Origin of the sequence: Pseudonocardia sp., from assembly GCF_035305885.1 — a bacterium.
Lineage (GTDB): Bacteria > Actinomycetota > Actinomycetes > Mycobacteriales > Pseudonocardiaceae > Pseudonocardia.
Window position 1 is genome coordinate 1 of sequence record NZ_DATGOP010000067.1, and the last position, 55,285, is coordinate 55,285.

Here is a 55,285-nt window from a genome sequence, read left to right on the forward strand (position 1 = left end):
CGTCGTTCTACGCAGCGTCACCAACCCGCACAACCACGGCCGCTCCTACTGGGTCGAGCACCGACCCGCCGAACCCCGAACTTCCCAGAACCCCGAAAGAAACCTCGCAAACCCGCAAACCGCTGGAACAGGGCAGTGACCAGCACAAACACCACAAGTCGATCTTGCGGTTTGACTCGGGGGGCAGACCCGCAAACCCGCAAACCGCGCGGTTTGCGGGTTTGGCACCCACCCCTCCCAGCTCAAACCGCAACCCCGAAACGCCAGGTCAGAGCGGGTTTCTGCGGGTTTGCGGGTTTGAACCGCCGCTCGCCGCCTCCCACACACCACACCAGCAGACCCCCACCAGACCACGTCCCGGCCGCCGCCAGCCGCCGTCACCCTCCGCACACGCCCCCCACCTGTTCCAGCCTCGATCCACGGAGAAGCCAACGTGAGCACCCCACCCGCCAGCCGTGCCCGGCTCACCGTCCAGGAGGTCTGCGCCGAGCTGGGCATCTCCCGATCCACCTTCTACGAGTGGCGCGCCAAAGGGCGCGCCCCCCGCTGCCTCAAGCTGCCGAACGGTGAGATCCGCATCCGCCGCGCCGACTTCGAGCGCTGGCTCGACAGCCTGGAAGAGGCTGCTGCCTGATGCCCACCACCTACGACGTTCGGATCTGGAAGATCGACGTATACAACGGGAAGCGCGGCACTACGTACACCGTGCGGTGGGCTACGGCAGGCAAGCGCCATCGCGTGACGTTCGCCACCAGCGCTCTGGCCGACAGTTTCCGTTCCGACCTGGTCACCGCCGCCCGCAAAGGGGAGGCGTTCGACATCGGATCCGGTCGCCCGATCTCGATGCTGCGGGCGAAGGATTCGAGGAGCGGCGCGAACTCGGGGAGCGTTTGGCTCCCATTCGCGTGTGACTACATCGACATGAAGTGGCCGCTCGCTGCGGCGACGTACCGGCGCAGCCTCAGCGAGGCCCTGACGGCGATCACTCCCGCCATGCTCGCCGCCGGGCGCCCCGGTGAGCCCGCTGGACCGGAACTGCGGCGCGCCCTCCACCTGTACGCCTTCAACACACTTCGACGCGACGAGAGCCCCAGCGAGGTACGAGACGTGCTCGACTGGGTTCGACGGCACTCGCTCCCAGTCAGGCACCTGGCCAAGCCCGATGTGCTGCGCCGAGTGCTGACCACGATTGCCGTCCGCCTCGACGGCCGGCCAGCCGCGGCGAGCGTGGTCAGCAAGCGACGGCGTGTGCTGTACAACGTCGCTGAGTACGCCGTGGAGCGCGGCCTGCTCGACTCGAACCCATTGCCGTCGATGAAGGGCAAGTGGAAGCCACCGAGGCCATCTGTTGCCGTCGATCGACGCTCAGTGGTGAACCCGGTGCAGGCCCGCTCGTTGCTCCAGGCGGTCCGCGGCGTGCAACGCAGCGGGCCGCGCCTCGTGGCCTTCTTCGCGTTGATCTACTTTGCGGCCTTGCGGCCGGAGGAAGCCGCCAACGTCAGCAAACGGAACCTCGCCCTGCCGGCAGAGGGGTGGGGTGAGATCTACCTCGAGGAGTCCACGCCACACGCCGGCTCGCACTGGACCAACGACGGGCGCCCCCGTGATCGTCGGCAGCTCAAGAACCGCGAGCGCGGTGAGGGACGCACGGTCCATGCCCGCCGGAACTCACGGCGTTGCTTCATGCCCATATCGCTCAGTTCGGGACCGGACCTGATGGGCGGCTGTTCGTGGGGGAGCGGGCCGACGAGTTGCCGAAGCTGACCTACATGCGGGTGTGGCGAGCCGCTCGCCGAGCGACCTTCACTCCCGAGGTGCTGGCCGGCCCGTTGGCGGCGACGCCCTACACGCTGCGGCACGCGTGCGTGTCGACGTGGCTCAACGGGGGAGTGCCGGCCCCACAGGTCGCCGAGTGGGCCGGTCATTCCGTCGAGATGCTGCTGCGGGTCTACGCCAAGTGCATCGACGGGCAGGACGAGGCGCTCCGACGGCGGGTGATGGAAGCCCTCGGCTACCGGGAGGGCTAGCAGAACTTCAGCACGTATTCAGCACAGACGCCCGTCGACGGCTCGCCACAGCCGCAGACGGCCGGACACAACAAGATCGGCCCCTCACCTGGTTTTCCCAGGTGAGGGGCCGTTTCTCGTGGTCATCGCGGTGGTGCCCCCGGCAGGATTCGAACCTGCGCTCCCGCCTCCGGAGGGCGGTGCTCTATCCCCTGAGCTACGGGGGCCGTGCGTTGGGGCCAACCCTAGCGCACGCCCGGATCTACAGCGGCAGGGGCTGCCCCCCGCGCTCGGCGAGCAGGCGTCGCAGGGTGTCGCTCTCGGCGCTCTGGGAGCGCAGCATCTGCGCGGCCAGGTTGCGGACCTGCGGGACCTCGGCCCGCTCGGCCGCGTACCGCATCATGCCGGCGCCGCCCTCGTGGTGGCGGAGCATCAGCTGCAGGAACAGCACGTCCAGCTCGCGGCCGGTCGCGGCGCGCAGCGCGGCGAGCTCCTCGTCGCTCGCCATGCCCGGCATGGTGGCGGCCCCGCCCGCGGGCATCGGGCCGTGCTCGTGGGTCGCCTCGGTCATCCAGGTCATGTGGGGGCCGGTCGGGAGGCTGGGTGCACCCCACAGCTCGAGCCAGCCCTGCATGCGCCCGATCTGGGCGGTCTGGGTGGCCTCGATGTCGGCGGCGAGCTGGTGCAGCACCGGGTCCTCGGTGTGGTCGCGCTCCCACGCGGCCATCGTGACGGCCTGCTGGTGGTGGACGGTCATGTCCTGCGCGAACCCGACGTCCACGGAGTCCAGCGCGGGGACGCCGGGCGGGCTCGCCGCGGGGTTCCCGCTGAGCAGCAGCCCGCCCGCCGCGCCGAGCAGCAGCAGCCCGACGGCGGCCACGACGGCGAGCACGGGGCGGATCCAGCGGGCCTCCCGCGGGGCGGGCTGCTCCGCGTCGGGCGGCGCGGTCGGGGCGCTCACGGCCATCAGGATCCCGCAGCCGGGGCCGGGGCCTCGGGAGCCGGAGCCGCGCCCTCGGGGGCCATCCCGCCCTGTGGGGCGCCGTCCGGGACCGCGCCGGCGGGCGCACCCGTCACGGTCTCCGGGTACGCGCCGGGCGTGCCCGGGGCCGGGGCCGGCTGGAACGGCGGCGGGTTGTCCTGCTGGAAACCGCCCTCCTGCGGGCCGATCTCGTTGCAGCTCGCGCCGGGCTCGGGGTGCTGGTACTGGTTCAGCCGCAGGGCCTGGATGAACTGGTCGATCCGCGGGTCGTTCGCGTCGGACAGCTTGAGCTGGTGGCCCCAGGACTGCAGGGAGATCGGCTGGTCCTGCCCGGGGTAGGGCGACATCAGCGTGTAGGGCTTGCCCTCGACCTTGCTGCGCAGCGTCTCCAGCGCGTCGCCGGTGACCTGGTCCGGGTTGTAGGTGATCCACACGGCGCCGTGCTCGAGCGAGTGCACGGCGGTCTCGCTGCGGATCGCCTCGTCGTAGACGACGCCGTTGCAGGTGGCCCAGCTGTAGTCGTGGGCGCCGCCGATCGGCGGGGAGAAGGTGTAGGCGACCTGGGTGGCGCGGTCGACGTGCAGCCCGCCCTCGAACGGCTGGACGACGACCCCGGGGATCGCGGCGGCCGGGTCCTGGTTCTCCGCGGTGGGCGTGAACGGCGCCAGCGCCTCGGCCTGCGCCTTGTTCTCCTCGTTGCGCATGAAGGCGTAGCCGAAGACGACGCCCGCGAACAGCGCGACCACCGTCACGCCGGCGATGAGCCCCCACGGGATGTTGCGCCTGGGGGCGGCCACCACCACCGGACGGGACTTGCGGGCCGCCTTGCTCGTCTTTCCGCTGACCATGAATAGTCCAGACCTCGGAATCGGGTCGTCGCACCGTCACCCTGACGGCCCCTTGCGAGAACGCAGTGTAGGTGCGGCGCATGAGGCCGCCGTGAGCGCACTGCCTAGACTTGCCGGGTGACTCCCGACGCCCTCGCCGAACTGGTCCGTGCCGCTGCGTCCGACGTGCTGACGCGACGCGGCCTGGACCGATCGGCGCTGCCCGCGGACGTCACGGTCGAGCGGCCGCGCAACCCGGAGCACGGCGACTACGCCACCAACGTCGCCATGCGCACCGCGAAGAGGGTGGGTGTCGCCCCGCGCGAGCTGGCCGGGTGGCTGGCCGAGGAGCTGGCCGGGCGCGAGGGCATCGCGAGCGCCGAGGTGGCGGGCCCGGGGTTCATCAACCTCCGGCTGGCCGCCGACGCGCAGGGCTCGATCGTCGGCGAGGTGCTGGCGGCCGGGGCGGCCTACGGCACGGGCGACGAGCTCGCGGGCCAGAACATCAACCTGGAGTTCGTCTCCGCGAACCCGACGGGGCCGATCCACCTCGGCGGCGCCCGCTGGGCGGCCGTCGGCGACGCGCTGGGCCGGGTGCTCACCGCCCGCGGGGCGAAGGTCTACCGCGAGTACTACGTCAACGACGCCGGCGTGCAGGTCGACCGGTTCGCCGACTCCCTGATCGCCGCGGCGCTGGGCGAGCCCACGCCGGAGGACGGCTACGCGGGCCAGTACGTGCAGGAGATCGCCGAGAAGATCGTCGCCGCCCAGCCGGGGGTGACGCAGCTGCCGCCCGAGGAGCGCCACGCCGCGTTCCGCCGCGCCGGCCTGGAGCTGATGCTCGCCGACATCGAGCGCACCCTGCACTCGTTCGGCACCGACTTCGACCTGTTCTTCTCCGAGAAGAGCCTGCACGACTCGGGCGCGGTGGACGCCGCCGTGCAGCGGCTCAAGGACTCCGGCGCGCTCTACCACGCCGACGGCGCGTGGTGGCTGCGGTCGACCGAGTACGGCGACGACAAGGACCGGGTCGTCATCAAGAGCGACGGCCGCCCCGCCTACATCGCGGGCGACATCGCCTACTACGCCGACAAGCGGGCCCGCGGCTTCGACAAGCTCATCTACATGCTCGGCGCCGACCACCACGGCTACATCGCGCGGCTCAAGGCGGTGGCGGCGGCCTCCGGCGACGACCCCGACACCGTCGAGGTGCTGATCGGGCAGCTGGTGAACCTGCTGCGCGGCGGCGAGCCGGTGCGGATGAGCAAGCGCGCGGGCAACGTCCTCACGATGGACGACCTGATCGACGCGATCGGCGTCGACGCGGCCCGCTACGCGATGGTCCGCTCGTCGGTGGCCTCGACCCTGGACGTCGACATCGAGCTGTGGACCAAGCGCTCCAACGACAACCCGGTCTACTACGTGCAGTACGCGCACGCCCGGCTGGCCTCGCTCGCGCGCAACGCCGCCGAGATGGGCATCGAGCCGGGCGACGCCTACGGCCTGCTGGAACACCCGCGCGAGGGCGACCTGATCCGCACGCTCGGCGAGTTCCCGTCCGTGGTCGCCGCGGCCGCCGAGCTGCGGGAGCCGCACCGGGTGGCCCGCTACCTGGAGCAGCTGGCAAGCGCTTACCACAAGTTCTACGACACGTGCCGCGTGCTGCCGATGGGCGACGAGGAGGTCACCGACCTGCACCGGGCCCGCCTCGCGCTCTGCGCCGCGGCGCGCCAGGTGTTCGCCAACGGGCTCGGGCTGCTCGGGGTCAGCGCGCCGGAGCGGATGTGATCCGGATGCGGGCGGTGACCGGCGGTTCGGCGCGAAAACGCGTCGAACCCACCCGCTGATGCACCCGAACCACTGATCAAGAGGCTTCCCGATGAACGTCCACCCCGCCGGCCCGCTCCACGCCGGCATCACCGTCCCCTCGGAGACCGCGGGCCCCCGCCCGCAGGACGCCGCCGGGCTCGACGAGCTCGCCCCCGCCGTCTGGCCGCGCAACGCCGGCCGCGGCGCCGACGGCGCCGTCGAGGTCGGGGGCGTCGACGTGCGCGACCTCGCCGAGAGGTACGGCACCCCGCTGTTCGTGATCGACGAGGCCGACTTCCGCTCCCGCGCGGCGGAGTTCGCCGCCGCGTTCGGCGCGGAGGCGGTCCACTACGCCGCCAAGGCGTTCCTGTGCACCGAGGTGGCCCGCTGGGTCGCCGACGAGGGACTGTCCCTCGACGTCGCGAGCGGCGGCGAGCTGGCGGTCGCGCTGCGGGCCGGCTTCCCGGCCGAGCGGATCGCGCTGCACGGCAACAACAAGTCCCTCGACGAGCTGGTCGCGGCCGTGGAGGCCGGGGTCGGGCGGATCGTGCTCGACTCGTTCCACGAGATCGCCCGCCTGGACGCGGTGGCGCGCGAGCGTGGCGTCGTCGTGCCGGTGATGGTGCGGCTCACGGTCGGCGTCGAGGCGCACACGCACGAGTTCATCGCCACCGCGCACGAGGACCAGAAGTTCGGCTTCTCGATCGCGGGCGGCCCGGCGAGCGCCGCCGCGGAGGCGGTGCGCCGCGTGCTCGCCGCCGACGGGCTCGCGCTGGTCGGCCTGCACAGCCACATCGGCAGCCAGATCTTCGACACCGAGGGCTTCGAGGTGGCCGCGCACCGCGTGGTGCGGTTCCTCGCGAAGCTGCACGAAGAGCACGGCGCCGAGGCGATGCAGGCCGTCACCACGCTCGACCTCGGCGGCGGCTTCGGCATCGCCTACCGCGCCGACGAGACCCCGGTGGACGTGGCGGAGCTGGCCGAGGAGCTGCGCCAGATCGTCAAGCGCGAGTGCCACGCCGAGGACCTGGACGTGCCGAAGATCGCGGTGGAGCCGGGCCGGGCGATCGCCGGCCCCGCCGGCATCACGCTCTACACCGTCGGCACCCTCAAGGACGTCCCGCTCGGCGGCTCCGCGACGCGCCGCTACGTGAGCGTCGACGGCGGCATGAGCGACAACATCCGCACCGCCCTCTACGACGCCGTCTACGACTGCAGGCTCGCGTCGCGCTCCTCCGAGCGCGACGGCAGCGGTGACGCAGTGCTGTCGCGGGTGGTCGGCAAGCACTGCGAGAGCGGCGACATCGTGGTGCGCGACTGCTGGCTGCCCGCCGACCTCGCCCCCGGCGACCTGCTCGCCGTGGCCGCCACGGGCGCCTACTGCTACTCGATGGCGAGCTCGTACAACCGGCTGCCGCGGCCCGCCGTGGTGGCCGTGCGCGACGGCGAGGCGCGCGTGTTGCTGCGCCGCGAGACGGTGGAGGACCAGTTCCGGCTGGAGGTCTCGGCGTGAAACCCCGCACCCGGGGTGCAGCCCGGCTGGGCACACCAGCGAGGATCGGGGCGTGAAACCGATCCGCGTGGCCATGCTGGGCTGCGGCACCGTCGGCCGGGAGGTCGTGCGGCTGCTGCACGAGCAGGCCGACGAGCTGGCCGCCCGCGCGGGCGCGCCCGTCGAGTTGGCCGGGGTGGCCGTCCGCCGCCCGCACAAGCACGCCGACCTCGGCGACCTGCTCACCACCGACGCGACCGGCCTCGTGACCCGCGACGACGTGGACGTCGTCGTCGAGGTCATCGGCGGCATCGAACCGGCCCGGACACTGCTGCTCGAGGCGCTCAAGGGCGGCAAGTCGGTGGTCACCGCGAACAAGGCGCTGCTCGCCGAGGACGGCCCCGCGCTCGCCGAGGCCGCCGACGCGTCGGGCGTCGATCTGTACTACGAGGCGTCCGTCGCCGGGGCGATCCCGCTGCTGCGCCCGCTGCGCGAGTCGCTCGCGGGCGACCGGATCACGCGGGTCGCCGGCATCGTCAACGGCACCACCAACTTCATCCTCTCCGCGATGGCCGCGTCCGGCTCCAGCTACGCCGACGCGTTGGAGGAGGCCACCCGGCTCGGCTACGCGGAGGCCGATCCGAGCGCCGACGTCGACGGCTACGACGCCGCGTCCAAGGCCGCGATCCTCGCCTCGCTCGCCTTCCACACCCGGGTCACGGCCGCCGACGTGCACTGCGAGGGCATCCGCGCGGTCACCGCGGGCGACATCGCGGCGGCCACGGCCATGGGCTGCGTGATCAAGCTGCTCGCGATCTGCGAGCGCACCCCCGCCGAGGACACCGTGCCCGAGTCGGTCTCGGCGCGGGTCTACCCGGCGATGATCCCCGCCACGCACCCGCTCGCGGCCGTCGACGGGGCGTTCAACGCCGTGTTCGTCGAGGCGGAGGCCGCGGGCCAGCTGATGTTCTACGGGCAGGGCGCGGGCGGCGCGCCCACCGCGAGCGCCGTGCTCGGCGACCTCGTCGCGGTGGCCCGCAACCGCGTGCTCGGCGGGCGCGGGCCGCGGGAGTCGGCCTACGCGAGCCTGCCGGTGCGGCCCATCGGCACACTGCGCACCCGCTACCACGTGAGCCTCGAGGTGGCCGACCGGCCCGGCGTCCTGTCGGCGATCACCGGCGAGTTCGCCCGCCACGGCGTGAGCATCGCCGCGGCCCGGCAGACGGGCGAGGGCGACGACAACGGGTCCGCGCGGATCGTGATCGTCACGCACCGGGCGCCCGAGGCGGCGCTCGCCGCCACGGTGGACGTGCTGGCCGGGCTCGACGTCGTCCACGGCGTGCACAGCGTGCTCCGGGTCGAGGACCTGGGCCGGAAGGGGGTTGCGGGATGACCGCGGCGCAGAAGCTCACCCGGTGGCCCGGCGTGATCGAGGCCTACCGGGACCGCATGCCGGTGCAGGACGGCTGGAAGGTCGTCACGCTCGGGGAGGGCGGCACGCCGCTGTTGCCCGCGCCGCACCTGTCGGCGGCCACCGGGTGCGAGGTCTTCCTCAAGGTCGACGGCGCCAACCCCACGGGCTCGTTCAAGGACCGGGGGATGACGGTCGCGGTCACCCACGCGCTCGCCGAGGGCAAGCAGGGCGTGCTCTGCGCGTCCACCGGCAACACCTCCGCCTCCGCCGCCGCCTACGCCACCCGTGCGGGCATGACCTGCGCCGTCCTCGTGCCGCGCGGCAAGATCGCGCTCGGCAAGCTGGCCCAGGCGGTCGCGCACGGCGCCAAGATCCTTCAGATCGACGGCAACTTCGACGACTGCCTCGAGCTCGCCCGCAAGACCACGGCCGACTACCCGGTGGCCGCGCTGGTCAACTCGGTGAACCCCACCCGGATCGCCGGGCAGGCGAGCGCGGCGTACGAGATCTGCGACGAGCTCGGCCGCGCCCCCGACGTGCACTGCCTCCCGGTGGGCAACGCGGGCAACATCACCGCGTACTGGAAGGGCTACCAGGCCTACCTCGCCGACGGGCTGATCCACACCCCGCCGCGGATGTTCGGGTTCCAGGCCGCCGGCGCGGCGCCGCTGGTGCACGGCGCACCCGTGAAGGCCCCGGAGACGGTCGCCACCGCGATCCGCATCGGCGCGCCGGCCTCGTGGGCGGGCGCGATCGCCGCGCGCGACGAGTCCGACGGCCGTTTCGCCGCGGTCACCGACGACGAGATCCTCGCCGCGTACCGGCTGCTCTCGGCGCGGGAGGGCGTGTTCGTCGAGCCCGCGTCGGCGGCGAGCGTGGCCGGGCTGTTGCAGTCCGCCGCCGACGGCACGCTGCCCCGCGGCTCGCTCGTCGTGTGCACCGTCACCGGCCACGGGCTCAAGGACCCCGACAGCGCGCTGCTCACCGCCCCCGAGCCCACCGTGGTGCCGATCGACCCCGGCGCCGTCGCCGCGGCGCTGGAGCTGCGCTGATGGGCCGCCCACGGGAGGTCCGGGTGCGGGTGCCGGGCTCGTCGGCGAACCTGGGGCCCGGCTTCGACGCGCTCGGGCTCGCGCTCTGCCTCTACGACGAGGTCGAGGTGTCGGTGGCGCCCGAGGGCGTGCAGATCGAGGTGTCGGGCGAGGGCGCGGGCCGCGTCCCGTGCGACGAGGCGCACCTCGTGGCGCGGGCGATGCGCACGGCGTGGGACGTGGTCGGGGACGCACCTCCCGGCATCCGGATGCGCTGCCGCAACGCGATCCCGCACTCGCGGGGCCTCGGCAGCTCGGCGGCGGCGGCCGTCGCGGGGGCGACCGCGGCGGTGGTGCTCGCCGGCCGCGACGCCGAGCTGGAGCGCGACACGATCCTGGACGTCGCGGCCGGCATGGAGGGCCACGCCGACAACGCGGCGGCCAGCCTGCTCGGCGGTTTCGTGGTGGCGTGGGAGTCGTCCGGGAATAACTCGCAGCGCTTCCACGCTGTACGACTCGAGACGCACCCGGGCATCCACCCGGTGGCGCTCGTCGCGGGGGTCGAGTCGCTGACCAGCACCACGCGCGGGCTCCTGCCCGAGCGGGTCCCGCTGGCCGACGCGGCCTTCACCGGCAGCCGCACGGCGCTCGCCGTGCTGGCCTTCACCCAACGGCCCGAGCTGCTGCTCGCGGCCACCGAGGACCGGCTCCACCAGAACTACCGGCGCCCGGCGTACCCGGCGTCGGCCGACCTGGTCGACGCGCTGCGCCGGCGTGGCATCCCCGCCGCGATCTCGGGCGCGGGCCCCACCGTGCTGGCCCTCACCGAGGACGGCGTTCTGCCGTCCGACCTGGACCTTCACGGGTTCACGGTCCGCCCGCTGCCCGTCGACGGCGTGGGCGCCGCGGTCGAGGTGGGCTGAGCCCGGCCACCCGGCGCGCCATGACCGGGGGTTGTTGCCGCGGTCAGGGCCGACCGTCTACGCTCGGCACCGCAACGGCGATCCACGCGGCATCCGCGTGGCCACTCGAGCCGGAATCCGCAGATCCATCGCGCCAGACCCGGTTCCGACCCGAGCGGCCTCTTCCCCGGAGCGTCGCGGCGATCGTCCCCATTGCTGTCGGGACGGCCGCTATCCCCGCGACCCGTTGACCGACATGTCGTCCGGCACACCGTCCGGGCGAGTGTGTGAATCCCGCTGACCAGGGCTGGAAGCCCGGTCGGTCAGGAAGGACATCTGTGAGCGAGACCAATCTCGTCAGCACCGAGGCTGCCCCAACTCCTCCTCGCAAGCGCGGTGGCCTCAGCGGCATGGTGCTGGCGGAGCTCCGCCAGCTGGCCGGCGAGCTGAACATCCCGAACATCTCCGGGATGCGGAAGGGCGACCTGATCGCTGCCATCAAGGAGAAGCAGGGTGCGCCGCCGAGCCGCAAGCGCTCCGCCGACGCCCAGCCCACCCTTCCCGGCACCGGGGAGCAGGACGCCGCCCCGAAGGCCGAGGCGTCCGGCGCGAACGGCGCCGCTCCCGCCGCCGACGCCGCTCCCGCTGCCGAGGCCGCTCCTGCCGCCGAGGCCGCCCCGGCTGCCCCGAAGCGGCGTCGCCGGGCCGCGTCGCGCCCCGCGGGCGCGCCGTCGGTCTCCTCGTCGGTGAACGGCGCCGCGGCCACCGAGTCCGCCCCCGCCGCCGCCGACCCGGCCCCCCCGGTCGAGGCCGCCGCCCCGGCCGAGAAGGCCCCGGAGGCCGACAAGCCCGCTGACAAGGCCGCCGAGAAGCCTGCCGAGAAGCCTGCCGAGAAGGCCGCTGAGAAGCCTGCTGAGAAGGCCGCCGACGGGCCGGCTCCCGCGCAGACGGACAACGGCGCCGCCCCCGCGGCCGAGGCGGCCACCGAGACCGCCGAGCCCGCGGCCCCGAGCAGGCGCTCCCGGCAGAGCCGGCGCAACCGCGCCGAGCAGCAGGCCGAGCAGGCCCAGCAGCAGTCCCAGCCGCAGGTCGAGGCCACCGCTGCCGCGCCCGAGGAGCAGCGCGACGGCGCCCGCGACGGCGCCGAGGCCCGCCCGGACACCCGCCGCGAGGGCGGCCGGGGCGAGCGCGGCGGCCGCGGGGACCGCCCGGACAACCGCACCGACACCCGCACCGACACCCGCGGCCCGCGGGACAACCGGCCCGACGACGACGGCGGCGAGGAGGAGGCCGAGGGCAGGGGCAGGCGCGGCCGCCGGTTCCGCGACCGCCGCCGCAACCGCGACCGCGACCGCGGCCAGAACAACGTCGACACCGAGGTGCGCGACGGCGACGTGCTGCTCCCGGTCGCGGGCATCGTCGACATCCTCGACAACTACGCGTTCGTCCGCACCACCGGCTACCTGTCCGGGCCCACGGACGTCTACGTGTCGATGTCGATGGTGCGCAAGTACGGCCTGCGCCGCGGCGACGCGATCACCGGCGCCGTGCGCGAGCCCCGCGAGGGCGAGCAGTCGCGGCAGAAGTTCAACCCGCTGGTGCACGTCGACACCATCAACGGGCAGGACCCGGAGACGGCGAAGCACCGGCCGGAGTTCCACAAGCTCACGCCGCTCTACCCGAACGAGCGGCTGCGGCTGGAGACCGAGCCGCACAAGCTCACCACGCGCGTGATCGACCTGGTCATGCCGGTCGGCAAGGGCCAGCGCGCGCTGATCGTGTCGCCGCCGAAGGCGGGCAAGACCACGATCATGCAGGCGATCGCCAACGCGATCACGACCAACAACCCCGAGTGCCACCTCATGGTCGTCCTCGTCGACGAGCGGCCGGAGGAGGTCACCGACATGCAGCGGTCGGTGAAGGGCGAGGTCATCGCGTCGACGTTCGACCGGCCGCCGACGGACCACACCACCGTCGCGGAGCTGTCGATCGAGCGGGCGAAGCGCCTGGTCGAGCTGGGTCACGACGTGGTCGTGCTGCTCGACAACATCACCCGCCTCGGCCGGGCCTACAACCTGGCCGCGCCCGCGTCGGGTCGGATCCTGTCCGGTGGTGTCGACTCCACGGCGCTGTACCCGCCCAAGCGGTTCCTCGGCGCGGCGCGCAACATCGAGGACGGCGGGTCGTTGACCATCTTCGCCACGGCGCTCGTCGAGACCGGGTCCACGATGGACACGGTGATCTTCGAGGAGTTCAAGGGCACCGGCAACGCCGAGCTCAAGCTCGACCGCAAGATCGCCGACAAGCGCGTGTTCCCGGCCATCGACGTGGGCGACTCCGGCACCCGCAAGGAGGAGCTGCTCATGTCGCCGGACGAGTACGCGGTGATGGTGAAGCTCCGCCGGGTGCTCGCGGCGCTGGACGACCAGCAGGCCATCGACCTGCTGCTCGACCGGCTCCGCAAGACGCGCACCAACATCGAGTTCCTGATGCAGGTCGCGAAGAACGCCCCGGGCCCCGACAACGACTAGCAGCAACCACCCCGTCCGGGCCGCCCACGGGAATCCGGGGGCGGCCCGGATGGTTCAATGGACAAGTCACGTTCCGGCTCCGGTTCACCTCGCGCCGCGGGGACCCGGCGCCACTGGGAGAGGAACCACCGTGCGTTCAGGCATCCACCCCGAGTACGTCGAGACGCAGGTCGTCTGCGGCTGCGGCAACTCGTTCACCACCCGCAGCACCAAGACCAGCGGAAAGCTGCACGTCGAGACCTGCTCGGCGTGCCACCCGTTCTACACCGGCAAGCAGCGGATCCTCGACTCCGGTGGGCGCGTCGCCCGCTTCGAGGCGCGCTACGGCAAGCGGGCCGCGAACAAGAAGTAGCCGAGACGACGGCGCCCATTCCAGCGGGGATGGGCGCCGTCGGCATGTTCGGACGAGGGAGGAGGAGCCGCCATGACCACAGCGCCGGCCGTCGAGGCCGTGCTCGCCGAGCACGCGGAGCTGGAGCTGCGGCTCGCCGACCCGTCCGTGCACGCCGACCCCGCCACCGCGCGCAAGCTCGGCAGGCGCTACTCGGAGATCGGCCCGATCGTGGCCGTCGCGCGCGAGCTGAACGCGGCCCGCGCGGATCTGGCGACGGCCCGCGAGCTGGCCGCCGAGGATCCGTCGTTCGCCGCGGAGGCCGAGGAGCTCACCCAGCGGATCGCCGTGCTGGAGCGCAAGCTCGCCGAGCTGCTCGTGCCGCGCGACCCGCACGACGGCGACGACGTCATCCTCGAGATCAAGTCGGGGGAGGGCGGCGAGGAGTCGGCCCTGTTCGCGGGTGACCTCGCCCGCATGTACATGCGCTACGCCGAGCGCCGCGGATGGGTCACCGAGATCATCGACGCGGTGCCGTCGGACCTGGGCGGCTACAAGGACCTCACGATGTCGGTGCGCTCCCGCGAGCCGGTTGCCGACGGGGTCTGGTCGGCGCTGAAGTTCGAGGGCGGGGTGCACCGCGTCCAGCGGGTGCCGGTCACCGAGTCGCAGGGGCGCATCCACACCTCCGCCGCGGGCGTGCTCGTCTACCCCGACACCGGGGAGGACGCCGACATCGAGATCGACGAGAACGACCTGCGCATCGACGTCTTCCGCTCCTCGGGGCACGGCGGCCAGAGCGTCAACACCACCGACTCGGCGGTCCGCATCACGCACCTGCCCACCGGCATCGTCGTGAGCTGCCAGAACGAGCGCTCGCAGCTGCAGAACCGGGCGCGGGCCATGGAGGTGCTGCGCGCGCGGCTGCAGGCGCTCGCCGAGGAGGAGGCGGCCGCGAAGGCCTCCGACCAGCGCCGTTCCCAGGTGCGCACGGTCGACCGCTCCGAGCGGATCCGCACCTACAACTTCCCGGAGAACCGCATCTCCGACCACCGCGTCGGCTACAAGGCCCACAACCTGTCCGCGGTGCTCGACGGCGACCTGGACGGTGTCATCGAGGCCCTGCAGGCGGCCGAACGCGCGGAGGCCGTGGGCAGATGACCGGCGATCGCCGAGGGGCACGGCCGTGAGCCGCACCCCGCTGCGGTTGGCCATCCTCGAGGCCGAGCGCGTGCTCGCCGACGCAGGGGTGGCCTCCCCGCGCGCCGACGCCGAGCTGCTCGCCGCGCACGTCGTCGGCGTGGACCGGGGCAAGCTGATGATGCACCCGCTGGTCGACCCGCCGGTGCTCGAGGCGTTGCGCGAGCTCGTCGAGCGGCGGGCGAAGCGGGAGCCGTTGCAGCACCTGCTCGGCACCGCGGTGCTCGGGCCGGTGGAGGTCGCCGTGGGCCCCGGGGTGTTCACCCCGCGCCCGGAGACCGAGCTGCTGCTCGAGTGGGGGCTGCGCGAGATCGCCGACATCGCCGCCCCGGTGGTCGTCGACCTGTGCACGGGTTCCGGCGCGCTCGCGCTCGCCGTCGCCGCGAAGCGCCCGGACGCCGTGGTGCACGCCGTGGAGCTGGACCCCGACGCGCTCACGTGGGCGCACCGCAACGTGGCCGCCCACGTCGCCGCGGGCGGCACCCCGGTCACGCTGCACGCCGCCGACGTGCGCGCGCCCGACCTGCTCGTCGAGCTGGAGACCCGCGTCGACCTGGTGCTGTGCAACCCGCCGTACGTGCCCGACGGCACGCCGTTGCCGCCCGAGGTCGCGGGCTGGGACCCGCCGACCGCGGTTTACGGCGGGCCGGACGGGCTGGAGGTCATCCGCGCCGTGGTCTCGGCGGCCGCCGCCCTGCTGCGCTACGGCGGCGCGCTCGCCGTCGAGCACGACGACACGCACGGTGAGGCCGTGCCGGCCCTGCTGCGCCGCCGCCGCGTGCTCACCGACGTCGAGGAGCACCTGGACCTCGCGGGGCGGCCCCGCTTCGCCACCGCGCGCCGCCGCCCGCTGCACGGCGCCTGATCCCGCCGCATAGGCTCCGCCCGTGGCTTCCACGTACGACTGCGCGGTCCCCGACCAGCGCGCCGACGGTCTCGCCGACGCGGCGAAGGCGGTGCGGGCCGGGCGGCTCGTGGTGCTGCCCACCGACACGGTCTACGGCATCGGATGCGACGCGTTCAGCGGCCCGGCCGTGCGCAACCTGCTGAACGCCAAGCAGCGGGGCCCCGACCTGCCCGTCCCGGTGCTCGTCGGGTCGTGGTCGACGATCGACGGGCTCGTGCTCTCCGTGCCGAAGTCCGCCCGCGACCTGATCGAGGCGTTCTGGCCGGGCGGGTTGTCGCTGGTGTTGCAGCACGCCCCGTCGCTCAAGTGGGACCTGGGCATGACCAAGGGCACGGTGATGCTGCGGATGCCGCTGCACCCGGTGGCGATCGAGCTGTTGCGCGAGGTCGGCCCCATGGCGGTGTCCAGCGCGAACGTCTCGGGCCGCCCGCCTGCGACGACGGTGGCGGAGGCGCAGGAGCAGCTGGGCGAGAAGGTGGCGGTCTACCTCGACGGCGGGCCGTCCGGTGAGCCGGTGGCGTCCACGATCGTCGACCTCACCGGCGACGCGCCCCGCCTGCTGCGCGAGGGCGCGGTCCCGGCCGAGGCGGTGTCGGAGGTGCTGGGCCGCGAGGTGCTGCCCGCCTGACCCCGGGTCAGGGCAGCCCGACGAGCGTGGCCAGCCGGTGGGCGGTGGCGTCGAAGTGGCGCTCGTGGTCGGCCACCACGTTGCGGGTCTGCCCGAACACCTCGAAGCCGATCGCGCCGTACAGGCTGCTCCACGCGGTGACCACGCGCGAGCCGAGGCCCGCGGGCAGGCCGAAGCGCTCGACGACGTCCGGCACGAGCAGGTCGTCGGCACCCGGCCCGTCCGGCGCCGGGTCGACCACGCCCGCGTCGACCCCGTCGGCGACCACGCGGCACAGCAGCTCCCCGACCCGCGAGGCCGGGCCGATCGTGCGCTCCGGCGCGGCGTAGCCCGGCACCGGCGAGCCGTAGACCAGCGCGTACTCGTGCGGGTTGGCGATCGCCCACGTCCTGGCCGCGCGGCAGGTGGCGAGCCACCGCCCGCGCAGGTCGGCGCGCTCCACCGCCTCCTCGGCCCGCTCCGCGGCCTCGCCGAGGGCGTCGTATGCGTCGATGATCAGGGCGGTGAGCAGCTCGTCGCGGCTGGCGAAGTAGCGGTAGACGGCGGAGGAGGCCATGCCGAGCTCGCGCGCGACGGCCCGCAGCGACAGCCCCGCGGCCCCGTCGGTGGCGAGGTGGCGGCGGGCCGCCTCGACGATCTCCCTGGTCAGCTCGGCGCGCACGCGGGCGCGGGCTCCGGCGGCTGTCACGCCCGCAGTCTCGCACGGAAGCGAGAGCACTGGCAACAAACGCGATCGATGCTCTGAGAGGAACGCCCGGACGGGCCGCAGGTGGCAGCGGGTACCGTTCAACCGTGAGCGAGAAGAGCACCCCGTTCTGGGGCCCGGACTTCGACGCGCTGCAGCACCAGGACCCGGAGATCGCCGGAGTGGTGCTCGACGAGCTGGCCCGGCTGCGCGGGGGACTCCAGCTCATCGCCAGCGAGAACCTCACCAGCCCCGCCGTGCTGGCCGCGCTGGGGTCCACGCTGTCGAACAAGTACGCCGAGGGCTACCCCGGCCGGCGCTACTACGGCGGCTGCGAGGTCGTCGACCGCGCCGAGGAGATCGGCAACGCCAGGGCGAAGGCGCTCTTCGGCGCCGAGCACGTCAACCTGCAGCCGCACTCGGGCGCGTCGGCCAACTTCGCCGTCTACGCCGCGTTCACCGAGCCCGGCGACACCGTGCTCGCGATGGACCTGAAGCAGGGCGGGCACCTCACGCACGGCAGCAAGGTGAGCTTCTCCGGCTCCTGGTTCAACGCCGTGTCCTACACGGTGCGCGAGGACAACGAGCTCATCGACTACGACCAGGTGCGCGACCTGGCGCGCCGGCACAAGCCGAAGCTCATCATCGCGGGCGCCACCGCGTACCCGCGCCTGATCGACTTCGCCGCGTTCCGCGAGATCGCCGACGAGGTCGGCGCCAAGCTCATGGTGGACGCCGCCCACTTCATCGGCCTGGTCGCGGGCAAGGCCATCCCGTCGCCGGTGCCGTTCGCCGACGTCGTCACGGCCACCACGCACAAGGTGCTGCGCGGCCCGCGCGGCGGCATGATCCTCGCCAAGGCCGAGCACGCGAAGGCCGTGGACAAGGCGGTCTTCCCGTTCTCGCAGGGCGGCCCGCTGATGCACTCGGTGGCCGCGAAGGCGGTCGCGATGGCCGAGGCGGCCACCCCCGAGTACCAGTCGTACGCGGCGCAGGTGGTCGCCAACGCCCAGGCGCTGGCCAAGGCCCTCGAGTCGGAGGGCATGCGGCCGGTCTCCGGCGGCACCGACACCCACCTCGCGCTCGTGGACCTGCGCCCCATCGGGGTCAGCGGCGACCAGGCCGAGATCCGCTGCGACGCCGCGCGGATCACCCTCAACAAGAACTCGATCCCGTACGACCCGGCGCCCCCGCTCAAGCCGTCCGGCCTGCGCGTCGGTTCGCCCTGCGTCACCACGCAGGGGATGACCGAGGCCGACATGGCCGAGATCGGGGCGCTGCTCGGCCGGGCGGTCCGCGCCGAGCACGGCACCCCGGCCGGGGACGCGGAGCTGGCCGAGGTGGCCGAGGCCGTGTCGGCGCTCGTCGCGCGGGCCCCGGCGTACCCGCGCGCGTAACCCCCGCCTCGCCGTGGCGGCCACCACGCTCGTCCTGCCCATCCGGGAGTTCCTGCTGTCCGGGCTCACGGCCACGGTCGTGACGTTCCTGCTGGTCGGGCCGGTGCGGGTGCTCGCGTTGCGGCTCGGGGCGGTGGCGTGGCCGCGCAAGCGCGACGTGCACGTCATGCCGACCCCGCGGTGGGGTGGGCTCGCGATGCTCGCCGGGGTGCTCGCCGGCGTCGCGATGGCCTACCAGCTCCCCGCCCTGCGCCTGGCGTTCGACAACAACGCCTCCGAGGTGGGCGGCGTGCTGCTGGCCGCCCTGCTGCTCTCGGCGGTCGGGGCGCTCGACGACCGCTACGACCTCGACGCCCTGACCAAGCTCGCGGGCCAGACCACCGCCGCCGGGATCCTGGTGATCTTCGGCGTGCAGTGGACGGTGTTCTTCGTGCCGTGGGGCGGGTCGGACTCCACCGAGTCCGGCTCGCTGCTCGTGCTCGGCCAGGAGCAGGGCGTGCTGCTCACGGTCCTGCTCACGGTCGCGCTGGTCAACGCCATGAACTTCGTCGACGGCCTGGACGGGCTCGCCGCGGGCGTCGGCATGATCGCGGCCGCCGCGGTGGGCCTGTTCGCGATCGGGCTGGTGGGTCGGGTCGGCAACGACCCGTCGGTGTACTCGCCGGCCCTCATCGCGGCCGTGCTGGCGGGGGCGTGCCTGGGGTTCCTGCCGCACAACTTCAACCCCGCCCGCATCTTCATGGGCGACTCCGGGTCGATGCTGATCGGCGTGCTGCTCGCCGCCGCCACCACGAGCGCCTCGGGCAAGATCTCGATCATCGGGGCCGACGGCAAGGACGTGCTGGCCCTGTTCGCGCCGCTCATCGTGCTGGCCGCGGTGGTGTTCGTGCCGCTGCTGGACCTGCTGATGGCGGTGGTGCGGCGCACCCGCAAGGGCCTCTCGCCCTTCGCGCCGGACAAGATGCACCTGCACCACCGGCTGCTCGAGATCGGGCACAGCCAGCGGCGCGCGGTGCTGTTGATCTACTTGTGGGCGGGCGTGCTCGCGTTCGGCGCGGTGGCGCTCGCGCTGATCGACGACCCGTTCATCGTGCTGTGGGCGGTGGGGATCGGCCTGCTCGTGGCCGTGCTCGCCTCCGCCATCCCGAGAGTGAGGGCTCCCAGATGACCGACGAATCGACCAAGGACGCCCCGCACGTCGCCACCGTGCTCCGGCTCGCCGCCGCGATGCAGCGCCACGCCGCGCTCATCTCGGCGGTCGTGGCGGTGGTCGCGCTGGTCGTCGCGGTGGTGCTGCGCGGGGGCCAGGGGCTGGTCGGCGCGCTGATCGGCGCGGTGGTCGCGGTGGGTCTCGGCTGGATGGGCGTCTGGGTCATGGCGAAGACCGCGCGGACCTCCCCGGCCGGTGTGATGATCGGCGCGATGACCGCGTTCGGCGCGAAGATCCTCTTCATGCTGGTGTTCCTGCTGCTGTTCCAGGGCACCACGCTGTTCGACAGCCGCTCGTTCGCGTTCACGATGCTCGCGGTGACCGCGGCCTGGATCGTCGGCGAGGTGGTCGGGTTCGTGCGCACCCGCATCCCGGCGGTGGACGTCTGACCACCCCGAACGGGTGGCCGGCGCTGGGAGTGACCGGCCTCTCGGTGGGATCCCGGTCACTCCCAGCCTCATCTTCTACGGCTGATAGAGCCACGTCGGCGGCCGGACGGGCCCGTCGAGCGGCCCCACCGGGGCCGTTCGCGCGTCCGCCGAGGTCATCCCTGGTAAAGAGCTGCTAACGCGCCTGATATGGTCCGTCCTGATGGAGCCGGACCAGTCGCGCGGCGACGGCGCCAAGCCACCGCCGCCGGGCGACGCGTGGACCGCTCTGTCCTACCTCCTGTCCGGTGTCCTGCTCTTCGGCGGGATCGGTTGGGGGGTGGACGAACTGCTGGGCACGGGTGCGTTCCTGCCGATCGGACTGCTGTTCGGCGGGGCCGCCTCGTTGTACTTGATCTATATCAGGTACGTTAAGTCCTGATCGTCACGATTCCGCCGGGTTCGGGTCGCCCGGACGGCGGAACCGGAAGGAGCACTGGGTGACCAACCCGGCCACCGCCCCCGCCCCGGGGTTCGACGCCCCGGGACCTGAGGACTTCCAGCTGCCGCCGATCTTCGGCGAGGTCACGAAGCCGGTGCTGCAGCTCGTGCTGGCGGCTGTCATCGTCTACGCGTTCTTCGCGTGGACGACCCGCCGGCCGTCGCTCGTCCCGAGCAAAGCGCAGTTCCTCGGTGAGTCCTTCCACGGGATCGTCCGCAACTCCATCGCCCGCGACAACATCGGGCCGGAGTTCCTGAGGTACGTCCCGTTCCTCACCGCGCTGTTCGCCTTCATCCTGGTGAACAACCTGTTCGGGATCATCCCGTTCATCCAGTTCCCGACGTTCTCCCACCCGGGCGTGCCCTACGCGCTCGCCGGGCTGGTGTGGCTGCTCTACAACTTCGTGGGGATCCGCCACCACGGGTTCGTCGGGTACCTGCGGGTGTCGACCTGGCCGCCGGACGTGCCGTGGTGGGTGCGGTTCATCCTGACGCCCATCGAGTTCATCTCGAACATCCTGCTGCGGCCGGTCACGCTGTCGCTGCGGCTCTTCGGGAACATGTTCGCCGGGCACCTGCTGCTGCTGGTGTTCATCCTCGGCGGCGAGTACATGCTGCTGCACTCGCACTCGATCCTGCTCGGGGTGCTGTCCCCGTTCGCCTTCGGGCTCGGGATCGTGTTCACCTTCTTCGAGGCGTTCGTGCAGGTCGTGCAGGCCTACATCTTCACGATCCTCACCGCCTCCTACATCGGCGCGGCGCTCGCCGAGGACCACTAGGTCCGTCCCCCACGACCTGACAGGTCCGCGGGACGTCGCGGACCGGAGGAAAGGAAGAAGCTCAGAAATGATCAGCGGCAACTTGAACGTCATCGGCTACGGCCTCTCCGCGATCGGCCCGGGTATCGGCGTCGGCATCGTGTTCGCGGCGTTCATCAACGGTGTCGCCCGCCAGCCGGAGGCCCGCGGCCAGCTGCAGGGCATCGCGTTCATCGGGTTCGCCCTGTCCGAGGCGCTGGCCATCCTGGGCCTGGTCATGGCGTTCGCGCTCTGAGTACCGGCGGTCCAGCGCCGGGTAGGCGGAGGAGAAGACCATGACCACCACCGTTCTCGCGGCCGAGGAGCTCAACCCCCTCGTTCCGCACACCGTCGAGATCATCGTCGGTCTGATCGCGTTCCTGCTGCTGTTCTGGCTGCTGCAGAAGTTCGCGATCCCGCAGTTCGAGAAGGTCTACGCGGAGCGGCGGGACAAGATCGAGGGCGGCCTGAAGCGGGCCGAGGAGGCCCAGGAGCAGGCCGCCGAGCTCAAGCGGCAGTACGAGGAGCAGCTCGCGGGCCTGCGGGCCGAGGCCGCGCGCATCCGCGACGACGCGCGCGCCGAGGGCCAGCAGATCAAGGCCGAGCTGCGGGCGCAGGCCGAGGAGGAGGCCGCCCGGATCCGGCAGCGCGGCGAGGAGCAGCTCGCCGCGGCCCGCGAGCAGGTCGTGCGCCAGCTGCGCGGGGAGATCGGTGGGCTGTCGGTGCAGCTCGCCGAGCGCATCGTCGGTGACTCCCTCGCCGACGAGGACCGTCGCCGGGCCACCGTCGACGCGTTCCTCTCCGAGCTGGACTCCCTCGGCCCCCGTGAGACCACGACGGCGGGCGGGGCCAGCTGATGGCGGAGGTCCTGCAGGCCGCCAGCCGTGAGTCGTTGGCGACGGCCACCGACCGGCTGAACGCCTACGCCGACTCGGCAGGGGCCGCCGACCTGCAGCGGCTCGGTGACGAGCTGTTCGCGATCACGCGCCTGCTCGACGAGCAGCGCTCGCTGCGCCGGCTGCTCGCCGACCCGTCGTCGCCGGAGGCGTCCCGCACGGGGCTGCTCGAGCGGCTCGTCGGGCAGCAGGTCGCCGAGCCGACGCTCGACTTCGCCCGCGGCCTCGCCGCGTCGCGCTGGTCGCGGCCCGGTGACCTGGTCAGCGCGTTCGAGGCACTCGCCCGGCAGGCGCTGCTCGCCGTGGCCGAGAAGGACGGCTCGCTCGACGACGTCGAGGACCAGCTGTTCCGGTTCGGCCGCGTGCTCGACCGCGAGCCCGAGCTGGCCGCGTTGCTCGCCGACACCACCCGTCCGGCCGACGGGCGCATCGCGCTCCTCGACCGGCTGATCGAGGGCAAGGTCTCCCCGGTCGTCGCAGGGTTGCTGCGCCACAGCGTCCGGCTCCCGCGCGACCGGCACCTCGACGTCGTGTGCGAGGAGCTCGCCGAGCTGGCGGCAGCGCGCCGCGACCGGTCGATCGCGCGCGTCACCACACCGGTCGCACTCTCCCCGGAGCAGGAGCAGAAGCTCGTCGACTCGCTGAACCGCCTCTACGGGCGGCCGATGTCGCTGCAGATCGAGCTGGACCCCAGCATCCTGGGTGGTCTGGTCGTGCAGGTCGGCGGCGAGGTCATCGACGGCAGCGTGGCGAGCAAGCTCGCCGCCGCGCGCCGCTCCCTTCCCCGCTGACCACAGAACGTTCCGAAGAGAAGGACAGACGACAGCCATGACAGAGCTGACGATCTCCTCCGAGGAGATCCGGAGTGCGATCTCCAGCTACGTCTCGTCGCTGGAGACCAGCACCACCCGCGAAGAGGTGGGCACCGTCTCCGACACCGGCGACGGCATCGCCCACGTCGAGGGCCTGCCCTCGACCATGACCAACGAGCTCCTCGAGTTCGAAGGCGGCGTGCTGGGTGTCGCGCTGAACCTGGACGTCCACGAGATCGGCGCCGTCATCCTCGGCGACTACACGCACATCGAGGAGGGCCAGCAGGTCCGCCGGACCGGCCGCATCCTCTCGGTGCCGGTCGGGGACAACTTCCTCGGGCGCGTCATCGACCCGACCGGGCGGCCCATCGACGGGCTCGGCGACATCGAGGCCGAGACCGAGCGCGTGCTGGAGCTGCAGGCGGCGTCGGTGGTGCAGCGGCAGGAGGTCAAGGAGCCGCTCCAGACCGGCATCAAGAGCATCGACGCCATGACGCCGATCGGACGCGGCCAGCGTCAGCTCATCATCGGCGACCGCAAGACCGGCAAGACCGCGATCTGCGTCGACACGATCATCAACCAGAAGGCGAACTGGGCCACGGGCGACCCGAAGCAGCAGGTGCGCTGCATCTACGTCGCGGTCGGCCAGAAGGGCTCGACGATCGCCGGTGTCCGGCAGTCGCTCGAGGAAGCGGGCGCGCTGGAGTACACCACCATCGTCGCCGCCCCGGCCTCCGACCCGGCCGGCTACAAGTGGATCGCTCCCTACACCGGCTCGGCGCTCGGCCAGCACTGGATGTACCAGGGCAAGCACGTCCTGATCGTCTTCGACGACCTGTCCAAGCAGGCCGAGGCCTACCGCGCCATCTCGCTGCTGCTGCGCCGCCCGCCGGGCCGCGAGGCGTACCCGGGCGACGTGTTCTACCTGCACTCGCGCCTGCTGGAGCGCTGCGCGAAGCTGTCCGACGACCTGGGCGGCGGCTCGCTGACCGGTCTGCCGATCATCGAGACCAAGGCCAACGACGTGTCGGCCTACATCCCGACCAACGTCATCTCCATCACCGACGGCCAGTGCTTCCTCGAGTCCGACCTGTTCAACCAGGGCGTGCGCCCGGCCATGAACGTCGGTATCTCGGTGTCCCGCGTCGGTGGGTCCGCGCAGGTCAAGGCGATGCGCAAGGTGTCGGGTTCGCTGCGCCTCGACCTGTCGCAGTACCGCGAGCTGGAGGCGTTCGCCGCGTTCGGCTCCGACCTCGACGCCGCGTCGGCGGCGGCCCTGGACCGCGGCGCCCGGCTGGTCGAGCTGCTCAAGCAGGCGCAGTACCAGCCGTTCCCGGTCGAGGAGCAGGTCGTGTCGATCTTCCTCGGCACCCGTGGCCACCTCGACTCGGTGCCGGTCGGCGACGTGCGGCGCTTCGAGGCGGAGTTCCTCGACCACGTCCGCCGCAACCACGAGGGGATCCTCGCCGAGATCCGCGACACCGGTGAGCTCTCCGACGAGCTGTCCGAGCGGATCGAGAAGGTCGTGGGCGACTTCAAGAAGGAGTTCACCGCGTCCGACGGGTCGTCGGTGGTCCCGAAGGAGGCTCCGGCCGAGGCGCTGGACGAGGACGAGGTCGACCGCGACACCGTCAAGGTCAACAAGCCGGCCCCGGCCTCGAGCTAGTCGACCGGGAGCTGAGGAGTAGCGCATGGCGGCACAGATTCGCGTGCTGCGGCGGCGGATCCGGTCGACGCAGTCCATCAAGAAGATCACGCGCGCGATGGAGCTCATCGCGACCTCGCGGATCATGAAGGCGCGTGCCCGGGTCGAGGCCTCGCGGCCGTACGCCGAGCAGATCACGGCCGTGCTGTCCGAGCTGGCCAGCAACTCGGCGCTGGACCACCCGCTGCTCGTCGAGCGGGAGAACCCGAGGCGCGCCGCGGTGCTGGTGGTGACGAGCGACCGCGGGCAGTGCGGCGGGTACAACGTCAACGTCCTCAAGGAGGCGGAGCAGCTGCAGCAGCTGCTCCGCGAGCAGGGCAAGGAGCCGGTGCTCTACGTCATCGGCCGCAAGGGCGTGAGCTACTACCGGTTCCGACGCCGGAAGATCGAGCAGGCCTGGACGGGCTTCTCGGAGCAGCCGACCTACGCCGACGCCGCGGAGGCGACCCGCGTGCTGGTCGAGGCGTTCATGAAGGGCACCGAGGACGGCGCCGACGGCGTCGACGAGCTGCACCTGGTGTACACCCAGTTCAAGAACATGGTCACCCAGGTGCCGCAGGCCCGCCGGATGGCCCCGCTCGAAGTGGAGTACGAGTCCGACACCGTCGGCGCCCCCGGCGGCGAGATCGAGGAGCGGCGGGAGGCGACGCGGCAGTCGGCCGATTCGGTCAAGCCGCTGTACACCTTCGAGCCGAACGCCGACACTCTGTTCGACGCGCTGCTGCCCAAGTACATCGGAGCGCGGCTGTTCGCCGCGCTGCTCGAGGCCGCTGCTTCGGAGTCGGCCGCCCGCCAGCGGGCGATGAAGGCCGCCACCGACAACGCCAACGAGCTGATCCGTACCCTGACACTGGAAGCGAACCAGGCCCGTCAGGCGCAGATCACCCAGGAGATCAGTGAGATCGTCGGTGGGGCCGACGCTCTCGTGAGCGCAGGGAGTGAGAGCTGAGATGACCGCCACCGCAGATACCCAGACCACGACCGGCCGGGTCGTCCGCGTCACCGGCCCGGTCGTCGACGTCGAGTTCCCCCGCAACGCGGTGCCGGAGCTCTACACGGCCCTCACGGTCGACGTCGAGTTCGGCGACCTGGCCAAGAAGCTGACGCTCGAGGTGGCCCAGCACCTCGGCGACAGCATGGTGCGCTGCATCTCGATGCAGCCCACCGACGGTCTCGTCCGCGGCCAGACCGTCACGTCGCTGAACCGGCCGATCTCGGTGCCGGTGGGCGACCAGGTCAAGGGGCACGTGTTCAACGCGCTCGGCGACTGCCTCGACGACCCGAGCTTCGAGCCGACCGGCGAGCTGTGGAGCATCCACCGCAAGGCCCCGGCGTTCGACCAGCTCGAGGGCAAGACCGAGATGCTGGAGACCGGCATCAAGGTCATCGACCTGCTCACCCCGTACGTGCAGGGTGGGAAGATCGGCCTGTTCGGCGGCGCCGGCGTGGGCAAGACGGTGCTCATCCAGGAGATGATCACCCGCGTCGCCAAGAACTTCGGTGGTACCTCGGTGTTCGCCGGCGTCGGCGAGCGCACCCGTGAGGGCAACGACCTCATCACCGAGATGACCGAGTCCGGCGTCATCAAGGACACCGCGCTGGTGTTCGGGCAGATGGACGAGCCGCCCGGCACCCGTATGCGGGTGGCCCTGTCGGCGCTGACGATGGCGGAGTACTTCCGCGACGAGCAGAACCAGGACGTGCTGCTCTTCATCGACAACATCTTCCGGTTCACCCAGGCCGGCTCCGAGGTCTCCACGCTGCTGGGCCGCATGCCGTCCGCGGTGGGTTACCAGCCGACGCTGGCCGACGAGATGGGCGAGCTGCAGGAGCGGATCACCTCGACCCGCGGCCGCTCGATCACCTCGATGCAGGCGATCTACGTGCCGGCCGACGACTACACCGACCCGGCGCCCGCCACCACGTTCGCGCACCTCGACGCCACCACGGAGCTCTCCCGCCCGATCTCCCAGAAGGGGATCTACCCGGCGGTGGACCCGCTGACGTCGACCTCCCGGATCCTCGACCCGCAGTACATCGGCGAGGAGCACTTCCGGGTCGCGAACGAGGTCAAGCGGATCCTGCAGCGCTACAACGACCTGCAGGACATCATCGCCATCCTCGGTATCGACGAGCTGAGCGAGGAGGACCGCCAGCTCGTCGGCCGGGCCCGCCGCATCGAGCGCTTCCTGTCGCAGAACCTGCTGGTCGCCGAGCAGTTCACCGGCCAGCCGGGCTCGACGGTCCCGCTCAAGGAGACCATCGAGGCGTTCGACAAGATCGCCAAGGGTGAGTTCGACGACGTGCCCGAGCAGGCGTTCTTCCTCTGCGGTGGCCTGGACGACCTGGACAAGAACCGCAAGAAGCTCGAGGGCCAGGGCTGATCGTGGCGACGATGAACGTCGAGCTGGTCGCGGTCGAGCGGCGGATCTGGTCCGGTGAGGCCAACTTCGTCCTCGCCCGCACCACCGAGGGCGAGATCGGCATCCTGCCGGGCCATGAGCCCACGCTCGCGCAGCTGGAGGACACGGCGGTCGTCCGCGTCGACGGCACCGACGGGAAGTCCACCACGCTGGCGGTGCACGGTGGGTTCCTGTCGATCACGCCGGACAACGTGACCGTGCTCGCCGAGTACGCCGAGCTGGCCGACGAGATCGACGTGGCGCGCGCCCGCAACGCGCTCCAGCGCGCCGACGCATCCGATCCCGAGGGTGCCCGCGCGGCGGCCAGGGCGCAGGTGCGGCTCAAGGCCGCGGGCGTGTCCGAGTAGCGGAGGCCGCGCAGGTGGGAGCGACAGCGCTGCTCATCAGCATCCTGTTGCTGCTCGCCTGCCTCTGTCTCGGTTACCTGGCCGTCCGTCGGGTGAGACTCATGCGGGGCGGTGGTGTGGACGTCTGTCTGCGCCGCCGCCCCGTTCGTCTTTCCCGGTTCCGCGCCCAGGACGGCACCGCCGGGTGGCACTTCGGCGTGGGGCGCTACCGCGGCGACGAGCTCGCCTGGTTCCGCCTCACGTCGCTGCGGCCCGGCCCGACGGTCGTCGTCGACCGCACCGAGCTGGAGATCGTCGACCGGCGCACGCCGGTGAACCCGGAGGCCTACGTCATCCCGCAAGGCGCGTCGGTGCTGCGCTGCCGGGTCCGGGGCGCGGAGCTGGAGCTGGCCATGTCGCCGGGGGTGCTCACCGGCTTCCTGTCGTGGGTGGAGGCCACCCCGCCCGGGCGTACCACCGGGTATCGGCAGGCCTCGTAGCGTCCGGCGCGTGGACGGCGCGGCGCTGCTCGGGGGTCCGCGGGGCCGGCGGTTGGCGCCGAGCTCGCCCGCACGGGGCCGGGGTGGCGCCGGACGGGGCCGCCCTGCTCGACCGCCTCGCGGACGCGGTGGCCTCCGCACGCTACTGGCAGGCCCCGGACGAGGAGGACCCGCAGCCGGCCGACCCGGGCGCGGTCGCACGGCTGCGCTCGATCGCGGACGCGCGGCGTCGGCGACATGGCGGTGGTGGACCTCCCCGCTCGACGCGGGCGCGCAGGCGCACGTGCGGTGGATGGGCCCGAACGGCACGCCGCCCCCGCGGCGCCGGTGAGCGGATGCCGGTGGTCGACGCCCGCGCAGGGGCGGCTCGTCACGACGACGTCCCACGCGGCCCGGCCTCGGCGCGACGCAACTGCTGCTCGTGGAGGACGACCTCGGGTGGACCGAGGCGCTGGTGTCCCCGCTGCGGCCCGCCCCGGGGCGCGGGTCTACGAGATCGACGACCCGCAGGCGTGGGTGGGCCACCCTGCTCGCCGGCTGGGACCCCGATGCCACGTACTGGCCGGCGGACCTCCTCGTCCCGGCCGGCGAGCCGGTCGCGTGGCAGCGGGCCGACGACGGGCGGTGGCGGCCTCCTGACCCGGCTCCCTACCGCCGATCCGCCCCGCCCGGCCGCCAGAGCACGTCGCCGTCCGGGTTGGCCACCCGGGCGAGGATGAACAGCAGGTCCGACAGCCGGTTGAGGTACCTCGCCGTGAGCGGGTTGGTGCGCTCGGCGTCGGCCTCCAGCAGCGCCCACACCGAGCGCTCGGCGCGGCGCGCCACCGTGCGGGCCACGTGCAGGTAGGCCGCCCCCGGCGTCCCGCCCGGCAGGATGAACGAGTCCAGCTTCGGCAGGCCCTCGTTGAACTCGTCGCACCAGCGCTCGAGCCGGGTGATGTAGTCCTCCGTGACCCGCAGCGGCGGGTGCTGCGGGTTCTCGACGATCGGCGTGCACAGGTCGGCGCCGACGTCGAAGAGGTCGTTCTGCACCTGGCGGAGCGGCCTGAGCAGCTCGTCGGCGAGACCGCCGACGCTGATGGCGACCCCGAGCGCGGCGTTGCACTCGTCGGTGTCGGCGTAGGCCGCGAGCCGGGCGTCGGTCTTGCGGACCCGGCTGAAGTCGCCCAGCGCCGTGGTGCCGTCGTCCCCGGTCCGCGTGTAGATCCTCGTCAGGTGCACGGCCATGGGCGCAGCCTATGCCGTCAGGCGTTCGCCCCCGAGTCGACGAGGAGCGCGGTGCCGGTGATCGTGCGCCCGCCGGGGCCCGCGAGGTGCGCCACGGTGGCCGCCACGTCGTCGGCGGTCTGGAACCGGCCGAGCGCGGTGAGCGCGACCTGGTCGGCGGCCGCGGGACCGTCGGCCGGGTTCATGTCCGTGTCGGTCGACCCGGGGTGCACGACGTTCACGGTGATGCCGCGCGGGCCCAGCTCCCGCGCCAGCGCCCGGGTGAAGCCGGTCAGCGCGGACTTGGTCATCGCGTAGAGCGCGATGCCGGCGTGCGGGGCGCGCTCGGCCAGGTTGCTGCCGATGTTGATGATCCGCCCGCCCGGCCCGAGGTGCGCCGACGCCGCCTGGGCCGCGACGAACGCCGCGCGCACGTGGATCGCGATCGTGCGGTCCAGCTCGTCGGCGCCGACCTGTTCGAACGGCCCGTACGGGAACACGCCCGCGTTGTTGACGAGCACGTCGAGACGGCCCAGCTCGGCGGCGGTCCGGTCGACCGCGTCCCGCACGGCGCCCGCGTCGGCGCTGTCGGCCTGCAGGGCGAGCCCGCGCCCGCCCGCGGCCTCGATCTCCCGGACCACCTTCGCGGCGCTGTCGGCCGCCTCCCGGTAGGTGAGCGCCACGTCGGCGCCCTCGCGGGCCAGCCGCACCGCGATCGCGGCGCCGATGCCGCGGCTGCCGCCGGTCACGAGGGCCACCCGGCCGCTGAGGTCGTTCATCCGGCTCCCTTTCTGTAGCGAACGCTACGGAAGTCTGCGGCCGGGTGGATCGTTCCGTCAAGGGGCTTTCTTGAGTGAACGCTACAGATCGTGGCGTTCGGCCCACGCCGCGATGGCGTCGCCGATCTCGGTGGGTCGGTCCTCCGCGGCGTGGTGGCCGGCCGCGCCGCACGGAACGATCTCGACCGACGCGACGTTCGCCGCGCACCACTCGGCCATCTCCGGGCTGAGCAGCGTGGGCGAGCCGTCGAACGTGAGCAGCAGCTTCGGCACCTCGGTGCTCTCGGCGAGCCACGCGTCGAACGCCTCGATCCGGGCGATGACCTCGGCGGGCTCGCCGTCGATCGGCAGCTGCTGGGCCCACGCGAGGACGGGGCGCCGCTCCCGGGGCGACGGGAACGGCCGCAGGTACTCGGCCAGCACGTCGTCCGCGACCGGGGTGAGCACCCCGCCGGTGTAGGCGGACCGGATGAGCAGGTCGGACTCCAGCAGCTCCGCGCCGCGGGTGCGGATCATCTCGCCGCGGGCCCGCGCCTGCGGGCTGATGCCCGACGAGTCGATCGGCTTGACGATCGCCTCGAACACCGCGATCCCGCGCACGCGCTCCGGGTGCCGGGCGGCCCAGTCGCAGGCGAGCGTGCCGCCCCAGTCGTGGCCGACGAGCACCACGTCGTCGAGGCCGAGGGCGTCGAACCAGGCGTCGAGGTAGCGGGCGTGGTCGGCCAGCGAGTAGTCGACGTCCGGCTTGCCGGACCGGCCCATCCCGATCAGGTCGGGCGCGATGAGCCTGCCCCTTCCGATGCGGGGGAGGACGTTGCGCCACATGAACGACGACGCCGGGTTGCCGTGGAGGAAGACGAACGGCCGTCCGGAGCCGGTTTCGGCGTGGTGGATGGTCGAGTCGAGGACCGGGGTCTCGGGCATGGTGTTCCTCCGCTAGTGCGACGGCGGGTCGAGGGGGTTGTCGAGCAGCTCGGTGAGCTCGCGCACGAGGGCTTCGGTGCGGGCGCTGTGGCGGCCGCCGAGCGGGGCGAGGAGTCGCTCCAGGAGCTCCTGGACGATCCGCATCGCCTCCCGCACCGTCCGCTCTCCGCCTTCGGTGAGCGCGAGCTGCACGGCGCGGGTGTCGTGGGGGTCGCGGCCGCGGGTGATGAGCCGCTTCGCCTCGAGCGTGCGCGCCAGCTTCGAGACGTACAGCGGCTCGAGCCCGGTCTCGTCGGCCAGCTCGCGCTGGCTCGGCTCCCGTCCGTCCCGCTGCAGCCCCCACAGGGAGGCCAGCAGGACGTACTGGGCGTGGGTCAGGTCCAGCGGGGCCAGCGCGCGGTCGACCGCGACCCGCCACTTCGTCGCGAGCCGCCACACGACGGCCCCGGCCGCGGTTCCAGGAGCTCCAGGCACGGCATTTACTGTACATGGCAACTATAGCCATGGCTACTATCTGCCGGGCGGGGTATCTTGATGGGTCGCTACAGAAGGAGCGCTGATGGCGGTGCGAGGACGTCCACGCGGGTTCGACCGCGAGGCGGCGCTGCGCCTGGCGATGGAGGCGTTCTGGGAGCACGGCTACGAGGGCACGTCGATCGGCGACCTCACCGCCCGGATGGGCATCCGCCCGCCCAGCCTCTACGCCGCCTTCGGCAGCAAGGAGGCGCTGTTCCGCGAGGCCGTCGCGCTCTACGAGGGCATGGAGGGGGAGCCGGCGCTCGCGGCCCTGCGCGAGGCGCCCACGGCGATCGCGGGCATCGAGGCGATGCTGCGGGCGAACGTGTGCTCCTACACCGCGCCGGACAAGCCGAAGGGCTGCATGGTCGTGCTCGCGGCCACCACCTACACCCCGAGCACCGAGGGGATCCGCGACTTCCTCGCCGAGCAGCGTCGGGCGGGCACGGCGGCCGTCCGGGAGCGGCTCGAGCGCGGGCAGGCCGAGGGGGACGTGCCGCCGGGCGCCGACACCGCCGCGCTGGCCGCGTACGTCATGTCGGTGCAGTTCGGGCTGTCGCTGCAAGCCCGCGACGGGGCCACCCGCGAGGAGCTCGACACCGTGGTGGACTGCGTCCTGGCCGGATGGGAGGCGACGGTGGCCGCCCGCACCGCCCGGGCGGGCACCGGATAGCGTCGCGGGCGTGGCAGAGCACTTCGCGGTGACAGGCGGCGCCCGCCTCGTCGGCGCTGTCGACGTGGTCGGGGCGAAGAACAGCGTGCTGAAGCTGATGGCGGCGGCGCTGCTGGCCGAGGGGACCACGACCATCACCAACTGCCCCGAGATCCTGGACGTGCCGCTGATGGCCGACGTGCTGCGCAGCCTCGGCTGCACGGTCGAGGTCGACCACGACACGGTCACCATCGACGTCCCGGCGCACCCGGGCGCGCACGCCGACTACGCGTCGGTCTCGCGGCTGCGTGCGTCGGTGTGCGTGCTCGGGCCGCTCGTGGCCCGCTGCCGGCGCGCCGTCGTGCCGCTGCCCGGCGGCGACGCGATCGGCTCCCGTCCCCTGGACATGCACCAGGCGGGGCTGCGCAAGCTCGGCGCGAAGACCGAGATCGAGCACGGGCGGGTCGTCGCGGAGGCCGGGGGCCTGCGCGGGGCGCAGATCTGGCTGGACTTCCCCAGCGTCGGCGCCACGGAGAACATCCTGATGGCGGCGGTGCTCGCCGAGGGCACCACGGTCATCGACAACGCGGCGCGCGAGCCGGAGATCGTCGACCTCTGCACGATGCTCCAGCAGATGGGCGCCAAGATCGACGGCGTCGGCAGCTCGACGCTCACCGTGCACGGCGTGACCGAGCTGCAGCCCACCCAGCACCGCGTCATCGGGGACCGCATCGTCGGCGCCACCTGGGCGTTCGCCGCCACGATGACCCGCGGCGAGGTCACCGTGCGCGGCGTCGACCCGCACCACCTCGACCTGGTGCTGGACAAGCTCCGCTCCGCGGGCGCCGAGACCGAGATCGGCGGCGCGCAGGAGTTCACCGTGCGGATGGACCGCAGGCCGAAGGCCGTCGACTTCGTGACCCTGCCGTACCCCGGCTTCGCCACCGACCTGCAGCCGATGGCGATCGCGCTCTCCGCCATCTCCGACGGCACCTCGATGATCACGGAGAACGTGTTCGAGGCGCGGTTCCGGTTCGTCGACGAGATGATCCGGCTCGGCGCCGACGCCCGCACCGACGGTCACCACGCCGTCGTCCGCGGCGTCGAGCGGCTCTCCAGCGCGCCGGTGTGGGCGAGCGACATCCGGGCCGGCGCCGGCCTCGTGCTCGCCGGGCTGTGCGCCGACGGCGTGACCCAGGTCTGGGACGTCGAGCACATCGACCGCGGCTACCCGCGGTTCGTGGAGAACCTGCAGGCGCTGGGCGCCGACGTGCGGCGGGTCCGGTCGTAGGGCGACAACCCCTGATCGAACAGGGGGGATATCCCCACGCGGGTTCAGGGGCTCCCCGGATGGGCTTTCGCGGCGCCGAGACGCCAGAGTGGACGGGTGATCACCGAATGGCTCGCCACGTTCTTCGCGATGCTCGACGCGATCCCGGCGTGGCAGCTGTACGCGGTGGTCGGCGTCATGCTGGTGCTCGAGACGACCGTGCTGGTCGGGCTCGTGACACCGGGCGAGGTCGTCCTGCTCGCCGCGGCGACGACCGTCGGTGACGCAGGGGAGTACCTGGCGTTGGCCGCGGTCGCGGCCATGGCCAGCTTCACCGGGCAGACCGGGGGGTACCTGCTCGGACGGAGGTTCGGGGGGCGGATCCGGGACAGCTGGGCCGGCCGGAAGATCGGCGAGGCGAACTGGGCCCGGGCCGAGCGCGTGCTGCGCGGGGGGACCGGGCGCACGATCGCCGGGTCGAGGTTCCTCGCCGTGGCGCACTCGCTCGTCCCGGTGCTCGCCGGCACGCTGCGCATGCCGTGGGGGCGGTACGCGCGGTGGACCGCGGTCGGCGCGTTGGTGTGGGGCCTGGTCTACGTCGGGCTCGGCAGCGCCGCGTCGCTCGCGATCCGCCAGTCGGCCCACCTGCTCGGACCGACGGCCACGACCGTCGTCGTGGTGGCGGTCGTGACCGTGTTGATCGTCCGCGCGGTGCGCAAGCGCAGGCGGCCCGCTGGGGAGCCGGCCGCAGGCGACGCACCGACCGTGGTGATCACCACGGGGGAAGCGCCCGAGCGGCGCTGAGCGGAACCGGTGCCGTGGGGGCGGCGCCGGTTTCCGTACGCGGGGGAAGGGTGGTCGTGCTCCGACGACGGGGAGCACGGCCACCTCCGCGTGTGCGCCCGGGTTCCGCGCGGAACTCGATTCCCGTCGATCCGGCTGCCGGTGGGCGCGCCTGGTCACCGCGCCCTCTGATTCGGGTTCCGCGGAACCGGCTTCTCACGCGGCCGGGGTGATCCGCTTCTGCAGTAGCGGGCTCGGGACGTGGTCCACGTCAAGTGGGGCGCCGTCCCGGTTCGGTGTGATCGTGGTGCGGTCGATGCTGAGGATGGCTCTGGTGTGCATCTCGACCAGGCTTTCGGCGTTCCCGCTCAGCGGCTCGGCTGCGTCGGAACGAGGGTTCAGGAACGAGGTGCGGAACGGAGAGACGGCGCCGGACATCGCTCCTCACCGGTGTGCGAGGCAGGGATGACACCCGGGTCCGACGGTTTTCGGGGCGCGAATCAGATTCCGCGGACCGGAAAGCGGAACCGCTCCTGGCGGCGCCGCACGCCAATCCGGGCAGGCTCCGGGCCTGCCCGGTGAAAGCCTGTCCGAAAGGGGCCGCAGAGGCTGGTTGCGTGAAGGTGGCCATCCTGTGCCCCGCGGAGGTTCCGCGGAACCCAAAAGCGCCACCAGGAGGCCCAGGCCCCCTACCACCGCTCCTGCCCCACCACCAACCGCGCGTTCACCTCGTCGGCCGGAAACACGAGCAGCCGGTACGCCTCACCGGCCCGCCCGACGGTGGACCGGATCCCGGCCTCCGCCAGGCGCGCGCGCAGCACCTGCGCCGCCGCCTCCGTCGGCACCCGGGACACCTCGGTGAGCAGCCCGTCACCGGTCGGGTCGTCCGGGTCGGGGACCGGGGGCACGGGGAGGTCGCGCCCGGTGCCGAACGTCCACCGCAGCGCCAGCAGGACGACGCCCAGCATCACGACGGCGCCGATGAGGACGCTGAGCGGTGCCTCGAGCATGGTGTCGATCGTGCGCCCCCCGCCGGGGCGCGTCCACCCCCCGCGGGAAGGGCCGGAAGACCCTCGCCCCGCGCCGCGCCGTCCTCGACACTTGTCCGTGCACCGCGGGCGCTCGTGCGCCTCGGTCCGGGGGGACCGACCGACAGCGGAGGCCCGAGATGGCACCACCGGCGCCGCACCCCCGCCCGTGGCGGAGCCTGGCCCTCGCCGCGACCGCCGCGCTCCTGCTGGCCGGCTGCGGTCCGGGCGTCGCGACCGCGCCCCCGGTGAGCCCGGATCCGGCGGAGCCCGCCTACGCGGCGGCGCTGCGGCCAGAGCTCGAGGCGCTCGTCGACGACATGCTCGTGACGGGCGCGGTCGTCCAGGTCCGCTCGCCCGAGCTGGGCGACTGGACCACCACCTTCGGCACCCGGACGTTCCGGGGCACCGAGCCGGTGCAGACCGGCGACCACATCCGGATCGGCAGCGTCACGAAGACGTGGACGGGTACGGTCGTGCTGCAGCTGGTCGAGGAGGGCGTGCTCCGGCTCGAGGACCCGGTGGCCGCGTACCGGCCGGACGTGCCGAACGGGCAGGCGATCACGATCGAGCAGCTGCTCACGATGCGCAGCGGGCTGGGCAACTACACGCGGTCGGCAGACCTCGCCCGGCGGCTGGACCAGAACCCGGGGACCGTCCTCGCCCCCGAGGAGCTGATCGCGATCGGGCTGGCGATGCCGGCGCAGTTCCCGCCCGGTGAGGGCTTCTCCTACTCCAACACCAACACCGCGCTGCTCGGGCGCATCGTCGAGCAGGTCACCGGCAACTCGCTGGAGGAGGAGATCCAGCGCCGTGTCCTCGACCGGGTGGGCATGCCGGGATCGTCGTTCCCCACGAAGACGAGCGTCCTGCCCGAGCCCCACCCGCAGGGCTACACCTACGGGACGTTCGTCGAGACCGTCGACACGAACGTGCTGCCGTCGGAGAAGCAGGAGGCCGCCCGGGCCGGGACGCTCGCCCCGCTCGACGTGACCGGGACCAACCCGTCCTGGGCCTGGAGCGCGGGCGCGGGCATCTCCACGTCCGACGACCTGATCGCCTACGTGCGGGAGCTGGTCGGCGGCGGGCTGCTCTCACCCGAGATGCAGCGGGTGCGGCTCGAGAGCGTCCGCCCGATCGACCCGGCCGATCCCGAGAGCCCCGGCTACGGGCTCGCGCTCGCCCGGTTCGGACCGTTCTACGGGCACACCGGCGAGCTGCCCGGGTTCAACACCTTCGCGGGTCACGACCCGGAGCGCGACACCACGGTCGTGGTGTGGACCTCGCTCGCGCCGTCCGTCGACGGGCGCGACCCCGCCGCCCAGATGGCCCGGACGATCATCGGGGAGCTCTACGGCGGGGGAGGCTGACGCCGCGCTGGATCGATCCGAGGGTGTGACGCCGCTCCGCGGGCCCGGTACCGGGGGCTACGCGCCAGTAGCATCGTTCTCCTCGCTCATCTCGACGCGGAGGTGCCCGGTGCCGTACCCGACCGACCGCGAGCGCGACCGCCCCTGGGTGATGCGCACGTACGCGGGCCATTCGTCCGCCCGGATGTCGAACGCGCTCTACCGCCGCAACCTCGCCAAGGGACAGACGGGGCTCTCGGTCGCCTTCGACCTGCCGACGCAGACCGGCTACGACCCCGACGACGAGCTCGCGAAGGGCGAGGTCGGCAAGGTCGGGGTGCCGGTGAGCCACATCGGGGACATGCGCACGCTGTTCGACGGCATCCCGTTGGGCGAGGCCAACACGTCGATGACGATCAACGCGCCGGCCATGTGGCTGTTCGCGCTGTACGTCGCCGTGGCCGACGAGCAGGGCGTCCCGCGCGATCGCCTCACGGGCACCACGCAGAACGACATCATCAAGGAGTACCTGTCGCGCGGCACGTACGTGTTCCCGCCCGCGCCGAGCATGCGCCTGATCGCCGACACGATCGCCTGGTCGGTGCGCAACACCCCGAAGTGGAACCCGATCAACATCTGCAGCTACCACCTGCAGGAGGCCGGGGCGACGCCGCCGCAGGAGCTGGCGTACGCGCTGTCCACGGCCATCGCCGTGCTCGACGCCGTGCGCGACTCGGGGCAGGTGCCGCAGGAGCGGTTCGGCGACGTCGTGGGCCGGATCTCGTTCTTCGTGAACGCCGGGCTGCGGTTCGTCGAGGAGATGTGCAAGATGCGCGCGTTCGCCCGGCTCTGGGACGAGATCACGCGCGAGCGCTACGGCGTGCAGGACCCGAAGCAGCGGCGGCTCCGCTACGGCGTGCAGGTCAACTCGCTGGGCCTCACCGAGGCACAGCCGGAGAACAACGTGCAGCGCATCGTGCTGGAGATGCTCGCCGTCACGCTCTCGCGCGACGCGCGGGCGCGGGCCATCCAGCTGCCCGCCTGGAACGAGGCGCTCGGCCTGCCCCGCCCGTGGGACCAGCAGTGGGCGCTGCGCATGCAGCAGGTGCTCGCCTACGAGACCGACCTGCTCGAGTACGAGGACCTGTTCGACGGCAGCCGCGTGGTCGAGGCGAAGGTCGCCGAGCTCGTCGAGGGCGCCCGCGCCGAGATCGACCGGGTGCAGGAGATGGGCGGCGCGGTCGCGGCCGTCGAGTCCGGCTACATCAAGGGCAGGCTGGTCAGCTCGCTCGCCGAGCGGCGCAGGCGCATCGAGACGGGCGAGGAGGTCGTCGTCGGCGTCAACCGGTTCACCACCACGGAACCGAGCCCGCTGCAGGCCGAGGGCGCCGCCGCCATCGAGACGGTGGACCCGGCGACGGAGGCGGCGGCGATCGAGGCCATCCGCGCGTGGCGGGCCGGGCGGGACGCGGCCGCGGTGGAGGCCGCGCTCGAGGCGCTGCGCGACGCCGCCAAGACCGACGCGAACCTGGTGGAGCCCTCGATCGCGTGCGCGAAGGCGGGCGTGACCACCGGCGAGTGGGCCGGGGTGCTGCGGGAGGTGTTCGGCGAGTACCGCGCGCCGACGGGGGTGTCGGCGGCGGTCGGGGGCGGCTCGACGGCCGCGGAGATCGCGCAGGTGCGCGAGCGGGTCAAGGCCGCGAGCGAGGCGATCGGGTCGCGGCTGCGGATGCTGGTCGGCAAGCCGGGCCTCGACGGGCACTCCAACGGGGCCGAGCAGGTCGCCGTGCGGGCTCGCGACGTCGGGTTCGAGGTCGTCTACCAGGGGATCCGGCTCACGCCGTCGGAGATCGTGGCCGCGGCCGTGCAGGAGGGCGTGCACGTGGTCGGCCTGTCGGTGCTCTCCGGGTCGCACCTGGAGGTCGTGCCCGCGGTCGTGGACGGCCTGCGCGCGGCGGGGGTCGACGACGTGCCCGTGGTGGTCGGCGGGATCATCCCGTCGGAGGACGCGGTGAAGCTGCGCGAGCGCGGGGTGGCCGCGGTCTTCACGCCGAAGGACTACCAGCTGACGGCGATGATGGACGAGATCGTCACGCTCGTGCTCGCCGCGCACGGCGTCGACTGAGGCCGGCTGTCAGCCGGGCTGGTCCTCCTCGGCGTCGTCCCGCTCGCCGCGGCGGCTGAAGAACCGCAGGCCGGGGATGCCCTGGATCGCCTGGCGCACCTGCTTGAGCTGCTCGAGCAGCTCGTGGACGTCCGGGCCGACCCGGTCGAGGGTCGCCAGGATCGGCATGATGTCGCGCTCCATGTGCTCGGTGAGCTGCGGCAGCTGGTCGACGAGCCGGACCGCGGCGTGGATCTCCTCCTCGGAGAACTCCTCCACGAACCGCTCCGCGAGCGGGGCCGCCCGGCGTGCGATCGGCTGGTAGACGGCGAGCAGCTCGGTCGCTCCGTCCGCGGCGCCGGAGGCCCGGTCGACCACGCCGCCCGCCCGGGAGGCGACCGCGGCGGCCCTGCCGATCACCTCGTTCGCGCCCTCGGCCACCCCGCCCGCCCGCTGCACGAGCGCGGCGGCGCCGTCGGCGACCCCTCCGGCGCGCTCGACCAGCCCGCTCGCGGCCTCGGAGACGGTGCGGACCTCGACCAGCAGGGTGTCCACCGTGCGGACCAGGGCGTCGGCGTCGCCGAGCACCTCGTCGACCCGGCTCGCCGCCGCCCGCACGGTGACCAGCAGTTCGTCGACCGTCCGCATGACCCCGTCGACGCGCTCGACGATCGCGTCGGCGCGGTCGGCCACGGCGCTGATCCGCCGGACCAGCCCGTCGGCCTCGTCGAGCAGCCCCGCCACCCGCGTGGGCAGGGCGGACGCCACCTGGACGGCCTCGTCGCCCCAGCCGACGACCGCCCGCGCGCCCGCGACGACGTCGGACGGTCCGACCCAGACCGGGAGCCCTGCGATGCGCAGCATGCGCCGATCCTGTCGCATGGCGCGCGCCCCGGCTCGGCGGGACCCGGGGCGCGAAAAGCCAACTTCCGTACCCCGTTTTCCCATCGGTCATGGCGTCCGATCGGGTGAAATCGCGCGCGGAACCTCCTGGTCAATTGCGGTCCCGTAACGAGTGGCGGTCTGGGGCGCCCGGGTGAACGCGTGCGCGCGGAGTTCACCTACGTTCGTACGTCAACGGCGGTGGCCGGAGGGGGGCCGCGTTTCCGACGGGAAGGAGAACCACCATGACGCAGCGAGGCTGGAGCAGGCGGGACTTCCTCCGCCGCACGGCGACGGCCGGGGCCGTCGCGCTCGGCGGGGGGACGCTGCTGGGTGCCTGCCAGGCCACCGGCGGCGGTGGCGCCGCGGGCAGCGGTGAGAGCGCGCTGGAGCGCGCGCGGAGCGCGGGCTCGATCAAGATCGGCATTGCGGGCGAGGAGCCGTACGGCTTCACCGACGTCCAGGGGAACGTCACCGGCGAGGCGCCCGAGGTCGCCCGCGTGGTGCTGCAGGCGCTGGGGATCGGCGAGATCCAGGCGGAGCAGGTCGACTTCGGCTCGCTGATCCCGGCGCTGAACGCCAACCGGTACGACATGGTCTGCGCCGGCATGAACATCACGCCCGAGCGCTGCGGCCAGGCGGCGTTCTCGATCCCGGACTACTCCGCGCTGACGGCGTTCCTCGTGCCCAGCGGCAACCCCGAAGGGGTCGCCACGTTCGAGGACATCGCGAGCAAGGGGCTCCCGCTCGCCGTGCTCAGCGCGGCCGTGGAGCAGGGCTACGCCGAGTCGGCCGGGGTGCCGTCGGGGAACATCAGCGTGTACGACGACCAGAACGCGCTGCTGCAGGCCGTGACGTCGGGCCGCGCCTACGCCGCGGCGCTCACCGACATCTCGCTCAAGTGGCTGGCGGGCAAGAACCCGGACGCGGGCGTCGAGGTGACGCCGGGCTTCACGCCGACGGAGAACGGGGAGCCGGTCGTGTCCGCGGGCGGCTTCGTGTTCCGGCAGGCCGACAACGACCTGCGGGAGGCGTTCAACGCCGAGCTGGAGAAGGCCCACGGGGACGGGCGCTGGCTCCAGGCCGCGAGCCCGTTCGGGTTCTCCGAGGACAACCTGCCCGCCGAGGGACTGACGACCGAGCAGCTCTGCTCGGCCTGATCCGACCGTGGAGAACATCAGTACCTGGCTGACGATCCTCAACCAGGGCCTGCCGTACACGCTGATCGCGACCGTCGGTGGGATCGCGCTGACGATCGTGCTCTCGCTCGTCGCGGGGCTCGCGCTGCTGTCCCCGTGGCGGTGGGTGCGGGTGATCAGCCGGATCTACGTGGAGGGGTTGCGCGGCACGTCCGAGGTCGTGCAGCTGTTCTGGATCTTCTTCGCGCTCCCGGTGCTGGTCGGGTTCGAGTTCATCCCGATCTGGGGCGGCGTCGCCGTGCTGGGGCTCAACCACGGCGCCTACGGCGCCGAGATCGTCCGCGGCGCCGTGCAGTCGGTGCCGCGCGCCCAGTACGAGGGCGCGCTCGCGCTGAGCCTCTCGCCGGCCCAGCGGATGCGCCGCGTGATCCTTCCCCAGGCGCTGGTCGAGATGATCCCGCCGTTCAACAACCTGTTCATCCAGCTGCTCAAGAGCACGTCGATCCTGTCGTTCGTCTTCATCCCGGAGATCACGCGGCAGGCCACGGAGGTTCTCGTCCCGAACTTCAACCCGTGGGTGATCCAGATCATGCTCCTGCTGCTGGTCTACTACCTGGTGCTCTCGTTGGCCATCACGGCCGTGATGCGGGCACTGGAGCGCGCGGCGGCGAGGCGGCTCGGGCGCCGCCCCGCCCGCGGTGCCTCCCGAGCGCTGGCGGGGACCCACTGATGACCATCTGGGACTGGGAGTACGCGTTCTCGATCCTGCCGGCGCTGATCGAGGGGCTCGGGCTCACGCTCGTCGCCACCGTGCTGGGATCGATCATCGCCATGCTGCTCGGGCTCGTGTTCGCGGTGCTGCTGCGTGGCCCGCGCCCCGTGGCGATGATCGTGCGGGGGATCGTCGAGTTCGTCCGCAGCACGCCGCTGCTGGTGCAGATCTTCTTCCTGTACTTCGGCCTGCCCGCGTTCGGGATCGTGCTGAGCGGCCTGACGGTGGGCGTGATCGCGCTGGGCGTGCACTACGCCTGCTACACGTCCGAGGTGTACCGCGCCGGGATCGACGCGGTGCCGCGCGGCCAGTGGGAGGCGGCGACGGCGCTCTCCCTGCCGCGGTCGCGCGTGTGGACCGGGGTGGTGCTGCCGCAGGCCGTGCCCCGCGTGATCCCGGCGCTGGGCAACTACGTGATCTCGATGTTCAAGGAGGTCCCGCTGCTCGTCGCCATCGGCGTCCTCGACGTCGTCGGGAGGGCCGAGGAGGTCGGTAACACCTACTTCCGCTACGTCGAGCCGTACACGCTGGCGGGGCTGTTCTTCCTCCTGCTGAGCTACCCCGCGTCCCTGCTGGTGCGGAGATTGGAACGCCGTGTCGGAACCATCTGAGCCGATGATCGTGTTCGACCGGGTCGAGAAGCGGTTCGGGGACAACGTCGTGCTCTCCGACCTCAGCTTCACGGTCGCCCCGGGCGAGCACGTCACGCTGATCGGGCCGTCCGGGTCGGGCAAGACCACGATCCTGCGGCTGCTCATGTGCCTCGAGTCGGTGACCGGCGGCACGATCAAGGTCGGCGGGAAGTACCTGTCGCACATGGAGAAGGGCGGCAAGCTCGTCCCGGCCGACGAGAAGTACTCCCGCGAGGTGCGCAAGCGCATCGGGATGGTGTTCCAGCAGTTCAACCTGTTCCCGAACATGACCGTGCGCGGCAACCTCATCGAGGCGCCGACGCGGGTGCTCGGGCTGTCGAAGGAGGAGGCGAACGCACGGGCGGAGGAGCTGCTGGACCTCGTCGGCCTGAAGGACAAGATCGACGAGCACCCGACCCGCCTGTCCGGCGGGCAGCAGCAGCGGGTGGCGATCGCGCGGGCGCTCGCCATGCAGCCCGACGTCCTGCTGCTCGACGAGGTCACCTCCGCGCTCGACCCCGAGCTGGTGGCCGGCGTGCTCGCACTGCTGCGCGACATCGGCGAGAACACCGACATCACGATCCTGTGCGTGACGCACGAGATGGGCTTCGCCCGTGACTTCTCGCACCGGGTGATGATGTTCGACAGCGGGCAGGTCATCGAGGACGCGCCGCCGGAGAAGCTGTTCACCGATCCGGACCACCCGCGGACGCAGGAGTTCCTCAAGGCGGTGCTGGCGGCGGGTTAGGGCCGTTCCGGCCGGCAGAGGTCCTCGGTGGTGAGCTCGGGCGGCGGCAGGTTGTCGCGGGTGAAGCCGAAGGGTTCGGTGATCCGCAGCCACTCGCCGGAGGCCTGCAGCGCCGCGAGTTCGCGGTCGAACTCCGCCAGCAGGTCGGTCTCGCCGTGGCGGACGGCGAAGCCCGCGGCGGGCACCACCGGGCGCCCGTCCGCCGTCGGCTCGACGGGGGCGGTGACGACGAGGCCGGACCCGGGGTTGCGGCGCAGCTCGTCGAGCAGCGAGAGCCGGGTGAGCGCGCCCGCGTCCACCCGGCCCTCCGACACCGCCCGCAGCATCTCCGACTGGCTCGCGACGATCACGAGCTGGTCGTCGGTCACCCCGGCCGCCCGGGCGTAGTCGATCTCGACGGTGCCCTCGATGACGGCGAGCCGCAGGTGCGCCCGGGCGACGCCCTGGAACGTCCGGACCCCGGGCGGGTTGCCCTCGCGCACCAGGAAGGCGGGGTAGGCGACGAAGTCGGGCCGGGAGAAGGCCACCTCGCGGCACCGCTCCGGCGTGATGGTCATCCCGGCGGCGACGAGGTCGTACTGGCCGTCGCGCAGCCGCGGCAGGAGCTGGTGGAACGGCACCCGCACCGCCTCGAGCCCGGGCACCCCGATCCGGTCGAGCACGATGCGCGCGACCTCCGGCTGCGCGCCGGTCACGCGGCCGTCGGGGTTGGTGTAGGAGTAGGGGCGCTCGCCGGAGATCCCGATGCGGATCGCGCCCACCGCGCGCGCCCGCTCCAGGCTCGTCCCCTCCGGCCTGCTGCACGCCGCGAGCGCGGCGGTCGGGACCGCGAGCGCGAGGAGTCGCCGTCGGGAAAGCATCCCGAGCAGCGTAGGTGCTGCAGGCCGGACGGCTGATCTCAGTCCGGCCACACGGGCGGGCGCTTCTCCAGGAACGCGGCCATGCCCTCCTTGGCGCCGGGGGTCTGGGACATCGACGCCATCACCTCCACCGCGATGGCGTAGGCGTCGGCTTCGGGCCGGTCGAGCTGGGCGTACAGCGTCTGCTTGCCGACGGCCTTCGCGAAGCGGCTGCCGCGGGTGGCGCGGGCGAGCAGCTCGTCGACCCTGGCGTCGAGCTCGGCATCCGGCACGGCGTAGTTGACGAGCCCCCACTCGGCGGCCGTGCGCGCGTCGATCGGGTCGCCGGTGAAGGCCATCTCCATGAGCCGCTTGCGGCCGATGTTGCGGGCGACCGGCACGGCGGGGGTGTGGCAGAACCAGCCGCCCTTGCCGCCGGGGATGGCGAACGACGCCGACTCGCCCGCGACGGCGAGGTCGCAGGACGCCACGAGCTGGCACCCGGCCGCCGTCGCGATCGCGTGGACGCGGGCGATCACGACCTGCGGGACCGACTCGATCGTGCGCATCAGCCGCGTGCACAGCTGCAGCAGGTCGCGCACGCCCGCGAGGTCGCGGGCGGCGACGTCGGCGAAGTCGTGGCCCGCGCAGAACGCCTTGCCCTCCCCGGCCAGCACGATGCCGGTCGCGTCCGAGCGGCCCGCGGTCTCGAACGCGTCGAGCAGCTCGCGCATGTGCGCCTCGGTGAGCGTGTTGCGCCGCTCCGGCCGGTTCATCGTGATCCGCACGGTCGGACCGTCCTGCTTCACCAGCAGGTGCTCGTAGTCGCCCATGGGCCCGACGGTAGCCCGGGTTGCGGCGCCCGGCGAGGGTCCGTACCGTGACCGTATGACCGGATGAACGAATCTGGTCACAACGTTCAGGGGGTTGGGCATGGTGACGGCGGAACCGCGGGTCGAGCGGGTGCTCGACAGCGCGGCCGAGCTGTTGGTCCGGTGGGGCTACCAGCGCGTGACGATCGAGGACGTCGCGCGGCACGCCGGCATCGGCAAGGGCACCGTCTACCTGCACTTCCGGTCGAAGGACGCGCTCTTCGTCGCCGTGCTGCTGCGGGTCCACCGCGGCTTCGTCGAACGGATGACCGACCGGATGGCCGCCGACCCACGGGCGGTCCTGCCGAGCCGGATGATGCGCCGCGTCTACGAGGAGATGACGGCCGACCCGGTGGCGCGCACCCTCTACCTGGGCGACACGGAGGTGCTCGGGAGGCTCGTGCACGAGGCCTCCGACACCCTCGGCGGGTTCATCGCGCGCCGCGAGGAGGCCGTCGCCGACCACCTGCGCCTGCTCGCCGAGGGCGGTTGCCTGCGCCCGGGCCTCGACGCCGACTCCGCGCTGTACGTCCTGACCGCCGTCGGCACGGGCTTCGTCGTCATCGACGGCATGAGGAGCGGGATCGCGCAGCTGGACGTCCCGCGCGCCGAGCTGCTCGAACGCACCCTCGCCAACGCGCTGGAAGCCGCCGACCCACCCGCCGGCGTGCTCGAGCGGGTCGCCCCGAGGATCGCGCAGCGCTACCGGTCGCTGCTCGAACACGTCGACGAGGAGTGGAGCCGCCGTGTCCGCTGATCCGGCCACGCGCGGGGATGAGGAGCCACCGATGACCCAACCGATGACGGGGACCGCGCCGGCCGATCCCGACATCATGGACCCCGGCCTGATCGCCGACCCGGTCGGCGGCTACGGGCGCCTGCGCGAGCAGGGGCCGGTGGTGCGCGGCAGGGCCCCGGACGGCACGCCCGCCTGGTTCGTCACCCGGCAGGCCGACGTGCGCGCCGTCCTGTCCGATCCGCGCTTCGTCAACAGCGCCCGCTCGGTGCCGGGGGTGGACGTCGACAGCGTGCGCGACAACCTGATCGAGCAGATCGGCATCCCGCCCGACCTGGTGCACTACTTCGCCGACTCGATCCTCGACACCGACGGCGCCGACCACACCCGCCTGCGCAAGCTCGTCTCGCGCACGTTCACCGTGCGGCGCGTGACCGAGCTGCGGCCGCGGGTGGAGGAGATCACCGCCGCCCTGCTGGACCGCATGGCGGGTCTGCCACAGCCGGTCGACCTGGTCGCCGAGCTCGCCTACCCGCTGCCGATCACCGTGATCTGCGAGCTGGTCGGTGTGGCGGAGGAGGACCGGCCCGCCTGGCGGAGGTGGGGCAGCGCCTTCGTGCGCATGGAGCCGCGGACCGTCGTGCCCGCGGCCCGCGAGATGGTCGACCACGTCCGCGAGCAGATCGCCCGCCGCCGGGCCGAGCCCACCGACGACCTCCTCGCGGCGCTGGTGCACGTGCAGGAGGAGGACGGCGACCGGCTCGGCGAGGACGAGCTCGTCACGATGGTCATCACGCTCGTGATGGCGGGCCACGAGACCACCGCCCACCTCATCGGCAACGGGGCGCTCGCGCTGCTCACCCACCCGGACCAGCTCGAGCTCCTGCGCCGGGACCCCGACCTCTGGCCGGGCGCGATCCACGAGCTGATGCGCTGGTGCAGCCCGGTGCAGATCGCGCGGATGCGCTACGCGGCCGAGGACGTGGAGCTCGGCGGCGTGACGATCCGGCGGGGCGAGGTCGTCCAGCCGGTGCTCGTCTCCTCCAACCACGACCCGCGCGAGTACCCCGACCCGGAGCGGCTGGACGTGACGCGGCGGCCGGCCGGGCGCGGCGAGGGCCACGTCGGGTTCGGCCACGGCATCCACTACTGCCTGGGCGCCGCGCTCGCCCGGCAGGAGGGCGAGGTGGCGTTGCGGGCGCTCGTCGAGCGGTTCCCCCGGCTCGCCCTCACCGAGGACCGCCCCGAGTGGGTCCCGGTGCCGGGGATCCGCCGCCTGGCCCGCCTCCCGCTCCGGCTGGAGTAGCCGACACGGACTCCGGTGCCGTCGCCGCCCTGGCCCGGATCCCGACCGGGGATTGCCCACCGCCCGCCGGTGGTCAACTCTCTCCGGTGAGGGGGTTCGGAGAGGGGTGAGGGCGTGATGGGCGGCGACGGCACCGGCGACGCTCGGGACGCGACGAGGGGCACGACGGAGGGTTCGGCGGACGGCACGTCCGAGGACAGGGCCGAGGACGACAGGGCCGAGGACGACAGGGCCGAGGACGAGGGCGCCGGCCCGGTGGCGTCCGCGGAACCGCCGGCGGAACCGGCCGAGGCGCCCACCGCGGAGGCCGGGGCCGCGGAGGCCGGGGCACGGGCGGTGGAGCCGCCCCCGCGGTCGGCCGCCGCGGCGGCCCTGCTCAACCTCACCGGGCTCGGGCTGGGCTACCTCTACCTGCGGTGCCGGCTGCGGGCCACCGCCTGCCTGATCGTCGTCGCTCTGATGGTGTGGGTCGCGTTCGCCAACGACGCGGCCGGCTCGCCGTGGCTGTGGCGGATCCTCGCCGCGGCGTGGGCGGTGGCGACCGCGCTCGACGCGTGGTTCGCCGCCGGGGCGTCCCCGCGGCCCGCTCCGCCCGCGGCGGCGCTGCGCCCGGTCGCGCTCGGCGTCGTCGCCGTCCTGGCGGTCGTCGCCGGGCACGTGGCCTACGCCGAGGCCGCGCGGGCCACGTACGCGGCCGGCCTCGCGGCGCAGGCGGGCGGCGACTGCACCGCGGCGGACCGCTCCTTCGCCGCGCTCACCGGGCCGTACGAGCTCACGTTGAGCCGCGACGTCCCGGCCGCGGCGCTGCGGCGCGCCGAGTGCGCCGCCTTCCTCGGCGCGCAGGAGGCGGAACGAGCGGGCGCCCTCGCCGGCGCGGTCGCGTCCTACCAGGCGTTCCGCCGCGACCACCCGGACAGCCTGCTCGAGCCGTTCGCGCGCGAGGGCGCCCGACGCACGCTGGGGGCGTGGGCGGAGGCGCTGCGCGGCGCGGGCGACCTGTCCGGCGCGATCAGCCGGTACCGGGAGCTGCTGGCCGAGCTCGGCGCCGACCCGGCCGCGGCCGCGGTGCGCGAGGACCTCGCCGCCACGCACGTCGAGCGGGCGGCCGCGGCGCGGGCGACGCTGGCCGGCGCCTCCGGGCAGGCACGCGTCGCCGCCCTGCGCGCTGCGATGGAGGACCTGCTGCTGGTCGCGCGGGAGCTACCCGACACCGCGGCCGCGGCCGGGGTGGCGCAGGCCGTCCTCGACACGTTCGCCGAGGCCAACACGGCGGTCGCCGAGGGCCGGTTCTGCGATGCGCTGCCCGTGCTCGACTACGCCGTCACGCTGCCCGACAGCGCCGGGCTCGCCGGGGCGGCCCACGGCGACCGGGCCCGCTCGCTGACCGGGTGCGCGCTCACGAGCTTCGAGGCGGGCGACTACACCGGCGCCGCGGACCGGTTCGGGACGCTGGTGGCCGAGTACCCGGACGACCCCGCCGTGCCGCAGGCGCGCTCGGCCCTCATCACGGCCGAGGTCGGCCGGGCCGCGGGCGTCCCCCTGCCGCTGCCCGCACCGATCGACGCGCCCGCGAGCGAGCCGGTGCTGGTCTACAACGCCACGAGCACCCCGGTCCGCGTGCTGGTCGCGGGGCCGACGGCGCAGGAGGTCACGCTGCCCGCCTGCGCCGGCTGCCCCGTGTCGTACGCGGCGGGCGCGGAGTCCTGCCCGGGGGCGGCGGGCAGGCCGTCGACGCCGATCCGGCTGCGCACGGGCACCTACTACGTCCTGCAGGACCGGGGCGTGCTCGGGCCGGACGAGTCGGTGAACGTGCCCATCACCGTGCGGTCGGGCGGGGGCGAGCTGTGCCTCACGGTCACGCAGCAGTGAGTCCGCCGCGTTCGCGCAGCACCAGCAGCAGGTAGGCGGCGAGCGTCTGGGCGTCGACCACCTCGGAGCGGCGGACCATGTCCTCGAACTCGGCGATCGTGAACCAGCGGGTCCGCATGTCCTGCTCGCTGTCCTCCCGGTTGACGGGACCCTCGCGCAGGTCGGTGGCGAGGTAGACGTGCTCGCGCTGGCTGGACGTGCCGGGGGCGAGGTCGAGGTCGCCGAGGAACTCCATGTGCCCGGCGATGAGGCCGGTCTCCTCGGCCAGCTCGCGGGCGGCCAGCTCGGCGGGGTCGACCTCCGCGCGGTCGGGGGCGGTGCCCATCGGGAACTCCCAGCGCCGCTTCCCGACCGGGTACCGGAACTGTTCCACCAGGTGCAGCCGGTCGCCGTCGCGGGGGATGACGATCGCGGCCGTCGGCTTGTCGACGACCCCGTAGATGCCCCGCGAACCGTCCTCGCGCACGACGGTGTCCTCGCGCACCGTCATCCACGCGTTGGCGTACACCTGGCGACTGCTGATCCTCTGCACGCCACAACGGTGCCCCGTGTGCGGATCGGGCACGATTCCGGGGTGCGTGCATCCCGGCTCGTCACCCTGCTGTTCACGCTCCAGCGCCTGCGCGAGGCGACGGCGGCCGAGCTGGCCAGGGAGCTGGAGGTGTCGGAGCGCACGATCTACCGCGACGTCGCGGCGCTGTCCGCGGCGGGCGTGCCGCTGTGGACCGAGCCCGGCCGCGGCGGCGGGATCCGGCTGCTGGACGGCTGGCGCACGCGGCTCGACGGCCTGACCGCCCAGGAGGCCGCGGCGATCTTCGCCGTCGGCGCGCCCCAGGTGCTCGCCGAGCTCGGGATGAGCGCGGCGCTCGCCGGGGCGCAGGCGAAGCTGCTCGCGACGCTCCCCGAGGGGCTGCGCGAGCACGCGCGCACCGTGGGGGAGCGGTTCCACCTCGATGCGCCCGGCTGGTTCCACACCCCGCAGCAGGTCACCCAGCTGGCCGCCGTCGCCGAGGCGGTGTGGGGCCAGGAGCGGCTGCGCATCCGCTACCGGCGCGGCCGCGACCAGCACGTCGAACGGACCATCGACCCGCTGGGGCTCGTGCTCAAGGCGGGCACCTGGTACCTGGCCGCCGGGGTCGACGGCACCGTCCGCACCTACCGGGTGGACCGGATCACCGAGGCGCAGCCCACCGGCGAGCGCTTCGAGCGCCCGGCCGACTTCCAGCTCGCCGAGTGGTGGGAGGGCGCCGCGGCCGAGTTCGAGCGCCAGATGCTGCGCGCCACCGTTCGGGTGCGGGTGGGCCCGCGCGGGCTGAAGGTGCTGCCGCACGCGGTCGACCACGACGCGGCCGTCCGCGCGATCGCGCACGCCGGGCCACCGGACGCCGAGGGCTGGCGCGAGCTGGAGCTCGACGTCGAGAGCATCCCGGTCGCCGCGGGCCAGCTCACGGCGCTCGGCGGCGAGGTCGAAGGGCTCGACCCGCCGGAGCTGCGGGCCCGGCTCGCGGAGGCGGGCATGGCGCTGGCCGCCCGCAACGCGCCGCGCTGACCCCCCTACGCTCGCCCCCGTGCGTCTCGTCATCGCGCGGTGCCAGGTCGACTACGTGGGGCGGCTCACCGCCCACCTCCCGATGGCTCCCCGGCTGCTGCTCGTCAAGGCCGACGGATCGGTCAGCGTCCACGCCGACGACCGCGCCTACAAGCCGCTCAACTGGATGAGCCCGCCGTGCTGGCTGGAGGAGCGGCCCGGCGTCTGGACGGTCCGCAACAAGGCCGACGAGTCGCTGGTGATCACGATCGACGAGGTGCTGCACGACTCGCAGCACGACCTGGGCGTCGACCCCGGGCTCGTCAAGGACGGCGTCGAGGCGCACCTGCAGGAGCTGCTCGCCGAGCACCCGCACGTGCTCGGCGAGGGCTACACGCTGGTGCGCCGGGAGTACATGACCGCGATCGGGCCGGTGGACCTGCTGTGCCGGGACGCCGACGGCGGCTCCGTCGCGGTGGAGGTGAAGCGGCGCGGCGAGATCGACGGCGTCGAGCAGCTCACCCGCTACCTGGAGCTGCTCAACCGCGACCCGCTGCTCGCGCCGGTCGCCGGCGTGTTCGCCGCCCAGCAGATCAAGCCGCAGGCGCGCACGCTGGCCGAGGACCGGGGCATCCGGTGCGTCACGGTCGACTACGACGCCCTGCGCGGGATCGAGAGCAACGACCTGCGCCTGTTCTGACGCCTCGGGGGTGCACCGGGGGTATGCCGGTCGAGCGGCGCAGGAGCGCAAGCTCCCCTTGTCGGCGCTGACGCTCCCTCCGGACCCGTGCCGCCGCCGCGTTCGGGGTAGGCCCGGCCGGGCCGTCGGCGGCCTGCGCGGGCCGGTGCCCGCGCCCTACTCTGGGGTGATGACCGCGACCGAAGCTCCCGCCCCGGTGACCTTCGAGTCCCTCGACCCGCGCACCGGCGACGTCGTCGGCACCCACCCGGTGCACGACGAGGCCGCGGTGCGCGCCGCGGTGGCCAGGGCGGCATCGGGGGCGCAGTGGTGGGAGGGCATCGGCGCCGGCGAGCGCAAGCGGCTCCTGCTGGACTGGCGGGCGGCGCTCGTGCGCAAGCTCGACGACCTCGCCGCCGTCGTGGTCGAGGAGACCGGCAAGCCGCTCGACGACGCGCGCCTGGAGCTCGTCCTCGCGATCGACCACCTGGACTGGGCCGCCAGGCACGCGGAGAAGGTGCTGGGCAGGCGCAAGGTGGCGCCCGGGGTGCTGATGGGCAACCAGGCCGCGAGCGTGACCTACAAGCCCTACGGCGTCGTCGGCGTGATCGGACCGTGGAACTACCCGGTGTTCACGCCGATGGGATCGATCGCCTACGCGCTCGCCGCGGGCAACGCGGTCGTGTTCAAGCCGAGCGAGCTCACCCCGGGCGTCGGGGTGGCGCTGGCCGACTCCTTCGCCGAGATCGTCGACGGGCGGCCGGTGCTGCAGGTCGTGACCGGGTTCGGCGAGACCGGCGCCGCGCTGTGCCGCGCACCGGGCATCGGGAAGATCGCCTTCACGGGGTCGACGGCCACCGGCAAGCGGGTGATGGCGGCCTGTGCCGAGAACCTGGTGCCCGTGCTCGTCGAGTGCGGTGGCAAGGACCCGATGATCGTCGACGCGGACGCCGACCTCGACGCGGCGGCGGACGCCGCCGTGTGGGGCGGCATGTCGAACGCGGGCCAGACGTGCGCGGGCGTGGAGCGCGTCTACGTGCTCGACGCCGTCGCCGACGAGTTCACCGCGAAGGTCGTGGCGCGCTCGCGAGGGCTGCGGGCGGGCACGGGTGGGGCCTACGGGCCGATGACCATGCCGGAACAGGCCGAGGTCGTGCGCAGGCACGTCGAGGACGCGCTGGCCCGGGGCGGGCGCGCGGTCGTCGGCGGCGTGGAGTCGGTGCAGCCGCCGTTCGTGGAGCCGATCGTGATCGTCGACGTCCCCGAGGACAGCTGCGCGGTCACCGAGGAGACGTTCGGGCCGCTGCTCGTGGTCAACCGGGTGCCGGACGTCGACGAGGCGGTGCGCCGGGCCAACGCCACCGCCTACGGGCTGGGCGCGTCGGTGTTCTCCCGCGCGCGGGGCGAGGAGATCGCCGGGCGGCTGCGCTGCGGCATGGTCGCCGTCAACGGGGTGATCTCGTTCGCGGCCATCCCCGCCCTCCCCTTCGGGGGAGTCGGCGACTCGGGCTTCGGGCGCATCCACGGCGAGGACGGGCTGCGCGAGTTCGCGCGCCCGCAGGCGGTGGCGACCAGGCGGTTCCCGCTGCCGGTGCCGGTCACGAGCTTCTCCCGGAGCCCGCGCACGATGAAGGCGCTGGTGGGCCTCGTCCGCGCACGTCACGGGAGGTAGCGGTCACAGTCCGCGGTCACCTCCCGCGGTGGATGGGAGGATCGCGGCGGTTCGTCCCTCGGGGAAGTGGGAGGTCTGGCGTGCGCGAGTTCCGGACGGTCGGGGTCGTCGGCATGGGCACCATGGGGGCGGGCATCGTCGAGGTGTTCGCCCGCAACGGGCTGCAGGTGCTGGCCGCCGAGGTGGACGAGGAGGCGGTGGCGCGCGGCCGGGCGCACCTGGAGACGTCCACCTCGCGTGCGGTGAAGCGCGGCAAGCTCACCCAAGAGGCCGCCGACGAACTGCTGGCCCGCGTCACGACCACCACGTCGCTCGCCGACCTCGCCGCGGCGGACCTCGTGGTCGAGGCGGTGCCCGAGAAGCTGGAGCTGAAGGCGCAGGTCCTCGGCGAGCTCGACCGCGTCTGCCGGCCCGAGGTGATCCTCGCGTCCAACACCTCGTCGCTGTCGGTCACGGAGCTCGCCGTGCGCACCGGCAGGCCCGGCAAGGTCGTCGGGATGCACTTCTTCAACCCGGCCCCGGTGCAGAAGCTCGTCGAGCTGGTCCGCACCGTCGTCACCGAGCCCGACGTGATCGAGGACGCCCGGGAGTTCGCCGCGTCGCTGGGCAAGGTGCCGGTCGTCATCGGCGACCGCGCCGGGTTCATCGCGAACGCGCTGCTGTTCGGCTACCTCAACCACGCGGCGCGGATGTACGAGTCGCGCTACGCCACCCGCGAGGACCTCGACGCGGCCATGCGCTACGGCTGCGGCTACCCGATGGGCCCGCTCGCGCTGCTCGACCTCATCGGTCTCGACACGGCCTACGAGATCCTCGACACGATGTACCGGCAGTCGCGCAACCCGCTGCACGCGCCGGCGCCGATCCTCAAGCAGATGGTCACGGCGGGCCTGCTCGGCCGCAAGAGCGGGCGCGGCTTCTACACCTACGCCAAGCCGCACAGCTCCGAGGTCGTCCCCGACTCCCTCACCCCGGCCTCGAAGATCCCCGCCGACGCCGCCGTGCGCGACGTGCAGCGGGTCGGTGTCGTCGGCACGGGGACGATGGCGACCGGCATCGTCGAGGTCTTCGCGAAGGCGGGGTTCGACGTCGTGGTGCGCGGGCGCAGCGCGTCGAAGGTCGAGGGTGCGGTCGCGGCCATCCGCAAGTCGCTGGACAAGGCCGTGGTGCGCGGCAAGCTCGAGGAGCCCGAGCGGGAGGCCGCGCTCGCCCGCATCACGCCGACCACGCGGCTGGAGGACCTCGCCGACGTCGACCTCGTCGTCGAGGCGGTCGCCGAGGAGCTCGACGTCAAGCGGGCGGTGTTCGCCGCGCTCGACGAGATCTGCAAGCCGGGCGCGATCCTGGCCACCACCACCTCGTCGCTGCCGGTCGTCGAGTGCGCGGCCGCCACCAACCGCCAGGAGGACGTGCTCGGCCTGCACTTCTTCAACCCGGCCCCGGTGATGAAGCTGGTGGAGGTCGTCTCCACCATCACCACCGCGCCCGACGTCGCGGCCACCGGCCTCGCGCTGTGCGAGCGGCTGGGCAAGGTCCCCGTCTCGTGCACCGACCGCGCCGGGTTCATCGTCAACGCGCTGCTGTTCCCCTACCTCAACGACGCGGTGAAGATGCTGGAGGCGCACTACGCCACGGCCGACGACATCGACGCCGCCATGAAGACCGGCTGCGCGCTGCCGATGGGGCCGTTCGAGCTGCTGGACGTGGTGGGCCTGGACGTGTCGCTGGCCATCATCCGCACGCTCTACCAGGAGTTCCGGCTCTCCGGGTTCGCGCCGGCGCCGTTGCTCGAGCACCTGGTCACGGCGGGCAGGCTGGGCCGCAAGACCGGGCACGGGTTCCGGGACTACACGCCTCGCTAGTGCCTCGCTCGAACCGCTACCGCAGGCCGCGGCACGTTCCGCTGCGGTCGGCCACGACCACCCGCCGGGAGTCGGCTCCGGACGGCGACTGGGTGGTGCGCAGCGTGCCCGGCTCGGCGGCGGCGAAGGACTACCGCTGCCCGGGCTGCCAGCAGCTGATCCGGCCCGGCACCGGCCACGTCGTGGCCTGGCCCGCCGACGAGACGGGCTCCGTGGCCGACCGCAGGCACTGGCACTCGGCGTGCTGGGCCGCCCGGGCGCGGCGCAGGCCGGGAGGCAGGTGGTGAGCCGGACCCCTCAGCGGCGGGTGGAGCCGGCGCGTGAGCGTCGGCGCCTGCGGCGCGCGGAGGCGCGTGAGCCGGTCACCTGAGCGGAGGGCTCCTCGACGGGCTCCCCGTCGGCGGTCTGCGGCTCGGCCGCCTCCTCGACCGCGCCGTTCGGAGAGGTTTTGCTGCCGTCCCCGTTGGGGTGCGCGACCTGGTCGACCTCGAGGAGGGCCCGGTGGTTGTCGTGGGGCGCGGCGGTCGCCGCCTCCTCGACGGCCGGGCGGGCTTTCGCGACCAGCTCCTCGGGCGGCGTGGCCAGCGAGTCGAGGGTGCCGTCGAGCAGGGCCCGCGTGCGGGTGAGCTGCTCGGCCAGGCGGGCGCGCATGGCGGTGAGCTCGTCGACGCGGCGCTGGGCCTCGTCGATGCGCTCCCGGGCCTGCTGTTCGGCCCGGGCGACGGTCTCCCGGGCCTGCTGCTCGGCCTGTGCGACCGTCTCGCGGGCCTGCGCCGCGGCGGACTCGCGCACCTGCTCCGCCTCGCGCTCGGCGGCGGCGTGCTTGGCGGCGAGCGCGGTGAGCGCCTCGGCCCGCCGCTGCTCCATCGCGATCTTGAAGTCCTCTTCCTCGAGCCTGCGGCGGGCCTCCGACTCCGCCCACGCCCGCTCCCGCTCCTTCTCGGCAGCCTCGACCCGTGCGGCGAGGTCGGCCTCCACGGCGGTGCGTTCGGCCGCCAGCTGCTCGAGCGCGGTGGCGCGCTCGCGGGCGAACGCCTCGCGCTCCTGCTCGAGCTCCCGGCGCATCCGCTCGGCGTCGGTTCGGCCCGCCTCGCGGATGGACTCGGCCTCGGCCCGGGCGGCGGCGAGCGTCTGCTGCGCCTGCTCGTCGGCCTCCTTGATGCGCCGGTTCGCCTCGGTCTCGGCGCGGGAGAGCATGTCTGCGACCTCGTCCTCGGCGAGGCGCAGCATGGCGCGGATCCGCTCCGTGGTGTTCTGCGGGCTCTGGTTCGGGCTGGCCAACGCCCGCACCTGCGCCCGCAGCTTCTCCGCCCGCATCCGGGCCTCGTCCAGCTCCCTCGACAGCTGCACGGCCTGCGCGAGAGCGGCGTCCCGGTCGGTCACCAGAATGCTGATCTCGGCGTCCAGCCGGCGCAGGTGGGCTTCCACCTGTCCCTGGTCGTAGCCCCTTCGAACGAC

General features: G+C 73.1%; 57 protein-coding genes and 1 tRNA gene. 43 read left to right on the forward strand and 15 right to left on the reverse strand.

What is annotated here, in order from left to right; genetic code table 11:
* Window positions 1-433: 433 nt before the first annotated feature.
* The 3 genes from VKZ81_RS13695 to VKZ81_RS13705 are packed head-to-tail and all read left to right on the forward strand — an operon-like array spanning window position 434 to window position 2,027.
* Window positions 434-634, forward strand: a complete 201-nt coding sequence (locus VKZ81_RS13695) for a helix-turn-helix transcriptional regulator (RefSeq protein ID WP_324241906.1) — start codon at window positions 434-436, stop codon at window positions 632-634.
* On the forward strand, window positions 634-1,764 hold the full coding sequence (locus tag VKZ81_RS13700; protein ID WP_324241907.1) for a site-specific integrase: 1,131 nt from the start codon (window positions 634-636) through the stop codon (window positions 1,762-1,764). Before VKZ81_RS13695 ends, VKZ81_RS13700 begins: the two co-directional genes overlap by 1 nt.
* Before the next feature lie 50 nt (window positions 1,765-1,814).
* On the forward strand, window positions 1,815-2,027 hold the full coding sequence (locus VKZ81_RS13705) for a site-specific integrase (protein ID WP_324241908.1): 213 nt from the start codon (window positions 1,815-1,817) through the stop codon (window positions 2,025-2,027).
* 131 nt (window positions 2,028-2,158) lie between these two features.
* Here the strand turns inward: VKZ81_RS13705 and VKZ81_RS13710 are convergent.
* The 3 genes from VKZ81_RS13710 to VKZ81_RS13720 form a co-directional block, all read right to left on the reverse strand.
* A tRNA-Arg gene (locus VKZ81_RS13710) sits at window positions 2,159-2,233 on the reverse strand.
* Window positions 2,234-2,268: 35 nt separating this feature from the next.
* Entirely contained in the window at window positions 2,269-2,973 is a 705-nt protein-coding gene (locus VKZ81_RS13715; RefSeq protein WP_414709374.1) for a DUF305 domain-containing protein, read from the reverse strand.
* Window positions 2,973-3,836, reverse strand: a complete 864-nt coding sequence (locus tag VKZ81_RS13720) for a thioredoxin-like domain-containing protein (protein ID WP_324241910.1) — start codon at window positions 3,834-3,836, stop codon at window positions 2,973-2,975. Before VKZ81_RS13720 ends, VKZ81_RS13715 begins: the two co-directional genes overlap by 1 nt.
* Window positions 3,837-3,953: 117 nt before the next feature.
* Between VKZ81_RS13720 and argS the strand changes: the two genes are divergently transcribed.
* The 10 genes from argS to VKZ81_RS13770 all read left to right on the forward strand — a co-directional run bounded on the left by argS (window position 3,954) and on the right by VKZ81_RS13770 (window position 16,060).
* A complete protein-coding gene (gene argS, locus VKZ81_RS13725) occupies window positions 3,954-5,603 on the forward strand; it encodes an arginine--tRNA ligase (RefSeq protein WP_324241911.1) in 1,650 nt (549 codons plus the stop codon).
* Window positions 5,604-5,694: 91 nt separating this feature from the next.
* A complete protein-coding gene (lysA, locus tag VKZ81_RS13730) occupies window positions 5,695-7,137 on the forward strand; it encodes a diaminopimelate decarboxylase (protein ID WP_324241912.1) in 1,443 nt (480 codons plus the stop codon).
* A gap of 52 nt (window positions 7,138-7,189) precedes the next feature.
* A complete protein-coding gene (locus VKZ81_RS13735) occupies window positions 7,190-8,509 on the forward strand; it encodes a homoserine dehydrogenase (RefSeq protein ID WP_324241913.1) in 1,320 nt (439 codons plus the stop codon).
* Window positions 8,506-9,582: a threonine synthase gene (gene thrC / locus VKZ81_RS13740; protein ID WP_324241914.1), complete on the forward strand. Its 1,077-nt coding sequence runs from the start codon at window positions 8,506-8,508 to the stop codon at window positions 9,580-9,582. Before VKZ81_RS13735 ends, thrC begins: the two co-directional genes overlap by 4 nt.
* The gene (gene thrB, locus VKZ81_RS13745) at window positions 9,582-10,484 is read left to right on the forward strand and encodes a homoserine kinase (protein WP_324241915.1); all 903 of its coding nucleotides are present in this window, start codon (window positions 9,582-9,584) and stop codon (window positions 10,482-10,484) included. The genes thrC and thrB overlap by 1 nt, the downstream gene beginning before the upstream one ends.
* A gap of 389 nt (window positions 10,485-10,873) precedes the next feature.
* Entirely contained in the window at window positions 10,874-12,994 is a 2,121-nt protein-coding gene (gene rho / locus VKZ81_RS13750; protein WP_324241916.1) for a transcription termination factor Rho, read from the forward strand.
* A gap of 130 nt (window positions 12,995-13,124) precedes the next feature.
* Complete coding sequence (gene rpmE, locus VKZ81_RS13755; protein WP_324241917.1) at window positions 13,125-13,346, forward strand: 50S ribosomal protein L31; 222 nt, start codon at window positions 13,125-13,127, stop codon at window positions 13,344-13,346.
* A 72-nt stretch (window positions 13,347-13,418) separates the two neighbouring features.
* Window positions 13,419-14,486: a peptide chain release factor 1 gene (prfA, locus tag VKZ81_RS13760; RefSeq protein WP_324241918.1), complete on the forward strand. Its 1,068-nt coding sequence runs from the start codon at window positions 13,419-13,421 to the stop codon at window positions 14,484-14,486.
* 25 nt (window positions 14,487-14,511) lie between these two features.
* The gene (gene prmC / locus VKZ81_RS13765) at window positions 14,512-15,390 is read left to right on the forward strand and encodes a peptide chain release factor N(5)-glutamine methyltransferase (protein WP_324241919.1); all 879 of its coding nucleotides are present in this window, start codon (window positions 14,512-14,514) and stop codon (window positions 15,388-15,390) included.
* Window positions 15,391-15,412: 22 nt separating this feature from the next.
* Window positions 15,413-16,060, forward strand: a complete 648-nt coding sequence (locus VKZ81_RS13770; RefSeq protein ID WP_324241920.1) for an L-threonylcarbamoyladenylate synthase — start codon at window positions 15,413-15,415, stop codon at window positions 16,058-16,060.
* Between the two features lie 7 nt (window positions 16,061-16,067).
* Here VKZ81_RS13770 and VKZ81_RS13775 read toward each other — a convergent pair whose 3' ends face one another.
* Complete coding sequence (locus VKZ81_RS13775; protein ID WP_324241921.1) at window positions 16,068-16,748, reverse strand: TetR/AcrR family transcriptional regulator; 681 nt, start codon at window positions 16,746-16,748, stop codon at window positions 16,068-16,070.
* A 104-nt stretch (window positions 16,749-16,852) separates the two neighbouring features.
* Between VKZ81_RS13775 and glyA the strand changes: the two genes are divergently transcribed.
* From glyA to VKZ81_RS13840, 13 genes are all read left to right on the forward strand, one after another.
* Window positions 16,853-18,142 (forward strand): serine hydroxymethyltransferase, encoded by a 1,290-nt coding sequence (glyA, locus tag VKZ81_RS13780; RefSeq protein ID WP_324241922.1) that lies wholly within the window; start codon window positions 16,853-16,855, stop codon window positions 18,140-18,142.
* A gap of 13 nt (window positions 18,143-18,155) precedes the next feature.
* Entirely contained in the window at window positions 18,156-19,310 is a 1,155-nt protein-coding gene (locus VKZ81_RS13785) for a glycosyltransferase family 4 protein (protein ID WP_324241923.1), read from the forward strand.
* Window positions 19,307-19,741, forward strand: a complete 435-nt coding sequence (locus tag VKZ81_RS13790; RefSeq protein ID WP_324241924.1) for a Cg1360 family ATP-synthase-associated protein — start codon at window positions 19,307-19,309, stop codon at window positions 19,739-19,741. Before VKZ81_RS13785 ends, VKZ81_RS13790 begins: the two co-directional genes overlap by 4 nt.
* A gap of 202 nt (window positions 19,742-19,943) precedes the next feature.
* Window positions 19,944-20,162: an AtpZ/AtpI family protein gene (locus VKZ81_RS13795; protein WP_324241925.1), complete on the forward strand. Its 219-nt coding sequence runs from the start codon at window positions 19,944-19,946 to the stop codon at window positions 20,160-20,162.
* Window positions 20,163-20,220: 58 nt separating this feature from the next.
* Window positions 20,221-21,000 carry a F0F1 ATP synthase subunit A gene (gene atpB / locus VKZ81_RS13800; RefSeq protein ID WP_324241926.1) on the forward strand — a complete coding sequence of 260 codons (780 nt, stop codon included), beginning with the start codon at window positions 20,221-20,223 and terminating at the stop codon, window positions 20,998-21,000.
* Between the two features lie 67 nt (window positions 21,001-21,067).
* On the forward strand, window positions 21,068-21,274 hold the full coding sequence (gene atpE / locus VKZ81_RS13805; protein ID WP_324241927.1) for an ATP synthase F0 subunit C: 207 nt from the start codon (window positions 21,068-21,070) through the stop codon (window positions 21,272-21,274).
* A gap of 40 nt (window positions 21,275-21,314) precedes the next feature.
* Window positions 21,315-21,875: a F0F1 ATP synthase subunit B gene (locus VKZ81_RS13810; RefSeq protein WP_324241928.1), complete on the forward strand. Its 561-nt coding sequence runs from the start codon at window positions 21,315-21,317 to the stop codon at window positions 21,873-21,875.
* Entirely contained in the window at window positions 21,875-22,705 is an 831-nt protein-coding gene (locus VKZ81_RS13815; RefSeq protein WP_324241929.1) for a F0F1 ATP synthase subunit delta, read from the forward strand. Before VKZ81_RS13810 ends, VKZ81_RS13815 begins: the two co-directional genes overlap by 1 nt.
* 37 nt (window positions 22,706-22,742) lie before the next feature.
* Entirely contained in the window at window positions 22,743-24,392 is a 1,650-nt protein-coding gene (gene atpA, locus VKZ81_RS13820) for a F0F1 ATP synthase subunit alpha (RefSeq protein WP_324241930.1), read from the forward strand.
* 25 nt (window positions 24,393-24,417) lie between these two features.
* On the forward strand, window positions 24,418-25,380 hold the full coding sequence (locus VKZ81_RS13825; RefSeq protein WP_324241931.1) for a F0F1 ATP synthase subunit gamma: 963 nt from the start codon (window positions 24,418-24,420) through the stop codon (window positions 25,378-25,380).
* Window position 25,381: 1 nt separating this feature from the next.
* Complete coding sequence (gene atpD / locus VKZ81_RS13830) at window positions 25,382-26,815, forward strand: F0F1 ATP synthase subunit beta (RefSeq protein ID WP_324241932.1); 1,434 nt, start codon at window positions 25,382-25,384, stop codon at window positions 26,813-26,815.
* Window positions 26,816-26,817: 2 nt separating this feature from the next.
* The gene (locus VKZ81_RS13835; RefSeq protein WP_324241933.1) at window positions 26,818-27,201 is read left to right on the forward strand and encodes a F0F1 ATP synthase subunit epsilon; all 384 of its coding nucleotides are present in this window, start codon (window positions 26,818-26,820) and stop codon (window positions 27,199-27,201) included.
* Between the two features lie 14 nt (window positions 27,202-27,215).
* A complete protein-coding gene (locus VKZ81_RS13840) occupies window positions 27,216-27,680 on the forward strand; it encodes a DUF2550 domain-containing protein (RefSeq protein ID WP_324241934.1) in 465 nt (154 codons plus the stop codon).
* A gap of 648 nt (window positions 27,681-28,328) precedes the next feature.
* Here the strand turns inward: VKZ81_RS13840 and VKZ81_RS13845 are convergent.
* The 4 genes from VKZ81_RS13845 to VKZ81_RS13860 form a co-directional block, all read right to left on the reverse strand.
* A complete protein-coding gene (locus VKZ81_RS13845) occupies window positions 28,329-28,907 on the reverse strand; it encodes a cob(I)yrinic acid a,c-diamide adenosyltransferase (RefSeq protein WP_324241935.1) in 579 nt (192 codons plus the stop codon).
* A 17-nt stretch (window positions 28,908-28,924) separates the two neighbouring features.
* Complete coding sequence (locus VKZ81_RS13850; protein WP_324241936.1) at window positions 28,925-29,665, reverse strand: SDR family NAD(P)-dependent oxidoreductase; 741 nt, start codon at window positions 29,663-29,665, stop codon at window positions 28,925-28,927.
* 81 nt (window positions 29,666-29,746) lie between these two features.
* On the reverse strand, window positions 29,747-30,589 hold the full coding sequence (locus VKZ81_RS13855) for a haloalkane dehalogenase (RefSeq protein WP_324241937.1): 843 nt from the start codon (window positions 30,587-30,589) through the stop codon (window positions 29,747-29,749).
* A gap of 12 nt (window positions 30,590-30,601) precedes the next feature.
* Window positions 30,602-31,063, reverse strand: a complete 462-nt coding sequence (locus VKZ81_RS13860) for a MarR family winged helix-turn-helix transcriptional regulator (protein WP_324241938.1) — start codon at window positions 31,061-31,063, stop codon at window positions 30,602-30,604.
* 85 nt (window positions 31,064-31,148) lie between these two features.
* Here VKZ81_RS13860 and VKZ81_RS13865 point away from each other — a divergent pair, with 85 nt between their 5' ends.
* From VKZ81_RS13865 to VKZ81_RS13875, 3 genes are all read left to right on the forward strand, one after another.
* Complete coding sequence (locus VKZ81_RS13865) at window positions 31,149-31,778, forward strand: TetR/AcrR family transcriptional regulator (protein ID WP_324241939.1); 630 nt, start codon at window positions 31,149-31,151, stop codon at window positions 31,776-31,778.
* A 10-nt stretch (window positions 31,779-31,788) separates the two neighbouring features.
* Window positions 31,789-33,048 carry a UDP-N-acetylglucosamine 1-carboxyvinyltransferase gene (gene murA, locus VKZ81_RS13870; protein WP_324241940.1) on the forward strand — a complete coding sequence of 420 codons (1,260 nt, stop codon included), beginning with the start codon at window positions 31,789-31,791 and terminating at the stop codon, window positions 33,046-33,048.
* 96 nt (window positions 33,049-33,144) lie between these two features.
* The gene (locus VKZ81_RS13875) at window positions 33,145-33,831 is read left to right on the forward strand and encodes a DedA family protein (protein ID WP_324241941.1); all 687 of its coding nucleotides are present in this window, start codon (window positions 33,145-33,147) and stop codon (window positions 33,829-33,831) included.
* A 195-nt stretch (window positions 33,832-34,026) separates the two neighbouring features.
* On the opposite strand, the gene VKZ81_RS13880 is transcribed toward VKZ81_RS13875, so the two are convergent.
* A complete protein-coding gene (locus tag VKZ81_RS13880; protein ID WP_324241942.1) occupies window positions 34,027-34,248 on the reverse strand; it encodes a hypothetical protein in 222 nt (73 codons plus the stop codon).
* Between the two features lie 251 nt (window positions 34,249-34,499).
* Entirely contained in the window at window positions 34,500-34,820 is a 321-nt protein-coding gene (locus tag VKZ81_RS13885) for a hypothetical protein (RefSeq protein WP_324241943.1), read from the reverse strand.
* 158 nt (window positions 34,821-34,978) lie between these two features.
* Between VKZ81_RS13885 and VKZ81_RS13890 the strand changes: the two genes are divergently transcribed.
* Complete coding sequence (locus VKZ81_RS13890) at window positions 34,979-36,208, forward strand: serine hydrolase domain-containing protein (RefSeq protein WP_324241944.1); 1,230 nt, start codon at window positions 34,979-34,981, stop codon at window positions 36,206-36,208.
* Window positions 36,209-36,317: 109 nt separating this feature from the next.
* On the forward strand, window positions 36,318-38,312 hold the full coding sequence (locus VKZ81_RS13895) for a protein meaA (protein ID WP_324241945.1): 1,995 nt from the start codon (window positions 36,318-36,320) through the stop codon (window positions 38,310-38,312).
* Window positions 38,313-38,321: 9 nt separating this feature from the next.
* On the opposite strand, the gene VKZ81_RS13900 is transcribed toward VKZ81_RS13895, so the two are convergent.
* A complete protein-coding gene (locus tag VKZ81_RS13900; protein ID WP_324241946.1) occupies window positions 38,322-39,155 on the reverse strand; it encodes a hypothetical protein in 834 nt (277 codons plus the stop codon).
* A 263-nt stretch (window positions 39,156-39,418) separates the two neighbouring features.
* On the opposite strand from VKZ81_RS13900, the gene ehuB (VKZ81_RS13905) reads away from it, so the two are divergent.
* Genes ehuB (VKZ81_RS13905) through ehuA form a run of 4 tightly spaced genes read left to right on the forward strand, consistent with a single transcriptional unit; the run spans window position 39,419 to window position 42,464 of the window.
* On the forward strand, window positions 39,419-40,333 hold the full coding sequence (gene ehuB / locus VKZ81_RS13905; protein ID WP_324241947.1) for an ectoine/hydroxyectoine ABC transporter substrate-binding protein EhuB: 915 nt from the start codon (window positions 39,419-39,421) through the stop codon (window positions 40,331-40,333).
* A 7-nt stretch (window positions 40,334-40,340) separates the two neighbouring features.
* Complete coding sequence (locus tag VKZ81_RS13910) at window positions 40,341-41,042, forward strand: amino acid ABC transporter permease (RefSeq protein ID WP_324241948.1); 702 nt, start codon at window positions 40,341-40,343, stop codon at window positions 41,040-41,042.
* The gene (gene ehuD / locus VKZ81_RS13915; RefSeq protein WP_414709375.1) at window positions 41,042-41,695 is read left to right on the forward strand and encodes an ectoine/hydroxyectoine ABC transporter permease subunit EhuD; all 654 of its coding nucleotides are present in this window, start codon (window positions 41,042-41,044) and stop codon (window positions 41,693-41,695) included. Before VKZ81_RS13910 ends, ehuD begins: the two co-directional genes overlap by 1 nt.
* 4 nt (window positions 41,696-41,699) lie before the next feature.
* Complete coding sequence (gene ehuA / locus VKZ81_RS13920; protein WP_324241949.1) at window positions 41,700-42,464, forward strand: ectoine/hydroxyectoine ABC transporter ATP-binding protein EhuA; 765 nt, start codon at window positions 41,700-41,702, stop codon at window positions 42,462-42,464.
* Here the strand turns inward: ehuA and ehuB (VKZ81_RS13925) are convergent.
* Both ehuB (VKZ81_RS13925) and VKZ81_RS13930 read right to left on the reverse strand, forming a co-directional pair.
* Window positions 42,461-43,324: an ectoine/hydroxyectoine ABC transporter substrate-binding protein EhuB gene (gene ehuB, locus VKZ81_RS13925; RefSeq protein ID WP_324241950.1), complete on the reverse strand. Its 864-nt coding sequence runs from the start codon at window positions 43,322-43,324 to the stop codon at window positions 42,461-42,463. The two genes, ehuA and ehuB (VKZ81_RS13925), sit on opposite strands and share 4 nt — an antisense overlap.
* 38 nt (window positions 43,325-43,362) lie before the next feature.
* Window positions 43,363-44,136: an enoyl-CoA hydratase-related protein gene (locus VKZ81_RS13930; protein WP_324241951.1), complete on the reverse strand. Its 774-nt coding sequence runs from the start codon at window positions 44,134-44,136 to the stop codon at window positions 43,363-43,365.
* Between the two features lie 100 nt (window positions 44,137-44,236).
* On the opposite strand from VKZ81_RS13930, the gene VKZ81_RS13935 reads away from it, so the two are divergent.
* The 3 genes from VKZ81_RS13935 (at window position 44,237) to VKZ81_RS13945 (ending at window position 48,086) form a co-directional block, all read left to right on the forward strand.
* Window positions 44,237-44,932 carry a TetR/AcrR family transcriptional regulator gene (locus VKZ81_RS13935; RefSeq protein ID WP_324241952.1) on the forward strand — a complete coding sequence of 232 codons (696 nt, stop codon included), beginning with the start codon at window positions 44,237-44,239 and terminating at the stop codon, window positions 44,930-44,932.
* Between the two features lie 31 nt (window positions 44,933-44,963).
* Window positions 44,964-46,217: a cytochrome P450 family protein gene (locus tag VKZ81_RS13940; protein WP_324241953.1), complete on the forward strand. Its 1,254-nt coding sequence runs from the start codon at window positions 44,964-44,966 to the stop codon at window positions 46,215-46,217.
* Between the two features lie 117 nt (window positions 46,218-46,334).
* On the forward strand, window positions 46,335-48,086 hold the full coding sequence (locus VKZ81_RS13945) for a tetratricopeptide repeat protein (RefSeq protein ID WP_324241954.1): 1,752 nt from the start codon (window positions 46,335-46,337) through the stop codon (window positions 48,084-48,086).
* Here VKZ81_RS13945 and VKZ81_RS13950 read toward each other — a convergent pair.
* On the reverse strand, window positions 48,073-48,618 hold the full coding sequence (locus tag VKZ81_RS13950) for an NUDIX hydrolase (protein ID WP_324241955.1): 546 nt from the start codon (window positions 48,616-48,618) through the stop codon (window positions 48,073-48,075). The two genes, VKZ81_RS13945 and VKZ81_RS13950, sit on opposite strands and share 14 nt — an antisense overlap.
* A gap of 42 nt (window positions 48,619-48,660) precedes the next feature.
* Between VKZ81_RS13950 and VKZ81_RS13955 the strand changes: the two genes are divergently transcribed.
* From VKZ81_RS13955 to VKZ81_RS13975, 5 genes are all read left to right on the forward strand, one after another.
* Entirely contained in the window at window positions 48,661-49,635 is a 975-nt protein-coding gene (locus VKZ81_RS13955; protein ID WP_324241956.1) for a helix-turn-helix transcriptional regulator, read from the forward strand.
* A 19-nt stretch (window positions 49,636-49,654) separates the two neighbouring features.
* Window positions 49,655-50,314: an endonuclease NucS gene (gene nucS, locus VKZ81_RS13960; RefSeq protein WP_324241957.1), complete on the forward strand. Its 660-nt coding sequence runs from the start codon at window positions 49,655-49,657 to the stop codon at window positions 50,312-50,314.
* Window positions 50,315-50,483: 169 nt separating this feature from the next.
* Complete coding sequence (locus VKZ81_RS13965) at window positions 50,484-51,965, forward strand: aldehyde dehydrogenase family protein (RefSeq protein ID WP_324241958.1); 1,482 nt, start codon at window positions 50,484-50,486, stop codon at window positions 51,963-51,965.
* Window positions 51,966-52,045: 80 nt separating this feature from the next.
* Window positions 52,046-53,827, forward strand: a complete 1,782-nt coding sequence (locus tag VKZ81_RS13970) for a 3-hydroxyacyl-CoA dehydrogenase family protein (protein ID WP_324241959.1) — start codon at window positions 52,046-52,048, stop codon at window positions 53,825-53,827.
* Window positions 53,827-54,114 carry an Rv1322 family protein gene (locus VKZ81_RS13975; protein WP_414709376.1) on the forward strand — a complete coding sequence of 96 codons (288 nt, stop codon included), beginning with the start codon at window positions 53,827-53,829 and terminating at the stop codon, window positions 54,112-54,114. Before VKZ81_RS13970 ends, VKZ81_RS13975 begins: the two co-directional genes overlap by 1 nt.
* A gap of 10 nt (window positions 54,115-54,124) precedes the next feature.
* Here VKZ81_RS13975 and VKZ81_RS13980 read toward each other — a convergent pair whose 3' ends face one another.
* Window positions 54,125-55,255 carry a coiled-coil domain-containing protein gene (locus VKZ81_RS13980; RefSeq protein ID WP_324241960.1) on the reverse strand — a complete coding sequence of 377 codons (1,131 nt, stop codon included), beginning with the start codon at window positions 55,253-55,255 and terminating at the stop codon, window positions 54,125-54,127.
* Window positions 55,256-55,285: the final 30 nt, after the last annotated feature.

What these genes read in the sequence shown, in the direction of transcription:
- VKZ81_RS13945 (WP_324241954.1), top strand. Translation starts at nt 46,335, where the DNA reads ATGGGCGGCGACGGCACCGGCGACGCTCGGGACGCGACGAGGGGCACG.
- VKZ81_RS13795 (WP_324241925.1), top strand. Translation starts at nt 19,944, where the DNA reads ATGGAGCCGGACCAGTCGCGCGGCGACGGCGCCAAGCCACCGCCGCCG.
- atpE (WP_324241927.1), top strand. Translation starts at nt 21,068, where the DNA reads ATGATCAGCGGCAACTTGAACGTCATCGGCTACGGCCTCTCCGCGATC.
- lysA (WP_324241912.1), top strand. Translation starts at nt 5,695, where the DNA reads ATGAACGTCCACCCCGCCGGCCCGCTCCACGCCGGCATCACCGTCCCC.
- ehuB (WP_324241950.1), bottom strand. Translation starts at nt 43,324, where the DNA reads ATGCTTTCCCGACGGCGACTCCTCGCGCTCGCGGTCCCGACCGCCGCG.
- VKZ81_RS13940 (WP_324241953.1), top strand. Translation starts at nt 44,964, where the DNA reads ATGACCCAACCGATGACGGGGACCGCGCCGGCCGATCCCGACATCATG.
- VKZ81_RS13855 (WP_324241937.1), bottom strand. Translation starts at nt 30,589, where the DNA reads ATGCCCGAGACCCCGGTCCTCGACTCGACCATCCACCACGCCGAAACC.
- thrC (WP_324241914.1), top strand. Translation starts at nt 8,506, where the DNA reads ATGACCGCGGCGCAGAAGCTCACCCGGTGGCCCGGCGTGATCGAGGCC.
- thrB (WP_324241915.1), top strand. Translation starts at nt 9,582, where the DNA reads ATGGGCCGCCCACGGGAGGTCCGGGTGCGGGTGCCGGGCTCGTCGGCG.
- ehuB (WP_324241947.1), top strand. Translation starts at nt 39,419, where the DNA reads ATGACGCAGCGAGGCTGGAGCAGGCGGGACTTCCTCCGCCGCACGGCG.
- VKZ81_RS13900 (WP_324241946.1), bottom strand. Translation starts at nt 39,155, where the DNA reads ATGCTGCGCATCGCAGGGCTCCCGGTCTGGGTCGGACCGTCCGACGTC.
- VKZ81_RS13720 (WP_324241910.1), bottom strand. Translation starts at nt 3,836, where the DNA reads ATGGTCAGCGGAAAGACGAGCAAGGCGGCCCGCAAGTCCCGTCCGGTG.
- ehuD (WP_414709375.1), top strand. Translation starts at nt 41,042, where the DNA reads ATGACCATCTGGGACTGGGAGTACGCGTTCTCGATCCTGCCGGCGCTG.
- VKZ81_RS13810 (WP_324241928.1), top strand. Translation starts at nt 21,315, where the DNA reads ATGACCACCACCGTTCTCGCGGCCGAGGAGCTCAACCCCCTCGTTCCG.
- VKZ81_RS13700 (WP_324241907.1), top strand. Translation starts at nt 634, where the DNA reads ATGCCCACCACCTACGACGTTCGGATCTGGAAGATCGACGTATACAAC.
- VKZ81_RS13790 (WP_324241924.1), top strand. Translation starts at nt 19,307, where the DNA reads ATGACCGACGAATCGACCAAGGACGCCCCGCACGTCGCCACCGTGCTC.
- atpA (WP_324241930.1), top strand. Translation starts at nt 22,743, where the DNA reads ATGACAGAGCTGACGATCTCCTCCGAGGAGATCCGGAGTGCGATCTCC.
- prfA (WP_324241918.1), top strand. Translation starts at nt 13,419, where the DNA reads ATGACCACAGCGCCGGCCGTCGAGGCCGTGCTCGCCGAGCACGCGGAG.
- VKZ81_RS13845 (WP_324241935.1), bottom strand. Translation starts at nt 28,907, where the DNA reads ATGGCCGTGCACCTGACGAGGATCTACACGCGGACCGGGGACGACGGC.
- VKZ81_RS13815 (WP_324241929.1), top strand. Translation starts at nt 21,875, where the DNA reads ATGGCGGAGGTCCTGCAGGCCGCCAGCCGTGAGTCGTTGGCGACGGCC.
- VKZ81_RS13890 (WP_324241944.1), top strand. Translation starts at nt 34,979, where the DNA reads ATGGCACCACCGGCGCCGCACCCCCGCCCGTGGCGGAGCCTGGCCCTC.
- VKZ81_RS13880 (WP_324241942.1), bottom strand. Translation starts at nt 34,248, where the DNA reads ATGTCCGGCGCCGTCTCTCCGTTCCGCACCTCGTTCCTGAACCCTCGT.
- VKZ81_RS13715 (WP_414709374.1), bottom strand. Translation starts at nt 2,973, where the DNA reads ATGGCCGTGAGCGCCCCGACCGCGCCGCCCGACGCGGAGCAGCCCGCC.
- rho (WP_324241916.1), top strand. Translation starts at nt 10,874, where the DNA reads ATGGTGCTGGCGGAGCTCCGCCAGCTGGCCGGCGAGCTGAACATCCCG.
- VKZ81_RS13965 (WP_324241958.1), top strand. Translation starts at nt 50,484, where the DNA reads ATGACCGCGACCGAAGCTCCCGCCCCGGTGACCTTCGAGTCCCTCGAC.
- VKZ81_RS13850 (WP_324241936.1), bottom strand. Translation starts at nt 29,665, where the DNA reads ATGAACGACCTCAGCGGCCGGGTGGCCCTCGTGACCGGCGGCAGCCGC.
- VKZ81_RS13825 (WP_324241931.1), top strand. Translation starts at nt 24,418, where the DNA reads ATGGCGGCACAGATTCGCGTGCTGCGGCGGCGGATCCGGTCGACGCAG.
- VKZ81_RS13885 (WP_324241943.1), bottom strand. Translation starts at nt 34,820, where the DNA reads ATGCTCGAGGCACCGCTCAGCGTCCTCATCGGCGCCGTCGTGATGCTG.
- atpD (WP_324241932.1), top strand. Translation starts at nt 25,382, where the DNA reads ATGACCGCCACCGCAGATACCCAGACCACGACCGGCCGGGTCGTCCGC.
- VKZ81_RS13935 (WP_324241952.1), top strand. Translation starts at nt 44,237, where the DNA reads ATGGTGACGGCGGAACCGCGGGTCGAGCGGGTGCTCGACAGCGCGGCC.
- ehuA (WP_324241949.1), top strand. Translation starts at nt 41,700, where the DNA reads ATGATCGTGTTCGACCGGGTCGAGAAGCGGTTCGGGGACAACGTCGTG.
- VKZ81_RS13865 (WP_324241939.1), top strand. Translation starts at nt 31,149, where the DNA reads ATGGCGGTGCGAGGACGTCCACGCGGGTTCGACCGCGAGGCGGCGCTG.
- VKZ81_RS13930 (WP_324241951.1), bottom strand. Translation starts at nt 44,136, where the DNA reads ATGGGCGACTACGAGCACCTGCTGGTGAAGCAGGACGGTCCGACCGTG.